The sequence below is a fragment of the Leptolyngbya sp. GB1-A1 genome, assembly GCF_039962475.1.
Taxonomy (GTDB): domain Bacteria; phylum Cyanobacteriota; class Cyanobacteriia; order Elainellales; family Elainellaceae; genus Leptolyngbya_A.
Map to the genome: position 1 here is coordinate 1 of NZ_JAMPLI010000007.1, position 57,671 is coordinate 57,671.

The window sequence follows — 57,671 nt, forward strand, 5'->3', positions numbered from 1 at the left end:
GTGCCAACGCCGTGATTCAATTGGGTCAGTGCTGGTTTGATAGCGAGTTTTGAGTTCCTCACTACTGAGATGTTTTTCCAGTGTCAGTGTACGTGCCATGCTCCTATTTTATAGTGTTACTGCTTAGCCGGATTTCGTATTAGATGAAAGGGCTGCTTAAAAGGCTGCAATCGCCCGATCGCTTAGCAAGGACTGACTTTTGCCCGGTGAAGTAGCCGATCTCCCTGACAATATCCCGTATAGCGAACGCGCACCCGATCGCCGGGCTGAGCGGTTCCTTCCATGAGCTGATGCCGCTGTGGGTCGTAAGGGAGCTCGGTTCCCACGGGAGCGATCGACTCAATCCCCCAGTTCTGCAATAGCTGCTCGATCGGGCGCATTAAGGGCAGCAGTTTGACGGCGGAAAGCTGGGGGTTTTGCTGGGCAGCATAGGCAGCCGTCGGAAACTGGATCAGCCAGGACTCGATCGCTTGCAGGGCGGCTTGCTGAAATTCCTGCTGAAGCTGTTCGTGCTGCTGAGCTTGCAACGAATTGGATGCCTGAACTGAATCAGGATTTGCCGAATTTGGATTGTCTGAAGCCGATTGCGGCAGATTCTCAAGCTCGGAAAACTCGCGGATTAAAGTATCGAGCGAAACTTGCAGAGCAGCTGCAATTTGACAAAGCACGTTTAGCCGCATCTCAGCCGCTTTGCCCTGCCGGAGCTGTTCGATTTGCCACTTGGATACGCCCGCCGCTTTGCTCACTGCCTGGTAGCTGGATAGGTTGACCTGCTGCATTCGGTTACGGAGACGGTTTGCATACAGGGCGAAATCTGGCTGTGGCATTTCAGAGGGCGATCGATCGGGCATAGGTCGTTTTTAAGCAAAGCAAAAACTCGAATCTGCAAGGGTTTATTAGGTTTGCCGCCGCAGCCGCACCATAAAGAAACCATCCATATTGTGATGGTGGGGCAGCACTTTTAGCCAGCCCTGAGGTAACACAAACGCCGCTGCCGCAGAATTCGCATCGGGTGGCTCGATCGCCCAGTGCAAATTCTCCTGCAAAAAGGCTGTTACGATCGCCTCGTTTTCGGTTGGGTGAAGCGTACAGGTGGCGTAAACCAACACCCCGCCCGGTTTTGTCCAGCTCGCGGCTGCTTGGAGCAGTTCGGCTTGAAGCTGGCTGAGTTCCTTGACGGTGTCGGGCGTTTGTCGCCAGCGAGCGTCGGCGTGACGGTGGAGCGTTCCCAATCCAGAACAGGGAGCATCTAGCAGCACGCGATCGGCTTGATTCCCGAACTGAGGCTGATCCCGGCTGTCTCCCGTGCAGATCTGCATTGACTGAAGCTGAAGGCGGGCAGCGTTTTGCTGGAGTTTTTTCAAGCGGGAGGCATAACGATCGATCGCCCAGATAGTGCCGCGATCGTGCATCAGTTCTGCGAGATGGGTCGTTTTGCCGCCGGGAGCTGCACAGGCATCGATCACTGTTTCACCAGGCTGCGGGTCGAGCAATTCGCTCACAAGCTGGGCACTGCTGTCTTGTACTGTCCACCAGCCTTCGGCATAGCCAGGAAGCTGGCTGATTGCGCCGACTCCTTGAGGGAGACGAAGGGCAGCAGGAAGTAGGGAAACGGGAGCGACTGATATTCCGGCTGCCTCCATTGCCGCTCGCACCTCTGCCACCGAGGATCGCAGGCGATTCACCCGCAGGTCGATTTGGGGCGATCGATTAAACCAGTCGCAGAGTTTTTCCGCCTCCGCCAAGCCAAATTCCTCTGCCCACGTCTGCACGATCCAGTTGGGATAACTATGTTGAATGCCTAAATGGGCGATCGGGTCGTCGGGCAGCACGGGAAGCTTTGCTGGATCAGATTGACTGGCACGAAGATATTGCCGCAGCAAGCCATTCACAAAGCCAGACAAACCTGCAAATCCGTTTTGCTTTGCCAGATCCACGGTAGTATTCACGGCGGCTGAAGCAGGAATCTGATCCAGATAGCGGAGCTGATATAGCCCTAGATGCAAGATCAGCCGCAAATCCGCAGGCTGTTGCGCTGCCTTCTTAGTTGCCAAACTGTCAATCAGGGCATCCAGGGTTCGCTGTCGTCGCACGGTGCCGTACACTAATTCGGTCACAAATCGCCGATCGACTGACGATAGCTCCTGCTGAAGCACCCGATCGAGCGCAATATCGGCAAACGCTCCCCGTTCGACCGATCGCAGTGCCAGAAACGCAAGCTGACGGGCAGACAACATGAGATTTTTGCGCTCCTGCTTTTCCACACTCAATCCCGTGCCCCAACTGAAGACTGAGGACTGACCACTGCTTTCGGATACACAATGCGCTGATGGTTAAACTGCTGCCATACTCGCACAAAGGTTTCAGCAATCTGACTCAGCTCCTCGCGGGTTAAGCCGCTTTCGGCAAGCTGATTGTCCTGCCACCGCGATCGCAGAATTCGATTAATCATGGCGAGAGCTTCGGTGGGGCTTGCATCTTTAAGCGATCGCAGCGCGGCTTCACAGGAATCTGCCAGCATCACGATCCCGGTTTCGCGGGTTTGGGGAATCGGTCCATCGTAGCGAAAGTCCAATTCTTTCACGGTAATCGTGGGGTCGTTCTTTGCCTGTTCCTGCGCCTGGTGATAGAAATAGGCGATCGCCATCGTGCCCTGGTGTTCGGGGATAAATGCCTGAATTGCGGTAGGCAAGCGGCATTTACGTGCCATGACCAACCCTTCGCTGACGTGCTTTTTGATCAAATCTGCGCTGAGCCAGGGGTTATCGATCGTGTCGTGCTTGTTGGGTCCACCCATCTGGTTTTCAATAAAGCCGAGCGGATCGTGCATCTTGCCAATGTCGTGATAGAGCGTTCCTGCCCGTACCAGCTCCACATTGCAGCCCAACTGACGCGCCGCCGCTTCTGCCAGCGTAGACACAAACAGCGTATGCTGAAACGTGCCAGGAGCATCGGAGGCAAGTCGCTTCAGCATTGGGCAGTTAGGGTTTGCCAGCTCTGCCAGCCGGATCGGGGTAATCAAATCAAACAGATGTTCCAGATAGGGGCTAACTCCCAGCGCGAACACGCTCCAGGCGACGCCCATCAGGGCTTGGATCGCTGCCCCGGTCAGCACCACATACCACACCGGAGTTACCGCCGCGCTCAAAATCAGGCTCCCCAGCAGGTACACCCCACCCTGCACCAAGCCGACCACGCCTCCCAGGAGCGCAAACTCTTCGCGGGTTCGCAGTCGCCCTGCCACGATCGCACCCACCAGTCCCCCGATCGCGCTAGCAACCAGATTTGTCCAGGGAATTTCCATGCCGAGCGGCAGCAGCAAACTCAGCAGCCCCACAATTGTCGCGCCCACCGCTGAGCCATAGAAACTGCCCGCCAGTAAGCCGATCGCAGGCAAGCTTGTACCGGGAACCTTCAGCGCGAGCAGGATCGGCGCACTCAGCGTCAGTAGCAGAATCAGCACATCATCGGGAGGGCGTAAACCGGGGTGAAAGCGATGCTCTACCAGCAAAAAAACAGCGACCGCCCCGGCAACCAGCGCGGCGAAGCCCAGAAGCCCTACCCAGTTCGTGCGTCTGCGGCTCATGCCAAAGTGATCAAGCAGCACAAAGTCGCTTTGGGCAATCATTTCCCCCGCATCAACGATCGCCTCTCCCTGCCGCACTTCAACCACCACATCCTGAACTGCCCGGGCGGCCTGCTCTGCCCGGATTTTGGTTTGCTCTGGGTCTTGGATCAGGTTCGGCTCGATTACCGCCACCAACACATTTGTTGCCAGTGCCGCCGAACTGGAGGAGAGTGCCGGATCAAGCTGAAGCTGAACCGCAGTTTTCAGCAGAGTATCGGGTAAACCAGGCGCAACGCCCTGGGTTAAGATTCGCTCTAAGCTGAGCCGGATTGCCTTTCGCGTCGCATCCCATTCTCCATCCGTCAGGGTCAAGAGGCGATCGTCGTACACTCCGTTTGGCGTATCTCCGGGGTTCGCTGTTAGAGACACTTTTGCCGCCTGATATCGTTGCCTTGCCCGCGTCACCACTTCCTGAAGCGCGGAAAAATCGTCAGTTCCATTGGTTCGGCGGTAGTTTTGCAGTTCCAAAATGGCAAGCTGAAGCGAGGGATTGGGGCTAGAGGGTGGCTCTTGAGCAGCTGGCTGCTGCAAATCAGTTCTGGCGATCGCAACACTTTGCCCGGTTACTGCTGCCATTGCCGATCGCCAGTCCCAGTCGGTTCCCTGCCGCAAATACTGCTGCGTTGCCGTTGAAACAAACCCCGGATCAACATAGGGAAACGCACCTGCCTGCTGCCGAATTGCATTGCCCTGATCGATCAACCGCTGCAAAGCCTGATAAATTTCCTGATTCACTGACGGATCAATCATGAGCGCAGGAACGGCAGCCGTCCGAGCCGCTTTCCGGTTTGCTTCAGTGGTTTTAGTATCTATAACCGTTACGGTCTCGGGGGCACGCAAAAGCTGGGGTGAAACGGTTCCAACGGCAAGTTCGGGTTCGTTATAGAAGCGGTAGCCCATCGCACTGGTCAGCAGCACGATCGCAACAATCAGCAAGAGCGGCAGCCGAAATTTCACTCGGGCAGGCAGCTTGCGGCGAATTTGCTGCGGGCTAAAGGGAGTGCGAAAGCAGGAAGTTTCCTCAAGCCAAACCCAAACCCGCCGCCATTGCCCTCGAATCGGCTGGAGCTGCCTGTAAATATGGGGATGCCGAACGCTGAAGCGATCGACGAAAGTGAGGAAGATTTGCCGCCATCGTGTCACTTGTTGACCGAACGATCGCAGGGGTTTCATCAATTGCTCCCAGGGGCTGTGTGGGTAAGTTCATGGGAAAGAGAGGCTCAATTTGCGCCGTTTTCAAGGTCTGCTCGCCATTGCTTGCTCCCGATGGAATAACCCTGTTGATTCGCCGTTGATTTGCCCGGCGGGGCATTACAACTTTTTCTTCTCCAAAAGAACCTGTCGAAGCATTAACTACTGTAGCTGACTGTAAATCCTAAGCCACTGTTCATAGTATATCGAAGGCTCTGTTCCGCCTAGCTCCAGCAATGTTTCAAGACTTCGTTTCGGCTAGCGAGGACGAACCAGCCGGGGCACTGCCGTAATTGTAGTGGGCAAGGACTGCCAGTGCTGCGGCTGAAACGCTCCTGACCAAACTGCCCACAGTCGATCTGCCAGCTCTAACAGCTCTGCGATCGATGAAACGTCCCAAGAAGCCTGTAGCATCGTGGATTGATAGCGATCGAATGCATTGCGCCAACCGATTGGCAGACCTGCTTCACTGAGATGAGTTCCGGCAAGCAGTCCCACCAGTGCCGCTGTTTCGGGATCAGGCTGGAGGCGCAGTGTGTGCAGCAAAGCCAGCGGAAATGAGGCAGGCGTTTTAAGAACGCTGTATAGGGCTGCCGCTCCGGGCGAGAGCGAAACCGCCGGAAGCATGGCGATCGGGGTCTGGTCAAGGAGCCAGGACTGAATCTGCTGTAGCTGGTCTACCAGTTCGTGGCTTTGCTCGATCGATGGAAACTGTCTTCCTTCCAGCAACAAGGGAATGATCTGATCGGGAAGAAACTCTTCTTTCAGCATCAGCATCATGATTGCAGCAATCACCCAAACTTCGGTTTGCTGTGCGGGAGACCAATTTGCGATTCGCGGCATCAGAGCATGCTGCAACTGCTCTTGGCTCTCATGACAAAGCAGGATCAGGGGCAAAAACTCGATCGCTGAAGTAGGCTGCGACGGGTCATCAAACAAATCATCAGTAGGCTGAGAAACTGGCTGCGGATTAATGATATCCCGCGTTTGCTGGACTGCCTGCCTGCCCCAATTTCCGGCGACAGAGTCGATCTCACCAGGAGGGGTGCAGAACTGAGCGAAAGAAAGAAAATTGCGAGCGGTTTGTTCCTGATGTGAGGCACGATCGGCTGGATGGGTATTAGCCGGGGCAATTCCCCCTTTGGAGAACTGCGAAGCAACCGTAGCAAACCCCTGTCCCAGGGCTGCACCTAAGAACGCTCCGCGAAACCGACTTCTCAGCGAGAACCGCATGGCAACTGTATAATTCTTAATCTCGCTCTATCCTAATTGCTGCTCAACGTATTGTGAACGTTTTGTACACGATCGATCGCATAAGAATGATTCCTGTCTAAATTGGATCACCGTTTTCTGCTAAACCCTCTCTGACTCTTCTCCTCTCCTACAATCGATCGGAGGCAATTTCGAGTAGGGGGAACTGCAACCCGCCAGACTGCTTCTAATCCTCTGTAGCTGACTGCATCTCATTCCTTTTACCTCTCTGCTGATCCATGCTTATGCCATCTAGCCTGCGTTCTACTCCAGTTTCAGTTTCTCCTATCACTGTTCCTTCTATTGCAGTTTCTTCTATCAATAGAGTGCTGCGCGCCAGTACGGTGACTTTGCTCAGCCTTTTAACGCTAGGCTTGCTTTACTCGCCTGCTTTCAGCCAGACGCCCCCTGCTGCTACGACCGAAGCTGCAAGTGCGAATCGTCCGGTTCTCAGAATTGGCAGCCAGGGAGAATCAGTAACAGAGCTTCAGGCAATGCTCAAACTGCTGGGCTATTACAAAGAGGTAGTTAACGGCAGTTATCAGCAAAGTACCGCAGATGCCGTTTCTGCCTTTCAGCAGTCGATCGGGCTAGACGCTGATGGGGTGGTTGGTTCTGAAACCTGGAACCGTCTGCTGCCTCCCTCGCCCAATGCCAGCACTACAGCCAGCACCTCCCCGGCTCCCGCACCCGCGCCTTCCCCGGCTCCTTCTCCAACGCCTGCGCCCACTCCTTTCCCGACTCCTTCTCCAACGCCTGCGCCCATCCCTTCCCCGACTCCGACTCGTCCTACCAATTTGCCAGCGACTCCTCCCGCAGACTCTGGAACCAACGCTGGGGCAAGCTCTGAAACAGACAGCAATTCGACCTCGATCGATTTGCCCACCCTTCGGCCTGGAATGCGCGGCAGTGCGATCGAACGCTTGCAAGAGCGACTACAAGCCCTCGGATTTTATGACGGTGAGGTGGACGGTATCTTTGGGGCACAAACTCAGGCAGCCGTGGAAGCCGCACAGCGTAATTTTGGGCTAGAGCCTGACGGAGTGGTCGGTCCGGCAACCTGGGGAGCTTTGCTGCGCTAGGCATTTGGCAGAAGTAGTCGTTTGGAAGGCGATCGGGTAATGTAAGCAAGTGCTGCAACAAATAAAGCCTTCTTTACTCTTATATAAACTTAAGTTAACGATCGCCAACATTGGTAAATGCAGGTTCCCTTCCCCGATCGGCAATGCTATCTTGAATTCAGGTACAGAAAAGCAACAGCAAACCTTAACTGAATCAAACAAACCGACCGATTGATTTGAATTAATGGATTAGTAGCCTGTACCACCCGCTAATAGTCCAGACGTAATGTTTCTCTTACCGCTCCGCATTGCCCTTCAGTCCGTGGAAAAATTGCATTTCTAATGCACATTGGTTTTGAAGGCAGAAAGAGATGCGCCACATAGCTCTATGTCTCCTAGTAGAGACAGGTATGCGAGAGATTTGTAAGTGAAAGTTGCGGTTGATTAAGTCCGAACCCTTCGTAAAGGAACATCTTAATTCAAGGTTCATTTCGTTCACAACTCAACTCGGTTTTCGGGGTCTGGTTCATGTGCCAGACCTCATCGGTTTTTAAAGGCAGTCTATTCATGCATAACAGCTTTTTTATCGCTGTTGCTTTGATCCTAAAAATTCCTCTAATAGAGACCGCTTCACCCCGGAATTTGCACGCTTTTGGTGTGAATTGGAACTAGAATAATGCCCAGAAGAAATCCATCTGGGGTCGGTTTAGAGATTCTGCTTCCATGAATCCCTAATTTTTCCTAATCTTAAGTCGGGATGACAGGATTTGAACCTGCGGCATCCTGCTCCCAAAGCAGGCGCGCTACCAAGCTGCGCTACATCCCGAAGTTGCTTTTCTATTGTACCTTTATTGGGGACCGAAAAGCGGTATTGCGCGATGTGCCGATCGAAAATCTTTTACACGGTTTTCCTGATCCAATATTCCCCAAAACCCAATCGCATCGTTAAATGGAGATCAGCAGTCCTTTGCAGTAGCCATTGCGACAAAATTGCAAGACCCCACGCATCGTCCTTTGAGGGAACCCGTGTTAAACGCACTATTGATTACAGGCTCATCACTTGGCGCAGGAAAAACGGTATTGATTTCTGCCCTGGCTGCTTACTGGCAGCGTTATCTCAGCTCTCGATCGCTGGGCATCATCAAGCCGATCGACTGCGGAACGAATGACGCTCAATATTTTCAGCAGCAGTTTTCCCTGGAGCAATCCCCAGAGCAAACCAACCCGATTCGCTTTGAGGCAAGGCTCCCCGCCCCGATCGCAGCTTTGCGGGAGAATCAAAAAATTGAGTTAGAGAAAATTTGGCGATCGTTTGAATCGCTCAGCCAGCAAAAGGAGTTTGTGCTGCTGGAAGGGTTGGGCGGGCTCGGATCGCCACTCACCGCTGAGATGACTAATGCTGACCTCGCCTGGGATTGGCGGATTCCGGTCGTGCTGGTGGTTCCAGTGCAGCCAGGGGCGATCGCTCAAGCCGTCGCGAATGTTGCCCTTGCTAATCAATCACGAATTCACTTGAAAGGCATTGTGTTGAATTGTGTGCAGCCCTGCCACGCTCAAGAAATTGCGGATTGGGCATCGCCGGATCTGCTGCGATCGTTGACCCAAAAGCCCGTTTTAGGCTGCATTCCTTACATGAGCGACCCGACCGACACCAACAAACTAGCACAGGTCGCATCTCAGCTTTCCATTGAAGGTTTGTTGCCTTACTTAGCTGTTTAGGAAATCAGTGTTATGGGAATCAGCGTTGGCAACGGTCAGCGGTAGGGGGTTTAGGGCGCAGGATTGGGATAGCGTAACTGCACCGCCTCGATCTCTGCCAGCACTTCGCTGGAAAGCGTAATTTCTAAACTGCTCAGGTTTTCTCTCAGCTGATCGATCGACGTTGCCCCCACGATCGTACTGCTGACAAACCAGCGGCTTCGGACAAAGGCGATCGCCATTTGAGCAGGCGTCAGCTGATGTCGCTGAGCAATTTCAACATAGGCGGCAACTGCTTCAGAGACGTTTGGCTTCAGGTAGCGTTGCCCAAATCCGGCGAACCGGGTCAGGCGGGCTGCTTCAGGCGAGTGATGCAGGTATTTGCCTGTCAGACAGCCAAAGGCAAGCGGACTGTACGCCAGCAAACTGACTTGCTCTTGGTAGCAGGCTTCTGCCCAAGTCCAATCGAAAACGCGATTCAGCAGGTTATGGGCATTTTGAACTGAGACAGCTCTGGGTAACCCTAACTGATCTGCAACCTGGCAAAACTTCGTAATGCCCCAGGGGGTTTCGTTGCTCAAGCCGAGATAGCGAATCTTTCCTGCTTGAATGATTTCGGCAAAGGCGGCGAGCTGTTCTGCGATTGGCACGGTTTCTCGATCTTTGGCGGGGTCGAATTCAGTTTGTCCAAATAGGGGCGTGTAGCGATCGGGCCAGTGAACTTGGTAGAGGTCAATATAGTCGGTTTGCAGTCGGGTTAGGCTATCGTCGACGGCTTGCCGAATGTTAGTGCGATTGATTGCCTTTGCTCCATTCCGAATCCACTTCATGCCTCGACCCGGACCCGTAATTTTTGTGGCAATAATCCATCGATCGCGCGGCTGCCGCTTCAGCCATTCACCGATGTAGGATTCAGTTAGACCATAGGTTTCTGCCTGAGCTGGAACAGGATACATTTCGGCGGCATCAATAAAATTAATTCCCTGGTGGGTGGCATAGTCAAGCTGCTCATGTGCTTCTTCGATCGTGTTTTGCCGTCCAAAGGTCATTGTGCCTAGGCAAAGTTCTGAAACGCGCAGATCGCTGTTGCCGAGTGGGTTGTATTTCATCACTAAAGTGGATTGATGTCAGCTCAGTTGGAAGACAAAAATAAATCTACCCATATGCAGTCATGGATTATGAATTCCCACATCCCTTTCAGTTGCGCTGAGCAATCGAACGACGCACTGAGCATCAATAACTGTATCGGAATTTTCGGAAAAAATGGTGCATTGCTGGCTCAGCGTTTGCAAAATGGGCGGTTTACCAGGCTGAAATTGAGCCACGGCTTGGAGAACGTTCGATCGCATTGAGCGATTCATGAACCAGGGCTGTTTTAACAAATAATCTGAATCAAAACTTGTTGATGCAATAATCCATAAATTAATCTTGTATTTCTCAATCGTTCGTTTAACGTTTGATGCGTCAGAGCTGTACTGTGCCTGCACGATATCGTTGATGCGCTGCTGCATTGCCTGATAAAAACCGGAATGATAGGGCAACGCTAGCTCAGGACTAAACAAAACCGATCGCCGCGAGAATGCAGGAATATTGTCTGTGATAGGAGACAGAGAAGCAATCATGCTTGTTTTAGGCTGATTTGCCAGAAATGAATACAGGTTCGTTTCTTCAGCAATAATCCAACCCTGATTTGATAAAAAAAGAGGCGGAATGGCGGGTACGATGACGGCGACGATCGCAAATAAAACAACAAAAGCGATCATGATTCGATCGTGCGGATGGAGAAGACCCGCTTGCCGCAATCGAGAAACCCATTTCCAGCAGCGATCGATGAGGAAGGTGAGCGTGATGCCTGCGGCGATCGACATTACAACTCTGGAACTGTAAAAGGTGTAGCGACTGGGCAAATAAAGCAGCGGAAAAGTCAGATGCGCCAGTCCAAAGAGCCCCACGGAGGCAATCATCATCTGAGCCAGTATCTTAATTTCGGGTTGGAGGGCCGAAGCGATACGCCCTTTGCGATTTAAAACCAGCGGCAAGCCAATTGCAGTCCACAAAATCGGCGGAAATAGGGGAAGCCGCAGCCCACTCGCGCCGCCAAACCAGAACTGAAGCGGATTTACCCCAAAATAAGCTCGCCTGCCCCCCGGTTGGAATTCGGGCATCGATCGCATCTGTGCCGCGCTGAAAATCTCGCCAAAGGTGCTGGCATTCCCGGAGAAAAACAGCAGGATGATTCCGGTGAGAACCAGTCCCACCACTGCAAGCAGATAGCGCGATCGATCGCGGCTTAAACTCACTCTGCCATGCCGCCACGGAAGCAACTGAAGCCAGAGAACTCCCAGCGAAACGAGCATGATTTGCGGATAAAACAAGCCCTGCAAAATTAGCACAGACAAGCACCAGAAAGCCGGACTGCCCCCTAAATTCCCTAATTTGGGAGGACTTTGAAACACCGAAGAATCTTCGTTTAGCCCTGGAAGGCGATTCGCAAGGCTGTGACGATTCGCGGAATTAGAATCAGTTCTCCCCAAACCTTCTTTTAACTGGATCACGCTATCCAGAAACAAAATCAGCAGCAGATAGGCAAACGATCGCGGCGAGGCAGAAACCAGATCATCTTTACACCAAATATTCTGATTAAAAATCAGCACGGTCAGCAGTGGCGCAAGTGGATGGGGCAGCAGACGAAATGTCACGCGGTACAGAAAAATGCTGCTCATCAATGCCAGAATCAGGGGCAGCATGGCGGCAAGCGTCATTGGCTCAATGCTCAACTGGGCAGCCATCCAGTAGAAGGCACGAAATCCGATCGGCTGAATCGACTGATAATACTGAGCAATCAAATCATTCTGAAAAAGCTGGGGATCAAGCCACTGCTGAAGCCAAACCAGATGCAATCGCTGATCATCCTGCACGATCGAAGCATGGCTCAGCCGATATCCCGCTGACACCAGCCCAAAATAAAGCGGAATCAGCAAACTAATCCAGAACCCGCGCCGAGAACCAAACCCCTTCTGAGTCACTGCCACTGCTTCCGCCAAACCCAATTCCCCGCTAGACTAACTTCGATCGTCCCATCAATCTCCATCTCATCCACCGATCACCGAGCCACTCATCTACTCCTTACTCCTTGCCCTTCCCTCCCTCCTCGCGCCCCATGCTCCAACCCCCTGCCCCCACTCTGGTCGAATTACTTGCACTGCGGAGTCAGGCTCAACCTCAGGAAACTGCGTTTATTTTTCTCAAAGAGGGCAATGAAGCCGAGCGTATTACCTATGCTGCCTTAGATCGGCAGGCTCAGACGATCGCGGCTCAGCTCAGTGTCCTGGTCCCGTCCGGCAGTCGGGCCCTGCTGGTCTATCCCTATGATGGGGGGATCGATTTTATCAGCGCGTTTTTGGGGTGTTTGTATGCGGGTGTGGTTGCGGTACCCTGTCATCCGCCGCGCAATCGTCATGCGGTGTTTGACCTGTCTGCCCGATGCCAGGATGCAGGAGCAACGATCGTCCTCACCGCTCAATCCCTGGTAAACCGTCTCAAGCACCAGCTTCCGATCGAAGAACTGCAATGGCTGATTACTGCCACTCTATCTGACGATCTCGCTTCAAGCTGGACCGCGAAAACGATCGATTCCGATCAGCTTGCATTTCTGCAATATACCTCTGGCTCCACCGGGCAGCCCAAAGGCGTGATGATCACCCACGAATGCCTGATGCAGAACCAAAAAATGCTTCAGCTTGCGTTTGTTCATACCGCGCGATCGGTGGGGGTAGGCTGGCTACCTTTGTTTCACGATATGGGGCTGATTGGCAACGTGCTGCAAGCAATTTATCTGGGCGCGTCCTGCGTGCTGATGTCGCCGATCGACTTTGTGCAAAAACCCGTGCGCTGGCTTCAGGCAATTTCGCGCTATCGAGCTACCACCAGCGGCGCACCCAATTTTGCCTACGATTTGCTCTGCCGTCAGGTGACGGATGCTCAGCGACAGCAGCTTGACCTCAGTTCCTGGGAAGTGGCATTCACCGGAGCCGAACCCGTCCGCCTTGAGACGATCGATCGCTTTGCCCAAGTCTTTGCGGACTGCGGTTTTCGCCGAGAAGCGTTTTATCCTTGCTACGGCATGGCAGAGGCAACCCTGCTGATCACGGGCGGCAAAAAGAATGAACCGCCGATTGCCCGATCGATCGATGAAGCAGCCCTGGAGCAAAATCGCGTCGTGCAGGCTGAAGGCAAATCCCGGCGGGTGCGGTCGATCGTTTCCTGCGGGCAACCCTGGCTCGATGGCAAAATGCTGATCGTTGATCCGGTCACGCGAATTTGCTGTGCAGGTGAGGCTGCGCCGTTTCCCCTTCAAGATAATCGGGTGGGGGAAATTTGGGTGTCAGGTTCCGGTTTGGGCAAAGGCTACTGGAACCAGCCAGAGCTAACCGCTCAAACCTTTGGTGCAGTCCTGGCAGACGCAGCAGAAACAGCAGGCAAAGAAACTTTTCTGCGGACGGGCGATCTGGGCTTTATTCAAGACGGCGAACTGTTCATCACCGGACGACTCAACGATGTCATGGTTTTCTGGGGATTCAATCACTATCCCGATCAGCTTGAGCAAACCGTTCAGGAGAGCCATCCTGCCTTTCGTACTAATAGCGGTGCGGCCTTCTCAGTTTCCGTCAACGGGGAAGATCGCCTCGTAATTGCTCAGGAGGTGGAACGCAGCTACCGCGATCGGCTCTCGATTAACGAAGTGGTTGAACTAATTCGCTGGCGATTGTTTCAGGAACACTTTGTTGATGTTTATGCGATCGTTCTGCTCAAACCCGGTAGCCTGCCCAAAACCCCCAGCGGCAAAATCCAGCGTCGCGCCTGTCGCACCCAATTTATCAACCAGCAATGGGAAGAGGAAAGTTTGGGAATTTGGCGATCGAACCCCGACCAGATCAGCGATATTTCTACCCTGATTCGCCGCTATCTCAATCCGTTGACGCACTTGAAACGATATATGGCTTTAGCAAAAGGACGGATCGAGCGAATGCGCCGAGTTTCCGAATGACTTCAAAAAGTAATCTAGAATGGGTTCGCGCTGTGAACTTTCAGTTACCCCTCCAATGATTTTCGATCGCGTCTCATGAAACGATTTGCCTTGCTGCTTGGTGTGCTTGCTCCCCTCTTGACCGCCTTTCCGGTACGGGCAGCAGAACGAATTTATTTCAACTACGGGCTATTGGGATTTTCGATCGAGGTCAAAGATCTGGAAACATTTGCCCAAAGCGGACAGGGAATTGATCGGTTGGGCTATCTGTCGGGGCTATTGAGCGGGCGCAAAACCCAGGTGCAGGACGCGCTGCAAACTCGCTATCAGGTTGATCCCACGATGGCGGCGCAGTTCAGCTATACGCGATCGGGCGAGCAGCTTTTGCAGGAAGCAGGCGACATTTTTCAAACGGCTTCTCGACAAAACGGAGCCTCCAGCCTTAGAGCAGCCCTGATTCTGGCAGCAGATGATTCGCAGGGGCTATCAGCAATTAATTTTCTGCGGCAGTTGCCCACCGATATGCGGATTGATGTAGGTCAGGCGTTCCGGCTAATGGGCTTAATTCGATCGCTGCTTCAGGAAACCGATCGGTTTGCGAGTGATCTGGAACAGCAGTCTGCAGCAATCGCACAGTCTGAAGCGATCGTGGATTGGTCGAAATTGCCCGATTTACGGCAGGCGGGAAACGTCGCTGTGCAAAAGCAAACCTTCACGGTTCAAGATGCCCAGCGAAATCGTTCGATTGTCACCGATCTGTATTTGCCAGATGCTGCGCAGCCTGTGCCGCTGATTGTGATCTCAAATGGACTGGGAGCCAGACGCGATCTGTTTGATGAACTGGCTCAGCAGCTTGCCTCCCACGGATTTGCCGTTGCTGTGCCTGAGCATCCGGGCAGCAATCGCGATCGCCTACTCGCGTTTTATCAGGGGCTACATCGCGAAAATTTTGACGCAACTGAATATGTTGATCGTCCGCGTGATGTCATAGTTTTGCTGGACGATTTGACTCGGCGCAATCAATCAGACTTGAACGATCGCCTCAACCTTCAGCAGGTGGGCGTATTCGGCTATTCCTTCGGCGGCACTACGGCTCTATCGCTGGCAGGCGCACAGTTCGATCGCGCTCAGCTTCAAGCGAACTGTCAAACGCAAAGGGCGATCATCAACATTTCGCTGCTGTATCAGTGCCGTGCCTTAGACCTGCCCCAGCTCGATCAAAATTTGCGCGACGATCGAATCAAAGCCATCTATCTATTTGTGCCGTTTGGTCGCAGCCTATTTGGACAGGCAGGACTGCGCGATGTCAAAGTGCCTGTCTTCTGGGAAGCCACCGATCAGGATATTCTCACGCCGCTGCTGGTTGAACAGTTGCCCGCTTACCGTCATCTGACCGCTCCCCAAAAATACCTTGCAGTTGCCAAAGGGTTACCCCACGCCCGCCTCACGCACGATACGCTGGGCGGCTTCACCAATCGCCAAACCCCCTGGAGCGAACTCAAACGCATCTCCCAAACCTATCACAGTGCCCTCACCGTCGCATTCTTCAAAACATACATTGTGCAAGATGAAACCTATCAGCCCTTTTTGCAGGCAAACTACACGCAGGTTTTGAGCGATCGAGCTTATCCGATCGGCTTAATTCAGGGGGAGATTAGAGGGAATGAGGCAGAGCTAGATTTTTCTAAGTAGGAGGGTGAGTGGGTGAGTAAGCTGCAATGATGCACTTTGTCTCTAATAAAATCGATCGCTCCGTTGAAACCACACCACAGTGATCACGCAATTGTCCGATCGCCGAAAGATTGCCCTGTTGCATTCGATCGATCGCCTGCTGAACAATATTTTGAAAAGAACTGTGAATCAACCAATCCTGCATCAGATAATCCGGCGTGAATGCGTTGCGATCGACTAAGAGAAAATCAATGTGATGTTTTTGGATAAGCTGTTTTACTTCTTCTAGATTTGCCAGATATTGCAGTCGGATGAGATCGATCGTTCGTGCTTGAATCTGCTGATAATACTGGGGATGATGGGCAAGGGCAAATTCTCTTCCGGTGAGGGTCGATCGCTGAGCAAAGGCAGGTAAATTGTTTGCTTCAGGCGATAGCGAGGCAACGAGAGTTTGCTTGGGCTGCGTTCTGAGATACTCATACAACGCCGTCTCTTCTCCGATTACCCATCCCTGAAACTGGAAAAACAGCGCAGGAATCGCAGGCACAATCAGCACGATCGCCGCAGTAACAACCGCAATCCCGACTTTGAGTTTCAATTGCCAATCGCGCTGTTGCCGTCTTTGCTGAACCCATCGCCAACCCGTATCCATCAAAACGGTAAGAACAATGCCAGCGGCGATCGACAAAATAAACCGCAGCGTATGGTAGGTGTAGCGACTGGGAAAATGCAGCCTGAGCAGCAGCAAATGCGCCAGCAAAAAACAAACCAGCGAACTGATTAAAACTTGGCCCAAAAGGTTGACTTCTGGCGCGATCGATTTGACTAAAGGCAACCGCATTCTTTTAAGCAGCGGCAAACCCAATCCTGCCCAAATAATCGTCGGGAAAACTGGAATTCTCAGCCCGCTTCCTCCTTGAAGCCAAAACGCGATCGGACTCACGCCAAAATACTCGCTGCGTCCCCCCAATCCATACTCCGGCAACGATTGCATTTGTGCTGCGGTAATTGCACCTCCAAATTCGGAAGTTTTTAATAAAAAGGGCAGCAGCGTCAGCGTTCCAACAATCATGCCGCTGATCCAGAACAGGGACGCCCTCCGATCGCGGCTCAACCGAAAACGCCGATTTTCCCACCGCACCAGCCGAAGCGTCAGAATGCCAAGCTGAACCAGAACAAGCTGCGGAAAAAATAATCCCTGAAGGGCGATCGTAATCAAACCGGGAATGAGCGATTGACGCAGCAGGAAATACAGAAAAGCAGCAAAAATTGGATAAACAAAAGCCCTGGGCGTTGCAGAACTGAGATCATCATTTAGCCAAAGCTGCTGATTCAAAATTAAACTGCTGAGGCAGGCCTGAAGCGCAACTGGAAAAATAATCAGCGCAGTGCGATAGACATAATAAGTGGTAATTAAAGCCAACAATAGCGGTATGACTTTGGCAAAGGCGATCGGCTCAATCCCTCCCTGCGCCATAATCCAATACAGAAACCGATACCCCGCAGGCGCAACCGTGCCAAAATAACGCGCAATCCAATCCTGCTGAAATAAAGCCGGATCAACAAACTGCTGAAACCAGACTATATGCTGACGCGCATCATCCTGAATTACAAAAGGATGACCAAACGCAAACCACAGGGACCATGCACCAAAGTAAATCGGCACCAGCAAACTCAACAGTAGCCCAGTGACCTCAGGCGACGCATCCCCCCAAATCCTACGGTGTAGTCGTTTCAGTCGCCCAGACTCCATACCACCCGCTCACTTCAAAGTTCCTAAAGTTGGGGAATTCAGGGGGCAATATAGCTCACCCGCAACCCCTCCAACACCCGCTTACTTGCCCTCCCTCACCTGTCGCACAATTCGATCGAAATACCAGTTCAACCCCGGCGCAATCACACTATGCAGCTTCGCCAACACAGACATTTCTGTACCAGGGGCGATCGCAAATGCCCTCCGCTCAACCCCGGTGATAATTTCACGCGCAACCCCATCTGCGCTCCAAGTGTCTGCGGTCGCGGTAATCCGTTTGGTTTCGAGCGGTTTGGTTTTGTTTTCCTCTACCAGCTGAGGCGTATCCGTATCCGGTGGATACACGATCGCCACTCCGATCCCCATCGGTTTCAGCTCGCCCCGCAGCGACTCTGCCAATCCCCGCAGCGCAAACTTCGTCGGGCTGTAGGGCGTGTAGCCATAGATGCCGATTAGTCCTGCGCCAGAGGAAACCATTACCATCTGTCCTCGACGCTGAGCCGCCATTGCAGGCAACACTGCCCGGATGCAGTAGAGCGACCCAAAATAGTTGATTGCCATCGTCTCTTCAAAAATCTCGATCGGCAATTCCTGAAAATATCCGGGATGGGCAATTCCGGCACAGGTCACAAGCAAATCGGGTGTGCCCAAAGCCTCGATCGCCTGCTGCATTGCCTGTTCTGCCTGGGCGCGATCGGAGACATCCGCTGAGTAGATGCAGACTTGCTGATTTGCATTAAGACATTGAGCAGTAATTTCCGCCTTTGCCTGGGTTAGCTTTGCGGAATTACGGGCGACGATCGCTACATTTGCTCCCTGTCGGACGAGACGCTGTGCCAGAGCTTTTCCAATGCCGCTTGATCCACCCGTGATAATCGCAATCTTTCCCGTCCAGTCCGATCGCGTTTGAGCCATATTAGCTACTCCGTCGCTCCATTTCCTGTTTTAGGGCAGCAAGCGTACTGGCAAGCGTGCTTTTGTAGATGTTGAAAAACAGTCCCCGCATGGGCGAAGACCCTGGATCAATTGCGACCTGATGTGTAATCAAAACCTGATTGTCTCCCCTTGGCTGAATGCGCCAAACCCCTTGTAGTGACTCAATATCGCCCTCTACCAGGCTAAAGGCAATCTGCTGCGGATAGCTCTCCACCGAAGAAAGTACTACCCGACTGCGACGCGTGAACGGAAACACCCGGATCACGTTCACCTGCTCAAACACTTTGCGGTTGCCGTCGCTTTGTAGTACTCGACTCTCAGCGATGCTGGGAATAAAAGACGAAAAACGATTGTAGTCGGTCAGCACGCTCCAGGCAGTTTGAACCGAAGTGCGAACTAAGACCTGCCCGGTAAAGTTTCCTTCTGATCCGGTCACGCTCACCCCAGCCTGAGCAATGTGGAATGGTTGCACTGCGATCGTGGCTGATTCAGAGCGGAAAACCGGACGCTGTGAAGCCGTTCTCGCTTCAGGATAATTGGCTGTGGCGGCGAGGGCAGGCGTGACGATCGCCAAACTGCTACAGACCAGACTACTGCTAATCAATCGCTGATTCAATTTCAGGGTGGGAAGCATCATGTCAATTCAGCATCAACCTTGGACAAAATTCAGTCTATTATGCGCTGCTCCTCCTTTTTGAGCAAATGCTAGCTTTCTTGCGGTTGAGCTGTTGGCGTTGCGGTTAAGGTGGGTGAAGCTTATCAGGGTTCGCAAATCGTCCTGATATCAGGAATAAACCCTGGCAGGCTGTCCCCGCATTGATCAACCCGGTTGCTTTTGCAGCGTTCTTTTAAAGAGTCGTCGCAAGCGGCAATACACACCGAATTCGAGTGATGCCCTCCTGCGAGTTCGCCGAACGCTCGCCAGAAATCACCGGGGTTTCCAGCAGCATGAGCTGTCCGCCCATGAGTTCTAAAATCGATCGCTGCGTTAAAAGCCTCAGTCCGATCGAGGGGGGAATCGGCGATCGACTCAGAGCGAGTAGCGTACTTTCCTTATCGATGGCCTGCTTGGTCTCGCCCTTCATCCGTGACAGTTGATCGGTTCCTTCGAAGTTGTGCAAAGTGTCAATCAATTCCTGCCAGCACTCTGCCGGACGCTGATCGGTGATTTCAATCTGGGCAGTCTCCGAAAGAATGTGAGTCGTGACTCGCACAAAACCCTGCTGCATAACGCTCAGCGGCATATCCACCAGATGTAGCAAAACCTGTTTCAGCCGTCGTTCATCTGCCAGAACCATAACCGACGGATCAGGAAGCTGAATCTCAAGCTGCAAGTTGCGGTTTTTTGCTTGGAGCTGCGTTGCCTGCTTAACCGATGCCAAAATGTCCTGGAGAGAGGCTGGAGCTAAATGCAAACGGGCAGTATTCTGCACAAGCTGCGAGACGTGAATCAGCTCATCCATCAAACCCAGCATTTTCTGAGCGGCGGCGTGTGCCTGCGCGACAAAATCTCGCTCTTCTGCTGGGCTGTCGCACAGGTCAGACAAAATAAGCTGATGCAGGCTGATTACGCTATTAATGGGCGATCGTAGCTCGTGGGAAGTCCGTGCCAGAAAGCCTGCCTGAAACTGCGCCATTTCGATCGCCATTTGATGCGCCAGACGAGTTTGGTCAAGTTCTGCTTTGAGTGCCTGAATCTCGGCTTCATAGCGTTCGGCTTGTTCTGATTGCTCTTGTTCTGATTGCTCTTGTTCCGATTGATCTTGTCCGGTTTGCGCTAAGGGAGAGTCTGGAGTTTGAAGGGCTGGATCAGCGTTCGGGGCATTTGCTTTCATAGATTCCTTTACACCTAAATTTGTTTAAGCCAAATTTGAGCAATGCCAAATAAAATCACGATTTCTAAAAATTCTGCAGGTTTGACCGATCGCTTAAGTTAGGGTGTGCCTGAGTAAGTGCGTCAAAATCCGTAGAATCTGCAGAACGATGCGTTTCTTTTCCTATCCCATTAAAGACCGTAACTATGACCTCTGGAACCCCTTCCGTAACCCGCAGCTATGATTTCATCGGTTTCGGCGACGAAATTCCCGGTATTCTGGCATTAATCGCAGCCGCAAGAGAATATCGGCGACGCATCGGTAATTTCCCGCGCTCTCTGCTGATGTTGAAGGGTAACTCGAAGCAGGGCATCGGCGGACATCTGGTGAGGGGCGGGCTGGCTTATCTCGATCGCAGTCAGATTCCACTCAGCCTGCGTAATTACCTGAACCTGCCTGATTTTGGAGAGCCGCCTGCCTTATACAAAGAGTTTTTAAACAAAACTGGGGTAGACAAAGTCGCGCTAGATAGGTGGCGAGCAGATGCAGTGCTGCGGCAAATGCTGCGCGAAGCCGGGGTGGATATTCTCAGCGGGGTGGCGATCGAGTCAGTCACTAAAGAAGGTTCACGGCTGCGCGGCATTCGTGCTCAGAACGGCGAAGTGTATGTTGCTCAGTATTTTATCGATTCCACGGTCAACGCAGAGCTAGCGCAGGCAGCAGGAGTGCCAAAGCTGCCCGGATTCGGCACGTTGGGCTTACCCGAGTCGGAGCTATCAGTTTCGCTCGTGTTTGAAACCGAAGGGCTAAGCCCGTCTACCCTGAAGCAAATCGAGCTGGAATATATCAAGCGATTCAGCAATCCATCGGATACCGAGGCACAACGCTATCTCAATGCCGCAACCGACGGCGATTCAGCGCTCGCAAACCTGCTGCGGCTAGAACTGGTCGATCAGCTTGGCAAACCGAAATCGATGTGGATCGGTTCAGATTATATTGACATCCCGACCAAGGCCCTCTCGATCGCCTACCATGCCTATCGCGGTACTAAGCTATCGCTAAAGGAAAGTTTCTCCATTCTCGACAATGCCAACGTTGCGCGGATGCCCAATGATCGGCTCGTCTGGAACGCGCTGCTGTTTTGGGTGACAGCGGCCGAAGCTGAGAATCTGGCGCGATCGGGCGCGAAACCGACCCCCGCTATGCTACAGGAAATGACGTTTATCGATCGCTGGTTTAGAAGCCTGGGAGCAACGCAAGTGCGATCGATGCCTGAACTCTATATTCGTCACGCAGGCAATATTACCGATGCCGTCCAGCCCCTGAGCGGCACTCAGATGCTTGTAGGCGGCATTCCCACCGCAGAAGCTCTGGGAACCTTTGGCTACCACTTCGATATTCGCGGCGGCATTGATGGACTGAAGGCGCGCGCCCAGGAAAAAGGAGTGGGATTGAAGGATTACCTGCTGGAGAAGGGCAGTCAGCAACTTCACTTTCAGCAGCCGCTATTCAATGTGGGAATGCGTCATGCGATCGCTAAAAGTGTGCCTAACTTAGCCGTCGTCAGTCCGGCTTCTGGATTTGTGGGACTGGCAAGCTCAGCAGGGCGCATTGTCGAATTTAATGCGGGTGTCGGTCAGGCGATCGGCATTGCGGCAACGCTCGCCCTTCTATCTAAACGGACGCTAGCACAAATCACAAACTCAGAAGTGCGATCGGTTTTGATTGAAACTGGCAAACTTCCCCGTCTCTATCCGCTCGTCTATAACAAAGAAGCAGAGCGACTGAGACAACTCGAACAGGCACTTGCCCTGGCTCCCGCTTCGTGAATCCTGTTTCCCTCTTTTGCGAGTTTGTAGTCAGCTTTGTAGTCAGCAATGGGGGAAGCTTTGCCCCCTTAGCAATCGACCTACTTTGAAAATCGCGTTTCATTCCTAAACAAGAAACAAGCCCAAAAAAAACAAGGGACAATCGCCCCTTGCTGCCTATCAGATAAATCAGATCAAGATCACTTCAGAACGGCGAAGCTGACTCGATCGCTTAGTTCTTAACCTGCTTGGCAATATTGCGGAAATAGTCCATGCTCGGACCCGGACGACGACGACTGCCGCTCGTTTGAATCAGATAGTTAGGGGCAAAGGTTTGATCCGTTTTAGGTTCGGTCGCAGCCGTTTTGACTGGCTCAGGCAGGCTTGCGGCTTCCGCCTTGCGCGACTTTTTACCGTTCGTCTTGCCGTTTGCTGGAGCCGAGCCGTTTGCCGGAGCCTCTGTGATCGCCGCTTTGACGGTTTCAAGCGGAGCCGGAGCAAGATTACCCTTTGCCGGAGCCCCTTGAACCGCAGTTGCTGCCTTTGCCTCTACCTTTGTTGCTGCCTTTGTCGCTTCTGCTTTTGCTGCTTCGACTTTTGCCGGAGCTTTGGTGGGTTCAGGCTTTGCTGCTCCTTGCTTTGCAGGCTCAGCCGATGCCCCTGCCGAGAGGGGTTCTGCCTCCATGTAATAGCCAGATTTGCCCCCGCCTACAATCTTGCCCACGCTCTTAAAAATGCCGCCTAAGAAAGCGAAGATTCCGCCGATTAATTTACCAATGACGCCCATATCTCCGATCGCTCCTGGTGATACCTTAATTCAGTTTTATTGCAGACAATGACGACCTGAATGAACCCATGAAACGAATCTTCGTGAAGTCAGTTCAGGGAAAAAACAAACAAAATATTATGGTGTCCCTTGTGATATTGCCTTCTGCGGAAGGCACAAGACATCGGGTGCAATTAACCCTCCAGCTATGAGCCTATCACGAGATGTTCTTCTGATATTCAGGAATCTACACCTTGCTACAGTCTGTTTAGTGTCTACTTAGGGTCTGCCCACAGTCCGCTTACAGTCTGCCTACAGCCCGCCTACAAAGAGCCAAATCCTTTGCGCTTCTTCTCTTTTTTCTTCTTCTTACCCGATGCCCCACTCGGATAGCCGCGCCAGCCTGGAGGGGGTGCATTGCCTGGGTTGCCCGCAGGTGCGCCGCCAAAAAGACCCCCCATTCCGCCCATGCCTGGCATTCCCATTCCGGGGAAGTTGCCCTGACCCATTTGCTGCATCAGCATCCGCATTTTCTGGAAATCGCTGATTAGCTTGCTCACATCTTCGACTTTGTAGCCTGCCCCTTTCGCAATTCGCCGCCGACGGCTGGGAGAACCTGCTAGCAGTTCCGGGTCGCGCCGTTCTTCGATCGTCATGGAGCTAATCATTGCCTCCACCCGCTTGAGCTGTTCTTCGCCCTGGCGGAGCTGGTCTTCGGAAATTTGCTTGCCCATTCCCGGAATCAGCTTGACGATGCCTGCCAACGAGCCCATGTTTTTCATCAGGCGAGTCTGCTTCAAAAAGTCGGTGAAGTCAAACTTGGCAGTAAGAATTTTTTCCTGAAGCTTTTCTGCTTCTACCAGATCAACTTCTTCCTGTGCTTTTTCTACCAGCGTCAGCACGTCGCCCATGCCCAGGATTCGCTGCGCCATGCGATCGGGATAAAAGGGCTGAAGTGCCTCGACCTTCTCTCCCACGCCAATAAATTTAATCGGCTGACCGGAAATGCGCCGCACCGACAGGGCTGCCCCACCTCGCGTATCGCCGTCCATCTTGGTCAAAATCGCGCCTGTAACCCCAATCTGCTCGTGAAAGGTGCGCGTCAGGTTGGCAGCTTCCTGTCCGGTCATCGCGTCCACGACCAGCAGCACTTCGTGAGGCTTCACGGTGTCCTTGATCTGTGCCAGCTCTGCCATCATCGACTGGTCAATCTGCAAGCGACCCGCCGTGTCGATAATCACCGTATCAACGCCGTCTGCCTTCGCTTTTTCAACGCCCTGCCGCGCAATCTCAACCGGGTTTGCATCTTTGCCCAGATCAAACACGGGTACATTAATCTGCTTACCCAGCGTGATGAGCTGGTCGATTGCCGCAGGACGGTAAACGTCAGTTGCTACCAGCATTGTGCTGCGATTTTGCTTGCGAAGGTGCAGAGCCAGCTTTGCCGAAGCCGTCGTTTTACCCGTTCCCTGAAGACCTGCCATAAGCACGATCGTCGGAGCGGTATCGGCTTCTGCCAGAGGAACGTTCGTTTCGCCCATCAAGCCAGCGAGTTCGTCGTAAACAATCTTGATAAACTGCTGACCTGGATTCACGCCCGCGATGACTTCCGCGCCCAGTGCCTTTGTCTGCACGTCTGCGACAAAATCCTTCACCACCTGAAGGTTTACGTCTGCCTCCAGCAGGGCACGCCGCACTTCTCGCAGAGCATCCTGAATATTCGACTCAGAAATTTTGTCCTGCCCCCGGAGCTTTTTCCAGGCAGCATCCAGACGATCGGATAACGCTTCAAACATAGGCTTCAACAACCAGGGCTTTAAGAACTAGGCTCTAACCACAAAGGGCAATTATCAGCAGCACAATTGCCGCAAGTCCATTTTCCTATTGTAAAGACTGATAGGAAGAGTCGCGTCGCTGATTTTGCCTTAAGGGGAATTGGAGGAGTTTGTACGGGAGTCTGTAGAAGATTGAACTTTAGAAAATTGAACTTTGCTCAAACGGTCAGTGAGTGAGCAGCATTGAGCGATCGACTAGCGATCCTTCAAAATCCTCGCGCCCCAATACAGCAGGTACAAAGCCACCATTTGCACCAGATGATACAAATCATTGTGATTGAAGGAAGGTGCAATTGAAATCCGCGTTGCCTGAATCCCGATCGCAATCATGGAAACGCCAATTCCAGCACTAATCCAGATTGCACTCCTGCGCTGACGTTGAAGCTGCACCCATTGCAGCAGCACCACCACGAGCATTGCTGACCCATAATCGATCGCCATCGGCACAAATTGCTGATACTGTCCCACCTGCGCCAGATATAGAGCTGACTTACCGCCGATTGCCACAATTGCCACCCAACGAATCCATCCCGCGAATGTACTGAAAGTTGCCCCCAGCAGCATAAAAAAACTAGCGCAGCCGATCGCATAACCCGTCAACGTCCACAGGCGATTCAAAAGCGATAGCGTTAAAATTGGGGCAAAACCGTGACAGGTTCCCCCTGCCGCCGCCGCGATCGCAACCCAGCCAAACGCAATCCCCCAGAAAAAGCGCGATCGTTGCAAACCCAGTTTGTCGTGCTGTATCTTGTTCTGCCCCAGTAGGGCAACTGCTAAAAGCGTAGACTCTAGCGCGATCGCGTAGTCCGTCAGGGTTGTCGTCGGTTCAGCAAGCACGATTTCTGAACCATTGAGCGCACCAAAGGAAAACAGCAATCATGGGTATCGAGATTGAGCGAAAGTTTTTAGTGCAGGGTGATAGCTGGCGATCAAAGGCTACTGCGACCCCCTACCGTCAGGGCTATATTTTAGCGACGAAAGAGCGCGTCGTTCGGGTGCGAATCGCCGGGGATCAGGCTTACATTACGATCAAGGGTGAGTCGGTTGGCATCGGTCGCGCTGAATATGAATATCCCATCCCAGTCACTGATGCAACTGAGTTGCTCGATACGCTCTGCGATCGCCCCCAAATTGAGAAGGTGCGGCATTGTCTGGCGAGCGGCGACCTAGTCTGGGAAATTGATGAATTCCACGGCGAAAATCAGGGACTCATCATGGCAGAAGTCGAACTCCCCAACGCTGATTACCCCCTACAGCTTCCTGATTGGATTCGCGAAGAAGTGACGCAAGACCCGCGCTACTATAACGCTTATCTGTCAAAGCACCCCTACCAAACCTGGGGAATTTCTTCTTGATTTCAGGTTCTCAGCCAGCAAATTCCTGCATTTTCATTAGTGTTACCTCCCACACCAGCTGAGGCTGCACATACTGCAATAGCATTCGGCGGGTGTTTTCTAGCAGAGACAAATAGTAGGGCTGTTGCTGTTGCCAGTAATGCTGCTGCAAATAGTCCACCAGCCAAAGCTGAGTTTCGCCATCCAGGCTGCGAACAATCTGACGTGCAAGATCAAGGGCATCTTTGAGACTGACAGGAATAGCCGTTGCAGCATGAAGTAGCTCGATCGAAACGGTCTGAAGCTGCTGCCAGTGAACGATCGCCTCCCCCGGGCTCCCCTGCGCCAGCGTCAAAATTTCGGGATGGTTCAAGATTTCCCCTTGTCCTACCTGCGTCAGAATTTGCGCGATCGTCTCCCTGTCCAGTCGATAAAACGGAACTCGCTGACAGCGAGACACTAAGGTGGGTAATAAGGACTCTGGGCTGGGCGCAATCAAAATCAGCGTTGCCTGTCCTGGTTCCTCCAGCGTCTTTAACAGTCCATTTGCAGCGGCTTCTGCCATACGGTCTGCCTGCTCTAGCACAATCACCGATCGACGAGCCTCTAGCGGCGCACGACTCAAAAACCGAGCAACCTCCCGAATCTGCTCCAGCCGAATTTCAGGCAGCGATCGACGTTTAATCCCCAACTCCACCGCCTCAGCCGCAGAAAGAAACTTTCCCTGATGCAAATAAGTTGGCTCCACCCACAGCAAATCAGGATGATTGCGCTGACGAATTCGCTGCCTCAATCCCTCAGAAATCGGCTCTAATGGCTGACGCGCCAGTAACAGCTCTGCAAAGCAGCTTGCTGCCAAACTCCGCCCCACTCCCGCAGCCCCAGCAAATAAATAGGCAGGCGCAATCCGCCCCTGAGTCACTGCACGAGTAAGAAGCTCGATCGCCTGAGGCTGCCCTAAAAGCGGCTCAAAACTAGACAGCATTACTGATCGTTCCATCTCAACCATCCCCGAATCGTTTCCCATTGTAAAAGTCGTCCCAACCCTCCCCCCAATTTCACCCTTTCACCCGGCCCCCCGTAGGCAAACCGTTCCTCATTCGCAAAACACTCCCCACTCGTAAACCAATCCCTAGACTTTTCCCTCTCTCCAGGCTATGATAAGCAATTGTGAGTTTTGCTGGGGTCTGATGAACGCGCAGGAGATTATCCGCTCGATTGAAGCGGAACACTTAAAGCAAGATCTCCCCACCATCCATGTTGGGGACACAGTTCGGATCGGAGTACGAATTCAAGAAGGCGGCAAAGAGCGGGTTCAGCCCTACGAAGGTACAGTCATTGCCATCCGTCGGGGCGGGATCAACCACACGATTACCGTGCGTCGCATTTTTCAGGGCGTTGGCGTAGAGCGGGTTTTTCTGCTCCACTCACCGCGAGTTGCCAACATTAAGATCATACGTCGCGGTAAAGCCCGGCGGGCAAAGTTGTACTACTTGCGTGAACGGGTGGGTAAAGCCACTCGCCTCAAGCAGCGGTTCGATCGCCCTCTGGAATAGTCGAGTTTCTGCGATCGCAAGCATTTGTGATTGGTGGCTCGCCCAGTTTGCAGAAAGTTGCAGGAAAAATGCAGTTTGCACTCCCCCGTTAGATTTCTGACAAGCTAGTTACCAATCGCTCTTTGCTGCTAGACTAGGAAAGGCATTCCCAAATCAACCTTAACCGCGTGCGTCCTTAGTTCAGTTGGTAGAACGCAGGTCTCCAAAACCTGATGTCGGGGGTTCGAGTCCTCCAGGGCGCGCTGGTTCTATTTCTTTCAGTTGATTTCTTTCAATTGATGAAGGTTAAGGATTCGCTGAAAAGCAGGAAATGAACCCTTTTGAATGAGGCGACAAAGGGCTGTGGCAAAGAAAGACGAGACAGAAGCTAAGGCTCAAAAAATGTCAAAAGACTCTAAAGACGCTGCTAAAGAGTCTAAAGAAGTCAGGAAAGCGGAGACGGGAAAAGCAGGATTTGATCCCGTTGAGTTTGTTAAAGGGACAAGAGAAGAATTAGATAAGGTTGTATGGCCCTCACGCCAGCAGCTCATTAGTGAGTCGGTCGCAGTCATTTTGATGGTCACGCTCTCTGCAACGCTGATCTATTTTGTTGATCAATTATTTGGTTGGGCTGCTAGCCAGGTGTTCTAATGGCTCTTTCATCTGACGAAGCTGATAATCTTTTACAGCAAAGCGAGGACACAGAAGATGAGTCCACTCCCCAAGGGACACCTCGCTGGTTTGCCGTGCAGGTTGCGTCGGGGTGCGAAAATCGCGTCAAGCTCAATCTAGAGCAGCGAATCGAAACCCTGGATGTTGCAAATCGCATCCTGCAAATCGAGATTCCCCAAACGCCAATCCTCAAGCCCACGAAAGCAGGCAAGCCGAAGGAAGGAGCTGAAAAGGTTTTTCCAGGCTACGTGCTAATTAAAATGGTTATGGATGACGACACTTGGCAGGTTGTCAAAAATACGCCAAACGTAATTAACTTTGTGGGCGCAGAGCAAAAGCGACGATACGGGCGGGGAAGAGGTCATGTGAAACCTTTGCCGCTTGGTGCAGCAGAGGTCGAACGGATCTTTAAGCAGGCGCAGGAGCAAAAGCCAGTTGTCAAGATTGATATGGCAACGGGTGACAAAATCGTGGTGCTATCAGGTCCATTTAAGGACTTTGAGGGCGAAGTGATTGAGGTGACTCCAGAGCGCAGCAAGCTGAAGGCGTTGCTATCGATTTTTGGTCGAGATACGCCCGTCGAGCTTGAATTTAATCAGGTTCAAAAGCAGAGCTAGTTTTCAATGGCTAAGAAAGTTGTAGCGATTATTAAGTTGGCAATTACGGCAGGAAAAGCAAACCCTGCTCCCCCGATCGGTCCGGCTCTCGGTCAGCACGGGGTCAACATCATGATGTTCTGCAAGGAATACAATGCGAGAACTGCTGATCAAACAGGTCTTGTGGTTCCGGTAGAAATCTCCGTTTTTGAGGATCGCAGCTTTACGTTCATTCTCAAAACACCTCCGGCTTCGGTTTTGATCACCAAAGCAGCTGGAATTGAGCGAGGTTCGGGTGAGCCAAACAAGAAAAAGGTTGGTTCCATCACGCAGGCGCAGCTCCGAGAGATTGCTCAAACTAAGCTGCCTGACTTAAATGCAAATGATATTGATGCAGCGATGAAAATTGTTGCAGGAACCGCTCGCAATATGGGCGTGACGATCGTTGACTAGAAAGTTCAAGACGAACTTGCTTCAACCCTCATTTCAGACTGATAAATCAGACTGACGAAAATTCTAGCGGGGGAGAGGAAACTCCTCGCAATTACCCCAGGAGTGTAAGACATGGTTAAAAAAGTATCGAAGCGTTTACAGGAACTCAAGCAAAAGGTTGAGGAACGTCCTTACCAGCCGCTTGAAGCTCTTCAGCTTTTGAAGGAAACGGCAACCGCAAAGTTTTCAGAATCGGCAGAGGCGCACATCCGCCTCGGAATTGACCCCAAGTACACAGACCAGCAGCTTCGGACAACCGTTGCACTGCCGAAGGGAACAGGTCAGGTGGTTCGTGTTGCGGTGATTGCACGGGGCGAAAAAGTTACAGAAGCTTCAAGCTCTGGCGCAGATATCTATGGTTCTGAGGAGCTGATCGACCAGATCCAGAAAGGCATGATGGACTTCGATGTACTGGTCGCAACGCCAGATGTCATGCCTCAGGTCGCAAGGCTGGGTAAGTTGCTGGGTCCTCGCGGCTTGATGCCGTCGCCTAAAGGTGGTACGGTGACGTTTGATGTCGCTCAGGCGATTTCTGAATTCAAAGCTGGAAAACTAGAGTTCCGGGCAGACCGAACGGGAATTGTTCACGTTTTGTTTGGCAAAGCATCCTTCTCGCCGGAAGATCTGTTGACGAACCTAAAGACACTGCAAGAAACGATCGATCGCAACCGCCCTTCAGGGGCAAAAGGACGTTTCTGGCGAACAATGTATGTTTCTGCCACAATGGGTCCGTCGATCGAAGTTGATATCAACGCGCTGCGAGATCTGAAGGCAGATGCAGCTTAATGACGCGCTAAACTAAGAAGGACTTGCAGGAGTCACAAGTTTGCCAAATTCCCACAACTAAATCACAGCCGTAGACAGCAGGCGCATTATGCTTAATTTCCTGCCGAGGTTCTCTTCTTCCGTCGCGATCGATGGTCGATGAAATAGTGAGTTTAACTCACTTGAACCCCGGCACGCTGTTCGGGGTTTTTTGTGTCTAGAGCTTTCATGCTTTTATCGGTGGGAATAACGGCACGAATGGGTTTGTTCTTTACTAATGACTTAAGGAGGTGAGAAACGAATGGGAAGAACGCTGGAAGATAAAAAGGCGCTTGTTGCAGAACTGAAGGAAAGCCTGAGTCAGTCCCAGCTTGCAGTGGTGATCGACTACAAAAGCCTGACTGTTGCTGAAATTACCGATCTGCGGCGGCGGCTACGTCCGAAGGGCGGCGATTGTAAGGTGGCGAAAAACACGTTGATGCGGATGGCAGTCCAGGACGACACGAACTGGCAGCCACTGGGCCAAATTGCAAAAGAGTCCTCTGCATTCCTGCTGCTAAAAGATGATATTGGCGGCGCACTGAAGGCATACCAGGATTTCCAAAGAGTCACAAAGAAGTCTGTGATTCGCGGTGGCGCAATGGAAGGTCGCTTGCTCAGCGAGGACGATGTGAAGGCGATCGCTGATCTACCCTCGAAAGAGCAGCTCATCGCTCAAATTGCTGGGGCGATCAATGGTGTGGCAACCAAGCTGGCGGTTGGCATCAACGAAGTTCCTGGTGGACTAGCGCGGGCACTGCAAGCGATTGCTGATAAAGATAAAGAGCAAGAAGCAGCTTAGTTTTAGGTCGATTAGGTTTAGATCTAGGCGGATCTCGATCGAAAAGACCGAAAAGTTTCACTTACTAAATCACTCTAGGAGTTGAGCGAATGTCTGAAAAAACTGATGCAATTCTAGACCAGCTTAAGACCCTAACGCTGCTGGAAGCGTCTGAACTGGTCAAGCAAATTGAAGAAGCCTTTGGCGTAAGTGCGGCGGCTCCGGCTGGTGGCATGATGATGATGGCTCCGGGCGCAGGTGCAGCAGCTCCGGCTGAGGAAGTTGAAGAGAAGACCGAATTTGACGTGATTTTGGACGAAGTTCCGGCAGATAAGAAGATTGCCGTGCTGAAGGCAGTCCGTGAACTGACGGGTCTGGGTCTGAAGGAAGCGAAGGATCTGGTGGAATCAACGCCCAAGCCTGTGAAAGAAGCTGTGGCTAAGGAAGCAGCCGAAGAAGCTAAGAAAGCGATCGAAGCGGCTGGCGGTAAAGTGTCGATCAAGTAAGTTGATCGCAGTTTTATTGGTTACTTTCAGTTCTAATTGATTAAGTTCTGAAAGTGATATCTCAAAGAGGGGGCATTAAGCCCCTTTTTTGTTTTTTATCAGCTAATCGACCTTGCGCCTTTAACCGGAAATCGCGTTTGCCCAGTCCTTTGCCCATAAAAGATTTGCTTGAACTCGATCGTCGGTCAGTCCTTCAGAGTAGAGGCGCAGTACAGGCTCCGTGCCGCTAAATCGAATCAGGAGCCAGCTTTGATCGGCAAGCTGAAGTTTGTATCCGTCGATCGTTAGACAGTCAACCACGCCTTGTCCGGCAACTTCAGTAGGGGGCTGGGTTTTGAGCTGTTCCAGCAAGCGGGCACGCACCTCCATACTGGCGAGGGGAAGATCGATGCGATCGTAGGTTGAGGCGTATTCCGTTTTTTGCTGCAAAGTCTGATGGAGATGGCTCAGGTCCTTTCCAGACTGAACGATCGCCTCCAGCAAATACAGAGCAGACAGCAGCGCATCGCGTTCGGGAATATGATGCCCATAGCCAATGCCGCCCGACTCTTCGCCGCCCAGGAGCACTTGCGTTTCCAGCATTCGATCGGCAATGTACTTGTAACCAATCGCCGTTTCGTGCAGGGGCAGGTTGTAGAGTTGGGCGATTTTTGGAATCAGGTTGGAGCCGCTGATCGTTTTAATCACTTCACCTGTAAAGCCCCGTCGTACTGCCAGGTGCTCGATCAAAATGGGAATCAAGACTTGAGAGCTGAGGAAATTACCCTGTCCGTCTACCGCAGCCACGCGATCACTGTCGCCATCAAACACTAAGCCAACGGCAAGATTGTCATGGGGCTGTTTCAGGCGATCGAGCAGCGTCGGGATATAGCGAGGCAGGGGTTCGGGTGCGCCACCGTCAAACAAGGGATCGCGATTGCTGTTTAGCTCCTGAATTGGTGCATCAAGCAAACGGGCTAATCCGCCCGCCGCTGCCCCGTGCATGACATCGGCAAAGACAGTGAGCTGACCCGAGCGCAGCGCAGTTTGAATGGCTCCAATATCGACTTGAGCGCGCAGCGTATTGCAGTAATTTTTCCAGGGATCAAAGGTTTGTAGTGAAGGAAGCGGATCGGCAGGAGCAGCGAGGGCGGCAGGCGTTTCCTTGAGCTTCGCCTCGATTTTTTGGGTTACTTCCGGCGGTACTGATCCCCCAAACGCACCTTTGACTTTTAACCCTGAATAAATGCCTGGGTTGTGGCTAGCAGTAATGACCAATGCACCCAGCGCGTTAAGCTGCTTGGCGGCTAAACTAAAAGCCGGAGTTGGCGCGTAGGTTTCCGAAAGCAAGACTTCGTATCCGGCAGCTTGAACCGCTTCTGCGGTGACTCTGGCAAACTCTTCGGAGAGGAAGCGGCGATCGTATCCCACAATAATCAGACGACTGCCGTTACTGCCGTAGGTGTCGGCTAATGCATGGGCAGCGAGAGGTGCAACGCGCAGCAGTCGCTCAACGGTGAAATCAGCGGCAATCACGCCACGCCAGCCATCTGTGCCAAAGGTAATCGGTTTTGCTGCCAGGGACGCGGGGGAGATGGGAACTGCCATAAAAATTGCCTCTCAGGTCGTCGATCGTAGGGCTAGTACGGTAGGGCTAACAGGGTGGGCTAACTAGTGGGCTAACTCAGGCAGAACCGAAATCTGGTTCTAAAGCAGCCGGAGCAGTGCATAACAACGTCAGTGCATTGCATCTTCAAGGGATGACAACTACAGCTTAAAGCAAGCCACTAGGTAAAAGTATCGGCGATCGAGTTGCCCTTCAGACAAGTGCTTTTACGAAAAATCGCCGTAAACTTTATTAATTCTGGTGAGTCGAAGCGGAAATTTTACAAGGTTAGCCTTCTTGTTCAGTGTTTGGCAGCGAACCCTACCGATATTGTGCCCACTCAGCTGCAATTAGAGTATTTTTATTACAAATAAAAAAGGACATCTCATTTCAGAAATGTCCTTTGATTTCATTGCGTTTGGTTTTGCTACAGGCATGCGTCTAGACGATGCTCAGTCCAGCTCTGATTACACATCCTGTTCGCTGAGTTCGCGGGTCATGTAGTCAAAGGGCTGATCGACCATCGCCGCATTTTCTATGCCCGCAGCAGCAATTTGCTCTTTCACAATATCTTTCATGATCTGAATGCCAATCACCGTGGAACCGATCGGCACACCGAGCGAATTGTAGGTTTCACGCAACCCTTGCAAAACGCGCTCATCTAGCACATCCATACTGCCTGCAACCAGGGCATAGCTGGCATAGCGCAGGTAGTAGTCCATGTCGCGCAGACAGGCGGCATAGCGGCGCGTAGTGTAGGCATTACCACCCGGACGAATGAGCTCAGGAATTTCTTCAAAAAGCTGCGACCCTGCCTGACGCACGATCGATGCAGCATTGGAATTGATCACGGCGGCTGCCTGAATGCGAGCGGTGCCGCTATCGAAATAGGCTTTGAGGGTGTCTAGCGCATTGCGATCGAGATATCGACCTGTGCTGTCGTAGTTTTTAATGAGGCTCGTCACCGCGTCCCGCATGAGATCTGATCTCCCAAAAATTCCGATTAGTAATCGTGCTTACTATTAGCAATTCGCCCTTCAGTGTATCACGGTGCGTTTCTCAGAATTCGCAGCAGATCAGCGATCGTAAGGCTTCTGATTGTTAAGTTTTTTGTCTATTAAGTTGTGTTTTGAATTGTGGAAAGTTGCAGGAGAAGGGACATTTTGTAATCTACGATACAAAATCCGGGTGAACCAGTTCCTACGATGGTTCAGGTGTGTTACAACCCGGTTCAATTTACGAAATTTCTCTTGAACGCAGCCTAACCCCAACTCCAGGTTATTGCTATCGCTGGGTGGGTGAGAGTGCCTTGAATGCTTGAGTAATCCAGTCGAACCGCTCAGTTTCCACTCCACTGAATTTTAATCGCTCATCGTTGCTAAGGAGCAGTTCATGACGACCCCCCAAGACGTTCTCAATTTGATTAAAGAGCAAAATATCCAGCTCATCGACCTTAAGTTTGTCGATCTGCCTGGAACCTGGCAGCACCTCACCGTTTATCATGACCAAATCGACGAGAGCAGCTTTGATCAGGGCGTACCGTTTGACGGTTCCAGTATTCGGGGATGGAAAGCGATCAACGAATCAGACATGATGATGGTGCTTGATCCTAATACCACCTGGATTGACCCCTTTATGGCGGAGCCGACGCTGAGCGTGATATGCAGCATCAAGGAACCCCGGACGGGCGAACCCTATTCTCGCGATCCTCGAACGATCGCCCAAAAAGCAGTAGACTACCTCTCCTCAACTGGACTTGGCGACACGGCTTTCTTTGGTCCTGAAGCGGAGTTCTTTATTTTTGATGATGTTCGCTTCGACCAGAATCAGCACGAAGGCTATTATTATGTTGATTCGATTGAGGGTCGTTGGAACTCTGGTCGTGTTGAGCCGGGCGGCAATCTGGGCTATAAGCCCCGCTACAAAGAAGGCTATTTCCCCGTTGCGCCGACTGATACTTCGCAAGACCTGCGGACTGAAATGTTGCTGACGATGGCAAAGTGCGGTGTGCCGATCGAGAAGCATCACCACGAAGTCGCATCGGGTGGTCAGTGCGAGTTGGGCTTCCGGTTTGGAACGCTGCTTCAGGCAGCAGACTGGCTGATGACCTACAAGTACTGCATTAAGAACGTTGGGAAGAAGTACGGCAAGACCATTACCTTCATGCCCAAGCCCGTCTTCAACGACAATGGTTCTGGAATGCATACCCATCAATCGATTTGGAAGGGCGGCCAGCCTCTGTTTGCAGGCGATGGCTATGCAGGTCTGAGCCAGATGGCACTGCACTATATCGGCGGTATTCTGAAGCACGCTCCCGCTCTGCTAGCATTCACCAACCCAACGACCAATTCCTACAAGCGTCTGGTTCCGGGATTCGAGGCTCCGGTGAACCTGGCATATTCGCAGGGCAATCGATCGGCTTCAGTGCGGATCCCGCTATCTGGTACAAATCCGAAGGCGAAGCGTCTGGAGTTCCGCTGCCCGGATGCAACCTCGAATCCATACCTGGCGTTTGCGGCAATGCTTTGCGCTGGAATTGACGGTATTAAGAATCAGATTGATCCCGGTGAACCGCTGGATGTGGACATCTACGACCTCAGCCCGGAAGAGCTGGCTAAGATTCCTTCGACTCCGGGATCGCTAGAAGATGCGCTGGAGTGCCTGGAGAAAGATCACGACTTCTTGACGGTGGGCGGTGTGTTTACCGAAGACCTGATCAATACCTGGATTCAGTACAAGCTGGACAATGAGGTGAACCCGATGCGCCTGCGTCCGCACCCCTATGAGTTCTCGCTCTACTATGACTGCTAAAAAGGGACTGCTCAAATGAGCGATCGAGATCCGCTGAGTCTTAATTGCCTCTGGTGATCTATATCTAATTTGCGAGCGATCGGACGTGCTACGGTGCGTCCTTTTTTGTTGCCTCACAGTTCCTTCGGATCATCTGGATCATCCCTATCCTGAGAATATCTTCTGATTGATAGAGTTTTCTCAGTTCAGATGGACAGAAGATCTGGAGAGAAAAGCAAAATTGATGCGAAAGTCGGGTTTTGTGAATATTGAGTGGTGAATTTTTCGGCAGAAACAGCTAGTGCTTTTCTGCGATCCCGATGACGATGAATTTGGCTTGCAGCAAATTTTAGAACGGGGATCAGTTATTCTGCCTGATTTTCAAAAATTAGCGTTTCGATCGATTTGTGTTTTTGGAAAATAGCAGGCCGAATTCTAACCTTGGTTTTACCCTAAACATGAAGAACTCTCACTTAGTGTAGAGATTTGGTAAGAGATTGTTGTAGAGAATTAACACACCCCATTCCTTAAGCTTTAGGTTTAAGATACAGCAAGGATATCTCTGCGCTGCATTCAGGAAGTTACTTCAGATATTCCCCTGATTGAATCGCAAAATGTAAATTGCAAGTGAAGCACGGCTTATCCTTCCTGCTTGTTCAGCGTTAAGCAATAGAGTTGGTCTTTGCATCATCCCCGTTTGTTATTTTGTTAGCGATTGTTTCCTGCTTTATCGCGATCGGCTTAACCGCACTGTTCCAAAAACATTGCAGAAACATTGCAAAAAGCACTTACTGCAAAAGATTTGTGTTTCTCATCATGTCTTGCTTGCTGAAGCAGCTAGCAAATCGTTTTGTCCTGAATCCTTCGGCCTTTCTAGGGTTTGTGGCTTTTAATTTTGATTTATCTTCAGTTGATCCCTGATTAATTTCTGCGTTTATTTCTGCTGATTTGCTTTTCTATTCCCAAGAGTATGACTTCTCAATCTTTTAACTCGGCTGATTCTTCTGACTTCACTTATGCAGATGCGATAACAATGCAGGATTCTTCTGCTCCAAGCTCAAGTAGTTTCTTATCTGAGGTCATTGCTTCAACAGGCGGGGATCATGTGAATACAGCTTCGTCTGCGTTTCTGAAGCCTGATCCCATTCAGCAGGCACATGGGGTTTATGTCACAGTACACGGTCACTTCTATCAGCCGCCGCGTGAAAACCCTTACCTGAATTCGATCGAGCGTCAGCCGAGTGCATCTCCGTTTCATGATTGGAATGAGCGAATTTATCACGAGTGCTATCGACCGAATGCCTTTGCTAGAGTGTTAAACGATCGTGGCGAAGTGCTGGGGATCGTGAATAACTACGAGTATCTCAGCTTCAACATTGGTCCGACGCTGATGAGCTGGCTAGAACAGCACGACCCGGAAACCTATCAGCGTATTCTGGAAGCAGACCACAAAAGCTGCGATCGCCTCAATGGACATGGCAATGCGATTGCTCAGGTGTATAACCACATCATTATGCCCCTAGCAAGCGATCGCGATAAGCTGACGCAAATTCGCTGGGGCAAAGCTGATTTTCGGGCCCGATTTGGACGTGATCCCGAAGGCATGTGGCTGGCAGAAACGGCAGTCGATCAGGCAACGTTGGCGGCATTGATTGCAGAAGGAATTAAATTTATTGTTCTGGCTCCCTCGCAGGCGCAACGCTGTCGTCCGCTTCCAACGACTAACGAGCCTGATCCCTATTGGATTGAAGTGGGGGGTAGCCAGATCGATCCGATCCAGCCCTATCGCTGCTATCTGAATCCTGCGTCTGATCCTTTGTCGGGATCGTTCCCGATCGCCACAGACCGTTCCTACATCGATATCTTCTTTTACGACGGCCCCATCTCCCGCGATATGGGCTTTAACGATGTGCTGAGCAGTTCGCATCACTTTGTGGGGCGGTTAGGGCAGGCAGTGCGCGGGGATCATCGCCCGGCACAGCTTATTTCGGTGGCAACCGATGGAGAAACCTTTGGGCATCACAAGGGCGGCACTGAGAAAGCTCTGGCGTATGCCTTTGTCGAAGAGTTTCCGCGTCACGACTGGACGGTGACAAACTTTGCCCACTATCTCAGCCTCAATCCGCCCACTTGGGAGGTGGAGTTGAAGCCCGTGACTGCTTGGAGCTGTTCACATGGGGTCGATCGCTGGCAAGAAGACTGCGGCTGCGGCGGCGGCGGGTTATGGAATCAGCAGTGGCGTAGACCGCTCCGGGATAGTTTGGACTGGCTGCGGGATCAGCTTGTGAAAGTGTTTGAAGAACAGGGGCGAAAGCTGTTTCGTGATCCTTGGAAGGCGCGGGATGAATACATTCGCGTCATGCTCGATCGCAGCCCTGCTAACGTGAATCGATTTCTTTCAGAGCATCAGTGCCGGAAGCTGACGGTAGGCGATCGCATCGATGCCTTGAGACTGCTAGAAATGCAGCGGCACACCCTGTTAATGTACACAAGCTGCGGTTGGTTTTTTGATGAACTCTCTCGCCCGGAAGGCACGCAGATTTTGCGCTATGCGGCGCGTGCTCTGGAGTTAGCCGGAGATGTAGCAGGCGTTCAGCTTGAAAAGGTATTTATTAAGCGTTTGGCGGCGGCTCCTAGCAACGTTGAGTTTTTCCAGAACGGGGCAGAAGTGTATCGGCAGCTTGTGATTCCGGCGCAAATTAGCCTGGAGCAGGTGGCTTCGCACTATGCAATCACGTCGCTGTTTACGCCCTATGCACGGGATCAGCGGCTTTATTGCTACAGCATTCATCAGATGGATTACCAGATTCAGCGATTGGGATCGCTCACGCTGGCAGTCGGACAAATTCAAATTACTTCAGAGCTGGTTCGAGAAACGCGTCATTTGGTGTTTGCGGTGCTGCACCTGGGTGGCTGGGACTTCCACTGCTGTATTCAGCCCTTTGCCGGACGCCGATCGTACACCCAGCTTCGAGACAGTTTATTTGAGGCAATGGCTCAGGCAAGTGCGGCACGAACGATCCTGGCAATGAATCGCGCCTTTGGAAATCAGTCCTACAGCTTGCAAGATCTGTTTGCTGAAGAACGTCACCGGATTATGCGCCTGCTGAGTCAAGAAACCTTGACTCGATTGGATCAGCTTTATACCCAGGTTTACCGCGATAACTACGGGGTGCTGATGGCATTTTACCGAGATGCGCTAGAAGTGCCCCAAGAACTCCAGGTTGCCGCAGAAGTGGCAATCAGCCATCGCGCTCTCACCGCACTGCAGTCGCTAGAGCGAGAAACGAGCGACTTCCCGTTCAGCAATCCCGAAGTTTGCCACAGCTATCTCACCGAACTCGAAGCGATCGCTACGGAAGCAGCCCATCTGCACTGTCCGATCAAGCCTCCCCAGATCAAACAAACCCTGGAACGCCTGATTCTGCGATCGCTCTGGAATCTGCTGCACAACCTCAACCCAGACACGATCGAAACCGATGCCACCTGGATCGATCGTCTGATCGCGCTGGGCACTCATTTCAATCTGGGGCTTTCCCTCGATCGCGCTCAGGAGCTTTACTTCCGCCATCTGCACGGTCATATTCTGCCTGATTTAACTGGGACTTCTGGCGATCGACCCAGTGAAGCTTGGACGATTGCTCAACTGCGCCCGCTGCTGAAACTCGGTAAAACTTTGGCGATCGATCTCCGAGGATGGTCTACGGATTAAATTTCTTGGGCGGATCTTGACCCCACTCTCAATCCCACTTCCAAACCTATAGAGGAACTTCCGATCGGCCTTCCTCCCCTGTCCACCAATTTTGGGGATCTAGCGGGTTGCGAAACCTGGACCTCTAAAAAATTCTCATGGGGATCGTTTATCGGCAACTCGAATTGACGATCGATCGTCTATAGTCGAATGTGCGATGGCGAGAAGGGAGGAAATGGGGTGAAGCTTAAACTGCTTGAACAGCTCAAGAAACAGCCAAAGCTACTGGTGGCATTGGGGGCATCGCTGGGAATGGTTGCAGGCGGAGCCGTTGCCTGGATGCTGGTACAGCAAAAACCAACTGCCGTGGGTTTACCTGCCGGATCGGAAGTGTTGCCTCAAGAGACGGTTGCGCTGTTTTCCTTCTCTACTAATGAGAATCAGCTACAGCAGCTCCGGCGATTGGGTACGCCTGAATCCCAGTCTGCCCTCGATCGCACCGTTGCTAATTGGCGCGATCGGTTTCTCATGTCAAACAACCTCAACTTCGATCGCGACATCAAACCCTGGGTGGGTGATGAGATGACCGTGGCGTTTCTATCTGCGGCACAGCAGGCGACGGAATCTCCAGTGATTGTTCTCCCGATCGCCCATCCTGAGAAAGCACAGCAGGCTTTTGCGACTCCCAAAGTTGCTAGCGGTCAGGAAGCGGTCGATCGCGACTACAAGGGCTTCAAAATTCGGGAAGTTCACGGGCAAACCGATCGGGCATACGCGGTAGCCGTGATTGATAATCGCCTCGTGGTTGTGTCTCCTGACCCAAAGGCGATCGAGCAGGCGATCGATGTGTATCGCGGCAAAACTTCTGTGGTACAGGCTCCTGGCTATGCCCAAGCATTTCGGCAGCTTGAAACCACAGCTAATCCCTTTGTACGGTTCTATCTGAACGTGCCTCAGTCGATTGCTCTGGCTGCGAATAATCCCATGCAGCCGCTCCCGCCCCAGATGCTGATTCCTTTTCAGGCAAATCAGGGCTTTGTGGCGATCGGTACCGTAGATCGGCAAACGGTAAACTTTGAGGGCGTTGGCTGGCTGCCTAACGACAGCAAAATCCGCTACCGCACTGGGGATCAAGACGATCGCATAACTACCCTGCTGCCTGCGGAAACGCTGCTCGTGAATTCTGGAGACAGCTTCAAGCAGTTCTGGCAAAGCATCGACCTGCCTCAGGAAAACGCCCCACGCGGCACGTTTAACCCCAGTCTGGTGCGGCAGAGCTTTGGCAATCTCACCGGGCTGGACTTCGATCAAGATATGGCTGCCTGGATGGATGGCGAATACGCAATCTCGCTGATTTCTGCTCCGCCTGCTTCCCCGGCGAACCAATCTGCCAATCCACAGACCAATCAGTCCCGTGCTGGGATTCTGCTGCTGGCGCAGACGAGCGATCGCCGCAAGGCAGAACAGACATTCCAGAAACTCGACGCAGTGATGGGCGATCGATATCGCTTCCAAGTCACTGAAGCGCAGCTTGGCGGCAAACCCGTCACGACCTGGGTCTCCCCTTTTTCGTCGCTCAGTATCACCCACGGTTGGCTCGATGGCAACGTTGCCTTTATCGCGATCGGACCCAACCTTGCCAGTACGATTTTGCCTGCCCCGGCAAACGCACTGGCGCAAAACACGCTGTTCCAATCTGCAACAGAATCCAACTTTCAGTCCACGGACGGGCATTTCTTCCTGGATCTCGATCGGCTCGCCACCCCTAACCTGCCTTTGCCCCTGCCCAAACTTGCCCCCAATGACCAGAAAGCAGTGAATGCAATTCGGGCAATTGGCGCAACTACGGCAGCACAGGACGGGCGCACGATGCGATATGACATTCAAATTTTGATGAATCAGTCCTCCAAAGCTCCTACTGCCCAGTCCAGCCCCAGTCCTAGCCCTGAATCCAGCCCCTAGAGGAGGTTTAAACAGTCATTGCCATCACCTAAATCGCTCCCTATACATAATTCTGCGGAAAACTGAATTTTCTCCGAATCTCAAAGCTCCTGATTCATAGGGAATTTAGTGATAGGGAATTTAGCGGGCGATGCACCACCTCTCCCATGTCTCCCCCATCCTTAAGAATTTGTTGCTCAAAATGCAATCAAACCCCAAATCGGGGAGCAGGCTCGGTACGATAGAAGAAGACAGTCTTTCTAATGGTGCTTGTCTTGGTTGACTGCATCTCTCGCGCTGGAGATTTTTGGGATGGATCTGGTTGCACTGCAAAACTGGCTTGATAACGCTTCCTTTGCCGTTTTGTTTTTCACGATGCTGATGTATTGGGCGGGAGCCGCTTTCCCCAAGCTTTCCTACCTGCCGACGTTGGGCGCGACGGGGATGGCGATCGGCAATCTCTGTATTGCGGCATTGCTGGGGGCACGCTGGATCGAGGCAGGCTATTTCCCGCTCAGCAATTTGTATGAGTCGCTGTTTTTCATTGCCTGGGGCATTACGGCGATGCACTTCGTTGCGGAAAACATGAGTCGCAGTTCGCTTGTAGGTGTGGTCACGGCTCCGATCGCGATGGGCATCACGGCGTTTGCAACGCTGACCCTGCCTGCCACGATGCAGTCTGCCGAGCCGCTTGTTCCTGCGCTGAAGTCAAACTGGCTGATGATGCATGTCAGCGTCATGCTGCTGAGCTACGCCGCGCTGATGGTGGGTTCGCTGCTAGCGGTCGCGTTTCTGGTCGTCACCCGCGGGCAGGAAATTGAGCTAAAGGGAAGCTCGGTTGGCACAGGAGCATACCGGGATTCGCGCCTGCGTCGTGCCGGGTCGGAGAATGCTGCGCTGACCCTGAGTGCGGCTCAATCGACTGATGCTGCTACGGCAGTTCTGACCCCGGCAAGTGAAACGATCGCCCTCACTCCTCAACGGCTCAACCTGGCAGACACCCTAGACAACATCAGCTACCGGATCATCGGTCTGGGCTTTCCGCTGCTAACGATCGGCATTATTGCCGGAGCGGTTTGGGCAAACGAAGCCTGGGGATCTTACTGGAGCTGGGACCCGAAGGAAACTTGGGCACTCATTACCTGGCTGGTGTTTGCGGCTTATCTCCATGCCCGCATTACACGTGGTTGGCAGGGTCGTCGTCCGGCAATTCTTGCGGCATCGGGATTCGTCGTTGTTTGGGTGTGCTATCTGGGCGTGAACCTGCTGGGCAAGGGGCTACACAGCTACGGCTGGTTTTTTTAGGGGCTATTCGTTAGAAACCGGAAATCATGGAAGAATTTGAAGTCTTAAGCAGCGATGAAGTGCTGCACGTCCGATCGGGTCGAATCCTGATGCGAAATCCAACCTTTAAGGCAAGCGAGTTGCTGGATGCCCTAGCGCAGCTGATTAGCGAACAGGACAGCGAATGGACGGAAGAACAGGAAGACTGGTTCACCGATCGCGGCTTGAGCTGTGAGGTTTTGCGCGTCGGAAATGTAGGCTGGCAGCGCGGCAGAGTCAGAATTCGCTTTGAGTTCGCACCCGAACGTCCTAAACTGCTTCGGGAAAGCCCCCCACTCCAAACTGAAACCTACTCCCGCCCCGAAATCTTTTTGCCCCGTAGTCGCGACGAAGGCTATCCGCGCAATCCATCCCCAAACCGGGAAGACATCTACCCCAGACGCAATTCGCCTCAAAACGAAGACTGGGATGACAGAGACGATTTTGAAAACGAGCGCGGCTATTAACTCAGTAGTTTATTCCCTGTGTCTGATGCTGTTTGGTCAAGGTTTCACGCTCGACTCCACCAAACCCTGCGCGATCGCTCTCTCCTGCCTGCCCACCGATCGGTGCTGGTTGCGGTTTCCGGCGGACAGGATTCTCTCTGTCTGATTCAGCTGCTGCTCGATCTACAGTCCCACTGGAACTGGCGGCTTGGTATTGCTCACTGTAACCATCGCTGGCGATCGGACTCAGACGCAAACGCAGATCATGTGAAACAGTGTGCTGAAACCTGGCAGATTTCCTATCACAGCGCGACTGCGACAGAACCGCTCAAAAGCGAAGCGGCTGCCAGAAACTGGCGATATCAAGCTCTCATCGAAATTGCTCAGCAGCACGGCTACGGGTACCTCGTTACAGGACATACCGCAAGCGATCGAGCAGAAACCCTGCTGCATAACCTGCTCCGAGGCAGTGGAACCGATGGACTGCAAGCCCTTTCCTGGCAGCGCGAATTGCTTCCTGATCTATGGCTGGTTCGTCCCCTACTGAAATTTACCCGGGCTGAAACGGCTCTCTTTTGCCAGGCGCAAGGCTTAAAAATTTGGGAAGACACGACCAATCACGACCTGAAATTTAAGCGCAACCGCATTCGTGGAGAACTTATTCCCTACCTGCAAACTCACTTCAATCCGCAGGTTGAGTTCACGCTCGCGCAAACGGCAGAACTGTTGCAGACAGACGTAGATTATCTGGAAACGGCAGCCGCAGACCTTTTACAGCAATCTCTCGATCACTTGGAAAGCTCAGAGCAAGGAAACCAACGCCGATCGATCGATCAAATTCCTCCTTTCCCCCGCCTGAACCGAATCGTACTGCGATCGGCTCCCCTGGCACTTCAGCGACGGGCAATGCGGCAATTGTTGCAGTCATTTCTGCCTCAAGCCCCCAGCTTCGACCAGATCGAAAAGCTCGTTGCCCTGATTACTGCCCCCAACCGTAGCCGCACAGATCCCTTTCCCGGAGGCACGATCGCCCAAGTCAACCATGAGTCGATTATCTTTGTCGGTCAAAGTCCCCCAATCCTGGGGGATTTAGGGGGCTAGAAACCCTCAAGCGTAAACCAGAAGCGACAAAGCTCTTAAGCACCAGAGAAACTCGATCGATCAAGAAACTGCATACTGGACCTGCGGATTTGTCAGCCGTTCGATCGTTTCCCGCATTTCGCTCAGTGCTTGATGCTGGTAGTCGCTGGCTTCCTGAAACTGAGTCATCATGGCAGCGATCGCTTCTGCTTTCTGACGCAATCCGTTCAAGCTGTCCTGCATGGGCTGAAGGGTTTCCTGGTAGGTATTAACCTTGCCCCACAGTTCGCCTACGGCTGACATTTGGGATTTGAGGTGCTGTTCGAGTTGAAGCAGTTCTTCTCGCTGTGCCTGCTGCTGCTGGGTTTGCTGCTCGATCGCCTGCTGGTCAGTGTCGATCGCCTGCTGCAACTGCTGAATTTGGGTTTCGAGTCCTGCGAGTTCTTGAGCCTGCTGCTGACGGAGAAGCTCAATGCGCTGGAGTACTGGCTCTAGATTGACGGCAAAGCTCTCTTCCTGATCGATCGGGTGTCCCTGACGGCGGGCTAGCACCATTTGATGCTGCTTTAAGGTTGCCTGCCGCTCTTGCAGGTTGCGTCGCTGACCAATCAACGTTTCGTGCAGCATTTGATAGCGGTCTTGCTCGTCGGCAAGTTCGGTTTCCAGGCGAAGGCGATCGTATTCACTTGCCTGCTGAATCTGCTGCTTGAGTTGGTCAATTTCCTGTCGCTGAAACGTTAACTCCTCCTCCTGCCCATTCACAAACCGCGACAGTTTCTCCAGATCGTTTTCGAGGTCGGTTGTGATTGTCTGGAGTTCATCCAGCGACAAAATCTCAAGCTGACCGAAATCAGCCTTATCATACGAGCCTGCAAGCTGAGCAACCTGCTGATGCAGCCCTTTCTGTCCTTCCAGATATTGGCTCAACACTTGAGCATGGCTCTGACGAAGGGTGAGCGTTTCCTGTTTCGCCCGCAGATCCGCTTTTGCCTGCTCTACCCCCGCCTGCGCCTGATGCCATTGCTGCCAGCGATCGTGAATTTCCTGCGCCTGGCGATCGACCTGTGCCTGCGTGTCCTGCGCGGTGGAGCGATGCTGCTCTAGGGACTGCCAGGAGTGATCAAGCTGCTGCTGCTGTTGCCCAATCAGTTCAAAAGACAGGTTGAGCTGTTCTTGAATCGAGTCGGTAGGCGCCACGGCTCCCGATAAACGATTCAGGAGTTCCTGAAGGTAATTTGCCTGTCCTGCATCGAGCGTTGTGGACTGGTTTAACTCTGCCTTTTTTTCTTCCAGGCGGTTCATCTCGCCGTGGAGCTGTGCCCAGGCTCCCTCTAGCTCTTGCGTTCGCCGCTCAAACTCTTGCTGGAGGCAATCGACTTCTTCCCGCCGAGTGTCAATCTCCTGTTTTTGCTCCTCCAGCCCCGAAAATTCTGCTTCGAGCTGCTGAAGCTCTTCCTGTCGCGCCTCCAGTTCCATTTCGCGCCGGTTTAGCTCCTGGCTCTGGTAGGTGAGGGATTGCTTCCACTGCTCAATTTCCTCTTCCTGTACTTTTGCTTTTTCTTGCAAGCGAGAGAAGTTTTGCAGGATGCTCACGAGTTGGCGACCTGCTTCAACATGACGCTGAATTTGCTTGCTTGCGGTCAGGTCAAGCATCACAAGCACACCAGCATTGTAAGAAACATCATCGGTCGCAGAGATAATCTCTTCGCCCTGCACCGGACTCCAGCTCTGTTCGCTCTTCTGAACAGCTAATAGCTTGAACTCTGCCTTTCCTGCACCAATAACCCTGGCTTTTCTAACAACTTCTGCTAAGTACAGCACGCCAACAATCCCCTCTTTAACCTAAGACTTGACTCAATTTCAAAGCTGTTTGCTTATATGCGTTCGATTGCTCAGAACTTAGAATTTCTGCTTCACCTCATAATTTCTAGTACAAAATTAGCTACAGCATTCACAGCTTAGTCTGTGCACTAGGGGCGATGAGGTCAACCCTGAGACAGGGAAAAACTCCTGCACCCCAGTTAGGAACCGGAAAGGATTTCTACAGCACTGATAGATGCAGCAGCTATCTCTAAGGGTGGCTCAATTCGTAGTATGCGGAATGACATCCCAGAATGCGCTATATCAAGGACGAATCCTCCTGCCAACAGTCAAGGATAAGTCAATCTTGAGGAAACACAGGAAAAGGGATTCTAAATCTCCCGTTTACTGTAGCATTATCGCTTTCCTCAGTCGCATCCCTAACCTGTTCAAAAAGCTCATCTACGGCTGGTTAAACTCTGCTGGTTAAACTATAAAATCTAGAATGCCCCGGAACATTAGGACTACAACAAGCTGAACTAAATTTACCCTGCCCTTTTATAACCCCGGTTATATAAAGAAATTCCTCTCTTTTCCCTTGGCAGCAGCAAGCTGATGGTTTTGGCTGGAACTGAGGGAAACCTAATGTTAGGTATCGGCGAAGTGATAGGCAAATTTGATTTTGCAAAATTAAACCGCAAATCTTCAATCAGGCGAACTGCGAATAAAACAGCGGGGCAATAGAGATGAAGTCAACCTGCAGTTCCTTATCCCCGCCCGACCCGGCTGAAGAGAAACTGCTTTATTGCAAGAAGAAGCCATGATAGCTGTGGGCGATCGGACTCAATCAAGGGAAATCAAGCGATCGTAGACGCAGGAGAGCAGATGCAGGAAGATGAACGAGGATGCGTCAGGGGCAGGCATACGCAAGACAGCCTTACCGCATCCTCCAGGCGGTCAAAACTCGATACAAAAGCGATACAAAAAGTCGATCCAGAAATGGAACAGGAGACGGCCAAGGCTGAATGCAGGGAAAGTTAAGCGAGATTGATATTCGGAGCATTCTTCAGCTTGTGGAGCTGGGGCAACGGACGGGTGAACTGCTGGTCGAACCTTATGGGACACCAGGGCTAAAAACCTCTCAGCCGTTATCCTGGCTTGTTTTCTTCGTCAACGGCAAGATTGTTTACGCCGGAGACAGCGGCGGTGACCTCACCCGGCTGCACGACTATCTACGGCGATATCGGCAGCCCACGCTGGATTTATTTCCCGAATCGACGATCGCGACCCTGAACGCGCCCGAATACGGTTACCTATGGATGCTGCTTGAAAATCACGCCGTCACGCCAGCCCAAGCTCGCAGCATTATTCAGGGCATGGTGCATGAAACGCTGTTTGATCTGCTCAGCCTGCACCAGGGGTCTTTTGTGTTTGAGATGAGTCCTGCCCTTGCCCCACAGCTCACCGCTCTGGAAATCGCGCCCTTGATTGCTCAGATGATGAAGCAGGTTCAGGAGTGGAAACAGTTTTATCCGCATCTTTCGTCTCCTGATTACTATCCAGTGATTGTAGACCCGGTCGCACTGCGAAAAATGCTAACCGGGGCTTCTTTCGATTTGTTAGAACGCTGGGTAGATGGCAAAACCTCGCTGCGGCAAATGGCACGTTATCTGAGCCGAGATATTGTGACTGTCGCAAGGGCAATCTATCCCTATGTGCAGCAAGGGCTTGTGCATCTGACCAGCCCGTTTGCTCCGCAGTCCCTTAAAGGGAGGAGCACCCCAAATACGCTGCCTCAAAACCCCTCCCTTCTTCAAGGGTCCTTGGACAAAGTTCCCCGCATTGTTTGCATCGACGACGGAGTGACCGTCCGAAAAACTGTTGAGGAGATTCTCAATCGCTACGGTTATGAAGCCAGCTCGATCGGCAATCCGCTAAAGGCACTGAGCCTGCTGTTTTACCTTAAGCCTGACCTGATCCTGTGTGATATTGCCATGCCTGAGCTAGATGGCTACGAAATTTGTGCCATGCTGCGGAGTGCGTCTGCTTTTCGCGAAACGCCGATCGTCATGCTGACTGGCAAAGAGGGATTTATCGATCGCGTCCGGGCAAGAATCGTGGGTGCAACAGATTACCTGACCAAGCCCTTTGGCGAAGGGGAACTGCTGATGCTGGTCGAAAAATATGCGGGTGCGGGTAACCCGAATCGTCTCAAGCCCGATACGCTGCTAGCACAAGATTTGCAAGCTGCTCTGGAAGCCGATCGTCCTCGTAGCTCGTCTCACCTCAATCGCCTCATCTAAATCACGTCAAATCCCTCAAGTTCAGTTGAACATGGAAGCTCATTGAATCCGACGGATGAAGACGGGGCAAACAGGGCAGCAGTGAATCAATGCAGCAGTAAATGATTGTAATGAATGCGTTAGAAGCGTAGGTTTTAGATTTTAGATTTAATGAAATGAATAGAGGAAGGTTGAAAAATCAGTAGGATGAGAAATCATGCGTCTAGCGATTTAAACTTTTAGATATTTTTCATTTAGATATTTGTCTTTGCCATTACCGTTGAGGGTCAGTCAGAAGCAATATGAGTAAAATTTTGGTAGTTGAAGACAGCGTATCCCAACGGGAGATGATTAGCGACCTGCTGCGGAAAAGCGGGCTGGATGTTACGGTTGCCAGCGACGGTTTAGAGGCACTTGAGAAGATTCAGGGACTTTGCCCTGACCTTATCGTTTTAGACATTGTGATGCCCAAGATGAACGGCTATGAAGTCTGCCGTCGTTTAAAGGCAGATCCCAAGACGCAGAATGTACCTGTTGTGATGTGTTCGTCAAAAGGAGAAGAGTTCGACCGCTATTGGGGAATGAAGCAGGGAGCCGATGCCTATATTGCTAAGCCATTTCAGCCGACCGAGCTAGTGGGTACGGTAAGGCAGCTTTTGCGGGGCTAGCTTGCTGGAACTAAGACTGATCCGGAATCAGTGATCGATCGATGAAAACTTTAGTGAGCGAATGGGTCGAGTAATCCAGTAAGCAGATGAGTGAGTGGATGAGTAAGCCACAACCCTAAACGTAGTAAAAGACGCGATACAAAGCACTTTTCCCAATGCGGCAACGGGCAACCCCGATGGTTGAAATCTCAGAAAATTCTCTCTTGCGGGAAACTGCTTTAACAGAAGAATACAGAGTAAATTGCGCGATCGCGGGCTTGTTAGATGTGCTGCAAAAGCCAGGAAATCTTGAACAGCATGATATAGAAATCTGAGAGCGGGGTAGGTTAAGAATGAAGGTCATTCAGCAATTTCCACAGGGTAATAGGTCAAGTGCATGATCGGAAATCCGGATTTCTTGACAGGCAGAGGGCAGGATCAGGCTCCCGAGCTCCAGGAGCTAGATAGTCCTGAGGGTGAGCTGCATTTGCGGTTTTTTGTTGCCTCTGGCGCAGAATTTGCTTTACCCGCAACGGGAATCCGGGAAGTCATTGCTGCGGCGCCCGATCGAATTACGCCCATCCCTAACGTTTCTCCTTTACTATTAGGAACACTAAATGTCCGGGGTCGCGTTATCTGGGTTGCAGACCTGGGGCAATTTTTGGGCGATTCGACTTCGCTCAGCACCGATCGAACCGAGATCTCGGTCATTGCCATTGAAGATCAAGACGCCATGTTGGGACTGGCAGTCGATCGCATTATTGGAATGGACTGGCTCGACATCGACGAGATTCAAATGCCTAGCAATCTGCCTGACAACATGGCTCCTTTTTTGCGGGGAGAGTGGGCGATGGCAGGAGAAGCCGATTCCCCACCAGGGAGAACCGCTTCGCAGCACAACTTGAGATTGCTCGATCAAGTTGCAATTTTACGATCGGCACGATGGGCAGCATAATGAGCGGCATAATCGGCGACAAATCGGTTTTGAACGGGTAGGAGAAAAGGCACATGGCAGCAAGCACGCACTCAGAGAAATATAAACAAGCTGAACGCGCCTATATGCTGGGCAGCTATGAGGAAGCTGCATCGATTATCGATCGGCTCGTGGCAGATTATCCTGGCGATCCAAACGTCCGCTTGCTGCGAGGGCACATCTACTGTTACGGCTTACAGCAATACGAAGTTGCAAGAGAGCAGTATGAATCCGTCCTCCAACTCACCAGCGATGAGGAGTATGTCAACTACGCGCACAACGGCTTAGCCTATGCCGAGCAGTTTGCCGGACCGCCGGAGCCGTCTTCTGGCAAGGGGGCAGGAGTGGCTGGCTCTCCAGACCCGCTAGAGTTTTCGGATCGTAGTTTTACAGATGATCCTGCCTTTGATGATCCTGCCTTTACCGATATCGATCACGAGTTTGTCAGCACGATTGATATGGCTGCCTCACCTTTCCAGAGTGAGGAAGTGGGCGATTATGTCTTAGAAGAGACTGCCCCTCACACCTGGCAATCAACCCCTGAAGCAAATAGCTTTGATGATTTTGACTTTGCCGATCTAAACCTCGATAGCACCGAAGGCGTGGAAGGCGCAAATCAGGCCGCCCAGACTTTCCATCAGGACTTCGTGACGGATCCGTCATTGGATTCCTCGTTTGATAATGCATTTGCTGCCGACCCCAATCCTTTTCTGGCTGCCTCTGAGAGCGAAGACGATTTTTTCGCAGACTCTGATAACCCGTTCGAGAGTAATTCTGCCGCGAATCCCTTTGCTCCGCCTGCGTCGGCTGCTTCGCTCCACGAGTTCGATGAAGCGGCATTTGACCTGAGTGATTTTGAAGACAGCAATTCCCCGATCGATCCCCTTCCGGCGGCTGATTCTAATACGCCTGGCTACCCTCAGCGACCCTTTGAAGATGAAACGCTGTTTATGGGCGACAGCAGCGTCTTTCCTTCCCCTCAGCAAGGTTCGGCAGACATTGATGCAACCTATGGAGTTCCTGAATTTGCATTAGCTGAAGACAATTTAGAAGAACAAACGTTTGTGTCTGGTGCAGCGTTTTCGGACACTCATTCGCCCGGAGCAGACTTTGCCCTGGATGACGAATTCAACGACCCGGATTTTGCGGCAAGCAGTTCGTCCTCTTACTCGGCTTCGGTCAACGGACGCAGCAGCATTGATTTCCTTGATGAATTTGACGAATTTGATGACCTGGGTAGTCTGCCGGATTTTGATTTGTCTGATAACTCGGTTGACTTCACGAGTCCCTCGATCAGCATGACTTCTGGCACTGCTGCGACTCCAACCACCAGCAGCGTTGGTTTCGATTTTGCCGATAGCGGTGATCAATCTGTGCTCCGGGATGACGATATGTTTCCCCTGTCGGGAACTGCAGAAGCCATGCCTGCGTTCACTCCGGCAGACAATCGGTCGCTAGAAGCCGATGTCACCGTCGAGCAAGGCATCACCGCTCCGCTCGAAAATGCCGCACTAGATAAGAAAAAGTGGATCGTGGCAGGCACCACGGGAGTTGTCTCGATGCTAGCGGTGGCTGCCGTGAATTTTATCACCGCCTCGACCATTCCCCAATCGAATCGCCCTGCGGTGGTACCCTACCTGGCGACAGCAGGCTTGGCAATGAGCGCGACTGCAGGAATTGCTGGGTTTGGGGTTGCGTCAGCGTTAAGCGGGGTTTTAACTCGTCAGATGAAGCGCAGCGTTTCCGATTTGCAAGCGCAATTTGATGCGGTCACGGATGGCAACCTGAGCGCAAAAGCAACGGTTTACTCGGAGGACGAATTTGGTCAGCTTGCCACTAGCTTTAACCAGATGGCGCGGGTTATTCTAACCACGACTAGCGAGGCACAGCGTAAAGCAGAAGAGCAAGAGCAGGCAAAGGAAGACTTGCAGCGTCAGGTGATTCGCCTGCTGGACGATGTGGAAGGAGCTGCCAGAGGAGACTTGACGGTGCAGGCTGAGGTCACGGCAGATGTGCTGGGAGCCGTGGCAGATTCCTTTAACCTGACCATTCAAAACCTGCGCGAAATTGTGCAGCAGGTGAAAACTGCCGCTCGTCAAGTGACGAAGAGTTCGACTGAGAATGAAATCTTTGCCCGATCGCTTTCTTCCGATGCATTGAGACAGGCAGAAGAACTGGCAGTGACGCTCAATTCGGTGCAGGTGATGACCGACTCGATTCAGCGGGTGGCAGAAAGTGCCCGTGAAGCCGAGGAAGTGGCGCGATCGGCATCTTCTACTGCCTTGAAAGGTGGCGAAGCAGTGGAGCGTACCGTATCCGGCATTCTGGAAATTCGCGAAACAGTGGCAGAGACTACCCGCAAAGTGAAGCGACTAGCAGAATCTTCGCAGGAAATCTCCAAAATCGTCGCTTTGATCTCTCAAATTGCCTCTCGGACAAACTTGCTAGCTCTCAACGCCAGTATCGAAGCCGCGAGAGCCGGAGAAGCAGGACGGGGATTTGCGATCGTCGCTGATGAAGTGCGTCAGCTTGCTGATCGAGCCGCAAAAGCCTCAAAGGAAATCGAGCAAATCGTGCTGCAAATTCAAAGCGAAACCAGCTCGGTGATGACTGCCATGGAAGAAGGTACGCAGCAGGTTATCGAAGGCACACGACTGGCAGAGCAAGCAAAACGATCGCTGGAAGACATTATTCAAGTGTCAAACCGGATCGATGTGCTAGTGCGATCGATTACAGCAGATACGGTAGAGCAAACCGAGACTTCTCGTGCCGTTGCTCAGGTCATGCAATCAGTAGAACTGACGGCTCAGGAAACTTCTCAGGAAGCACAGCGCGTCTCTGGATCACTGCAAAATCTGGTGGGTGTTGCCCGCGACCTATTAGCTTCGGTGGAACGATTCCGCGTAGAAAAGGTCTAACTGCGCCAGCCCAACGCCTAAACCCCCTTACTTACCGTTCATCGTTTTCCCCTTACTAGGAAAAGGCTATGCTGCCGGAACAACAACAGCGCATCATGGGTTATTTCATTGAGGAGGCAAAAGACCACCTCAATACGATCGAGCAGGGCTTGATTAACCTGCAAGCGACGATCGAAGACTCGGAAATGGTGCATGAAGTCTTTCGGGCGGCTCACTCGGTGAAAGGGGGAGCAGCAATGCTCGGCCTGGCAGGCATTCAGCATGCGGCGCATCGCCTAGAGGACTATTTCAAAGTTTTGAAAGAATGTCCCGGTGTTAAAACGACTCAGAAGCTCGAAACGCTTTTTCTGCGAGTGTTTGATACCCTGGCTGCACTGATCGAACAGCTTCAGGGTCCATTTGGTTTAACCGAGGACAAATCGGCTGAGTTAATGGCGGCAGTTGAGCCAGTGTTTGCCGAACTGAGCCAGAGCCTCAGCCTGATTGTGAGCCAGACAGGGGCAACGCTGCCAGAAGACGTGGAGCTGGATGCACCTGTGTCACTAGCTGCACCAGAGCCATTACCCATTCCTCAGCCTGCGGTTCATTCAGAGTTGAGCTCTGCCCTAGCCGCCCAGGAAGAAAGCGCAATTCAGCTCATTTTCCAGAGTGATGTTCCGGCTCTGCTGCGTCAAATGCTGCAACTCTTCAAGCAGCCCGACAGTCCCCAAACGCGAGAGCAGCTTCAGGGCATTTGTGAGGCTCTGGGTCAACCTGGAGAGCAGCTTGATCTGCCCGACTGGTGTGACCTGATCCAAGAAGTCAAACGATCGATCGCCTGTCTTGAAAATACCTACCGTGTCCTTGCTCCGGTTGTGATTAAAGAAGTCAAGCAGGCACAGGAACTCGTTCTTGCAGGACGATCGATCGAAATTTCGCCGAGTCAGAACTTACTAGATCTGCTGCCGCCCGAAACCAAGTGGGACAGCGAGGAAGAGCTGGAGGCAGACTTCTCAGCCTGGTTTGACTCAGATGAGGAGGTTGCCGTCCTGACTGACACTGTTTTATCTGAGCTGGATGTGGAAGTGCCCGTTTCCCTAGCAGGGGCAGGCGTAGCAGGACAAGACGATGCCGCTGACTTCCAGGCGAACCGTGAAGACCTCCTGAATGAACTGTTCTCCAGCAATTCGGTGTCTGACGCTGCTGTTCACTCGGCTCAGGAGCAAGCAGACTTCAGTTTGTTTGAGGTCGATCAGCCTGATGGGGTGTTGGGGCGATCGGGACCAGAAGTTGGAGCTGCTGAGCTAACTTCACTAGCAGATTTGTTTGATGCAGATTTTAGCGCACCGCTTCCCAATGAGGTGGATTGGACAGACGCTTTTGATGAATCATTTGATTCGCCGCTGAGCGAAATGGATACGGTGCTTGAGCTGGGGGATGAGGCAAACGGACTCACTGATTCGTATCAATCGCGGGCACAGAACAAGTTTGAACCGGACGAGCTTGAACTGGACGAGCTTGAACCCGAAGAGAATGAGGCGTTAACCCTGGATGAGGGCGATGATGACCTGTCTGCCCTGTTAGAAGCAGCAGAACCATTCAACTTGACGAATTCAACTGAAAATTTCACTGAAACAGCTTTACCCAGTTTGGAAACCGAACTGTTTGCTAATTTAGAGCAGGAAACGGAAACTGGATCGGTGATTTCTGGTTTTGCCGAACTAGAGTCCCTTTCGGAAGACAGCCTCGATCGCGGCTTTGAGGCGCAGCCAACGCCATTGCAAACCGATACGGAAGAGGCATTTTTAACCTCTGTTTTTAGCGACTTCGATCGCGTTGGGGAATCTGCTGGCACTCTGTTAGATGCCTTCTCGCTCGATGCCTTTTCGCCCTTGTCGGATGGTGCAGAAAACCAGGCAGCGGAACCTGAATTTTTTGAATTGTTTGGGCTCGAGTCGTCTGATGATTCGATCGAACCTGCTCTAGAACTCCCTGATGAAGAGAATGACGGCGATCGAATGACCGCAGATTTCGACAACCTGTTTGGGCAGGAAGAACTCCTAGAAGTGCCTGATGAAGGCGATTCAGAACCCAGCTTTGCTGAAAATTTTGCCTTCGATCGTACAGAGCCGAATGCAGTAGATCGGGCAGCCCCCGACGGCTTTGCAGATTTATTTTGGGAAAATACGCCGCCTTCTATCCAGCCTGAGGAGCTGCTTCAGTCTGAAGACCCACCTTTTGATGCGGAAGTCTCCACCGATCTTTGGTTGGATCCAGACGATTCGTCTGGCTTGGCGGAACTGAATTTGGCTGGGCTAGATTTGGCTGAACTGATAGAAAACGAAGAGCTAGAAGGCGAAGAACTAGAAAACGAAGAGCTAGAAGGCGAAGATTTGGCGGCACTCGTAGCGGGTGATTTGACCTCTTCTGAAGTCTTCTCTGAAGGATCTGCTGAGCTGCCTGAGATGTTTAGCCTGGAGCAGGAAGACTCAGAATTTGATCTTAGCCCGACAGAAATAGAGCGATTGGTTGAAACGCTAGACGAGCAGCCAGATGAGCAGCCGCAATTTCACCAGGAGATTGATTCGGCTTCTTTGCCTAACCTCTTCGACAGCACCCTGGTAGAAGCTGATGGGAATGCGATCGAAGAAAATATCGAAGAAAATTTTGATGATCTAGAAGCACTGCTGGCAGCAGAGGAAATGCCGCCCTCCGACTGGGCTTGGGCAGAAGCCGCGATCGAAGTCGAACCCTTAGCGGTTGACGGCAATGAAAGCAATCCTGGCGACGTTCTCAGTGATATTTCAGACCTTTCAGTTTCAGATCGCCTCGTTGAGGATGAGTTTGCTGATTTAGAAGCCCTGCTCGATCAAGACCTTGACGATAGTCCGATGGCTGCTCCGATGACTGCCCCGATTTCTCGCTTAGAGGATTCCGGTGCACAAAACGCAGACGAATTTGCCGATCTGGAGGCTTTGCTTGAGGATAAGTCGTTCACTGCTCCGCCTGAAGTGGATGTGCCCATTTCCAACCTGCCGATCGCTCGATTGCCTGCTGAAGATGAGTTTGGCGATCTCGAAGCGTTAATTGAGAACGTGGATCAGGTGTTGGGGGTCGGGTCTTCTCTGGTGCGAAAGACAGCCAGCACTGCGAACCGCCGACCGAACCGCCGCAATGTGCTGAAAGAGCAAACGATGCGTGTTTCGGTAAAGCACCTCGACAACCTTAATAACCTCGTTGGGGAAATGGTGGTCAACCGCAATGGACTGGAGCAGGCACAGGAGCGATTGCGGCAGTTTCTCGACAATTTGCTGTATCAGGTACAGCAGCTCAGCGATGTCGGACAGCGGATGCGCGATTTGTATGAACGATCGCTGCTAGAACGGTCATTGCTCAGCAGTCGTCGCGGCTATTCTGCAACTGGAACAGGGTCGGCTCCTTCGCAAACTAGTCATGCGATCGGGGTTAATTTTGATGCGCTGGAGATCGACCAGTTTTCGCCTTTCCATACGCTGTCGCAGGAAATGATTGAACTCATTGTCCGGGTGCGGGAAGCTTCTTCGGATATTGACTTTGTGGTTGAGGAAAGCGACCAGGTGACGCGCAATTTCCGCCAGATTACCACTCAACTTCAGGAAGGGCTGACGCGATCGCGAATGGTTCCCTTTGCTCAGACTGTTGATCGGCTGCCGCGGGGAGTGCGGGATAATTCGTTGAAATATGGCAAGCAGGCAGAGCTAGTGATCGAAGGGCGCGAAACGCTGATTGATAAAATGATCGTTGAACAGCTCAGCGATCCGATGACGCATCTGGTTAATAATGCGATCGCCCACGGCATCGAAACCCCGGAAGAACGAATCGCTGCCGGAAAATCACCCACTGGGCGTATTATGGTTCGGGCATTCCACCAGGGAAACCAGACGATTATTTCAGTCAGCGATGACGGAGCGGGCATCAATCCTGAAGGGGTGAAGGCAAAAGCTCTGGAACGAGGACTGATTACGCCAGCAGAAGCGAGAGACTTATCTCGCCTGGAAATCTACGACCTGTTGTTTCAGCATGGCTTTAGTACCGTCGATCAAGCCGATGATCTGCGTGGGCGAGGCGTGGGGTTGGATGTGGTGCGAAACAACCTGAGTGAGATTCGCGGTTCAATCACGATCGACTCGGCGATCGGCAAAGGCACGACGTTTACGATTCGTCTGCCGCTGACGCTCAGCATCTCAAAAGCTTTGTGCTGCATTAGCAATCGTGCCCGGATCGCCTTCCCGATGGATGGCATTGAAGATATGTTTGACGTTCCTAAAGATCGTCTTCAGACCGACGATCAGGGAGCTTCCTACGTCCCCTGGCGCGATATGGTGCTGCCGTTACAGCCGCTTTCAGATTTGCTGCGCTATAACCGCATTCTAGGACGAGGCAGCGTTTACGGTGGAAATCAGGAAGACGATATGGTTTCGATCGTTGTGCTGCGTAGTGCCGGAACATTGCTCGCGCTCCAGGTGGATCAAGTGCTGGGCGAACAGGAAATTGTAATCAAGCAGCTCGAAGGTCCAGTGCCCAAACCGATCGGGGTTGCCGGAGCGACAGTGCTGGGAGATGGACGGATTATGCCGATCGCCGATGTTCTGGAGTTAATCGACCTCTGGCAGGGACGTATCCGCCGTGAAGCAGGCACGACCCTCTGGGAGCGAGAGCGAGGGCCGATCGTCGAGGAAAGCACTAAGGCTGAGCCAACCGTTTTGATTGTGGATGACTCGATTACTGTCCGCGAACTGCTGTCGATGACCTTTAACAAAGTAGGCTATCGCGTTGAGCAAGCCCGTGACGGTCAGGAAGCCTGGGAAAAACTGCGAGCTGGGTTGCCCTGTAGTTTAGTGTTCTGCGACATCGAAATGCCCCGCATGGACGGACTAGAACTGCTCTCGCGGCTTCAGAAAGACCCTCATTTGTGCGAACTGCCGATCGCAATGCTGACTTCTAGAGGAGCCGATCGCCATAAGCAAATGGCAATTCAGCTTGGTGCAAAAGGCTACTTTACCAAGCCCTATCTTGAAG

The 57,671-nt window shown here is 52.1% G+C and carries 42 protein-coding genes, 2 tRNA genes and 1 other annotated feature (1 of these 45 running past the window's edge); of the genes, 26 read left to right on the top strand and 18 right to left on the bottom strand.

What is annotated here, in order from left to right:
• Positions 1-182 precede the first annotated feature (182 nt).
• The 4 genes from NDI45_RS09525 to NDI45_RS09540 all read right to left on the bottom strand — a co-directional run bounded on the left by NDI45_RS09525 (position 183) and on the right by NDI45_RS09540 (position 6,052).
• Positions 183-851: a helix-turn-helix domain-containing protein gene (locus NDI45_RS09525; protein ID WP_242067188.1), complete on the bottom strand. Its 669-nt coding sequence runs from the start codon at positions 849-851 to the stop codon at positions 183-185.
• A gap of 45 nt (positions 852-896) precedes the next feature.
• Positions 897-2,237, bottom strand: a complete 1,341-nt coding sequence (locus tag NDI45_RS09530) for a 16S rRNA (cytosine(967)-C(5))-methyltransferase (protein WP_348247162.1) — start codon at positions 2,235-2,237, stop codon at positions 897-899.
• Between the two features lie 29 nt (positions 2,238-2,266).
• Positions 2,267-4,801: an HDIG domain-containing metalloprotein gene (locus NDI45_RS09535; protein WP_348247163.1), complete on the bottom strand. Its 2,535-nt coding sequence runs from the start codon at positions 4,799-4,801 to the stop codon at positions 2,267-2,269.
• Between the two features lie 276 nt (positions 4,802-5,077).
• Positions 5,078-6,052: a hypothetical protein gene (locus NDI45_RS09540; protein WP_348247164.1), complete on the bottom strand. Its 975-nt coding sequence runs from the start codon at positions 6,050-6,052 to the stop codon at positions 5,078-5,080.
• 257 nt (positions 6,053-6,309) lie between these two features.
• Between NDI45_RS09540 and NDI45_RS09545 the strand changes: the two genes are divergently transcribed.
• Positions 6,310-7,152 (top strand): peptidoglycan-binding domain-containing protein, encoded by an 843-nt coding sequence (locus NDI45_RS09545; RefSeq protein WP_348247165.1) that lies wholly within the window; start codon positions 6,310-6,312, stop codon positions 7,150-7,152.
• A gap of 731 nt (positions 7,153-7,883) precedes the next feature.
• Here NDI45_RS09545 and NDI45_RS09550 read toward each other — a convergent pair.
• Positions 7,884-7,957, bottom strand: a tRNA-Pro gene (locus tag NDI45_RS09550).
• A gap of 200 nt (positions 7,958-8,157) precedes the next feature.
• On the opposite strand from NDI45_RS09550, the gene bioD reads away from it, so the two are divergent.
• A complete protein-coding gene (gene bioD, locus NDI45_RS09555; RefSeq protein WP_348247166.1) occupies positions 8,158-8,850 on the top strand; it encodes a dethiobiotin synthase in 693 nt (230 codons plus the stop codon).
• A 50-nt stretch (positions 8,851-8,900) separates the two neighbouring features.
• Here bioD and NDI45_RS09560 read toward each other — a convergent pair whose 3' ends face one another.
• Entirely contained in the window at positions 8,901-9,938 is a 1,038-nt protein-coding gene (locus NDI45_RS09560) for an NADP(H)-dependent aldo-keto reductase (RefSeq protein WP_190790215.1), read from the bottom strand.
• Positions 9,939-9,998: 60 nt separating this feature from the next.
• On the bottom strand, positions 9,999-11,873 hold the full coding sequence (locus tag NDI45_RS09565; RefSeq protein WP_190790214.1) for a hypothetical protein: 1,875 nt from the start codon (positions 11,871-11,873) through the stop codon (positions 9,999-10,001).
• A gap of 116 nt (positions 11,874-11,989) precedes the next feature.
• On the opposite strand from NDI45_RS09565, the gene NDI45_RS09570 reads away from it, so the two are divergent.
• Entirely contained in the window at positions 11,990-13,876 is a 1,887-nt protein-coding gene (locus NDI45_RS09570) for a fatty acyl-AMP ligase (protein WP_348247167.1), read from the top strand.
• A gap of 75 nt (positions 13,877-13,951) precedes the next feature.
• Positions 13,952-15,547 carry an alpha/beta fold hydrolase gene (locus NDI45_RS09575; protein WP_348247168.1) on the top strand — a complete coding sequence of 532 codons (1,596 nt, stop codon included), beginning with the start codon at positions 13,952-13,954 and terminating at the stop codon, positions 15,545-15,547.
• Here the strand turns inward: NDI45_RS09575 and NDI45_RS09580 are convergent.
• From NDI45_RS09580 to NDI45_RS09595, 4 genes are all read right to left on the bottom strand, one after another.
• Entirely contained in the window at positions 15,540-17,279 is a 1,740-nt protein-coding gene (locus tag NDI45_RS09580) for a hypothetical protein (protein ID WP_348247169.1), read from the bottom strand. The two genes, NDI45_RS09575 and NDI45_RS09580, sit on opposite strands and share 8 nt — an antisense overlap.
• 81 nt (positions 17,280-17,360) lie before the next feature.
• Entirely contained in the window at positions 17,361-18,194 is an 834-nt protein-coding gene (locus NDI45_RS09585; RefSeq protein ID WP_190790210.1) for an SDR family oxidoreductase, read from the bottom strand.
• Position 18,195: 1 nt separating this feature from the next.
• Positions 18,196-18,852 (bottom strand): SRPBCC family protein, encoded by a 657-nt coding sequence (locus NDI45_RS09590; protein WP_190790209.1) that lies wholly within the window; start codon positions 18,850-18,852, stop codon positions 18,196-18,198.
• Between the two features lie 211 nt (positions 18,853-19,063).
• Positions 19,064-20,050, bottom strand: a complete 987-nt coding sequence (locus tag NDI45_RS09595) for a sensor histidine kinase (RefSeq protein ID WP_348247170.1) — start codon at positions 20,048-20,050, stop codon at positions 19,064-19,066.
• A 185-nt stretch (positions 20,051-20,235) separates the two neighbouring features.
• On the opposite strand from NDI45_RS09595, the gene NDI45_RS09600 reads away from it, so the two are divergent.
• Positions 20,236-21,858: an FAD-dependent oxidoreductase gene (locus tag NDI45_RS09600; RefSeq protein ID WP_348247171.1), complete on the top strand. Its 1,623-nt coding sequence runs from the start codon at positions 20,236-20,238 to the stop codon at positions 21,856-21,858.
• A 211-nt stretch (positions 21,859-22,069) separates the two neighbouring features.
• On the opposite strand, the gene NDI45_RS09605 is transcribed toward NDI45_RS09600, so the two are convergent.
• The 3 genes from NDI45_RS09605 to NDI45_RS09615 all read right to left on the bottom strand — a co-directional run bounded on the left by NDI45_RS09605 (position 22,070) and on the right by NDI45_RS09615 (position 25,314).
• Positions 22,070-22,624, bottom strand: a complete 555-nt coding sequence (locus tag NDI45_RS09605; protein WP_190792670.1) for a hypothetical protein — start codon at positions 22,622-22,624, stop codon at positions 22,070-22,072.
• Positions 22,625-22,926: 302 nt separating this feature from the next.
• Positions 22,927-24,399 (bottom strand): signal recognition particle protein, encoded by a 1,473-nt coding sequence (ffh, locus tag NDI45_RS09610; protein WP_190792669.1) that lies wholly within the window; start codon positions 24,397-24,399, stop codon positions 22,927-22,929.
• A gap of 234 nt (positions 24,400-24,633) precedes the next feature.
• Entirely contained in the window at positions 24,634-25,314 is a 681-nt protein-coding gene (locus NDI45_RS09615; RefSeq protein ID WP_190792668.1) for a hypothetical protein, read from the bottom strand.
• Positions 25,315-25,316: 2 nt separating this feature from the next.
• Between NDI45_RS09615 and NDI45_RS09620 the strand changes: the two genes are divergently transcribed.
• The gene (locus NDI45_RS09620) at positions 25,317-25,793 is read left to right on the top strand and encodes a CYTH domain-containing protein (RefSeq protein ID WP_348247172.1); all 477 of its coding nucleotides are present in this window, start codon (positions 25,317-25,319) and stop codon (positions 25,791-25,793) included.
• A 10-nt stretch (positions 25,794-25,803) separates the two neighbouring features.
• On the opposite strand, the gene holB is transcribed toward NDI45_RS09620, so the two are convergent.
• Positions 25,804-26,772, bottom strand: coding sequence for a DNA polymerase III subunit delta' (gene holB / locus NDI45_RS09625; RefSeq protein WP_242067409.1), 969 nt, complete (start codon positions 26,770-26,772; stop codon positions 25,804-25,806).
• A 190-nt stretch (positions 26,773-26,962) separates the two neighbouring features.
• Between holB and rplS the strand changes: the two genes are divergently transcribed.
• The 8 genes from rplS to rplL all read left to right on the top strand — a co-directional run bounded on the left by rplS (position 26,963) and on the right by rplL (position 31,158).
• Entirely contained in the window at positions 26,963-27,328 is a 366-nt protein-coding gene (gene rplS / locus NDI45_RS09630; RefSeq protein WP_190792672.1) for a 50S ribosomal protein L19, read from the top strand.
• A gap of 169 nt (positions 27,329-27,497) precedes the next feature.
• A tRNA-Trp gene (locus NDI45_RS09635) sits at positions 27,498-27,570 on the top strand.
• A 139-nt stretch (positions 27,571-27,709) separates the two neighbouring features.
• The gene (gene secE / locus NDI45_RS09640) at positions 27,710-27,958 is read left to right on the top strand and encodes a preprotein translocase subunit SecE (protein ID WP_190792671.1); all 249 of its coding nucleotides are present in this window, start codon (positions 27,710-27,712) and stop codon (positions 27,956-27,958) included.
• Complete coding sequence (gene nusG, locus NDI45_RS09645) at positions 27,958-28,596, top strand: transcription termination/antitermination protein NusG (protein WP_190792666.1); 639 nt, start codon at positions 27,958-27,960, stop codon at positions 28,594-28,596. The genes secE and nusG overlap by 1 nt, the downstream gene beginning before the upstream one ends.
• 6 nt (positions 28,597-28,602) lie before the next feature.
• A complete protein-coding gene (gene rplK, locus NDI45_RS09650; RefSeq protein ID WP_190792665.1) occupies positions 28,603-29,028 on the top strand; it encodes a 50S ribosomal protein L11 in 426 nt (141 codons plus the stop codon).
• A 111-nt stretch (positions 29,029-29,139) separates the two neighbouring features.
• Positions 29,140-29,853 (top strand): 50S ribosomal protein L1, encoded by a 714-nt coding sequence (rplA, locus tag NDI45_RS09655; RefSeq protein ID WP_190792664.1) that lies wholly within the window; start codon positions 29,140-29,142, stop codon positions 29,851-29,853.
• 50 nt (positions 29,854-29,903) lie between these two features.
• Positions 29,904-30,054 (top strand) — a sequence feature (ribosomal protein L10 leader region).
• Positions 30,055-30,133: 79 nt separating this feature from the next.
• Positions 30,134-30,673 (top strand): 50S ribosomal protein L10, encoded by a 540-nt coding sequence (rplJ, locus tag NDI45_RS09660; protein ID WP_190792663.1) that lies wholly within the window; start codon positions 30,134-30,136, stop codon positions 30,671-30,673.
• Between the two features lie 89 nt (positions 30,674-30,762).
• Positions 30,763-31,158, top strand: a complete 396-nt coding sequence (gene rplL / locus NDI45_RS09665; protein ID WP_190792662.1) for a 50S ribosomal protein L7/L12 — start codon at positions 30,763-30,765, stop codon at positions 31,156-31,158.
• 120 nt (positions 31,159-31,278) lie between these two features.
• On the opposite strand, the gene NDI45_RS09670 is transcribed toward rplL, so the two are convergent.
• Together NDI45_RS09670 and apcB are read right to left on the bottom strand one after the other, a co-directional pair.
• Positions 31,279-32,745, bottom strand: a complete 1,467-nt coding sequence (locus tag NDI45_RS09670) for a phosphoglucomutase/phosphomannomutase family protein (RefSeq protein ID WP_190792661.1) — start codon at positions 32,743-32,745, stop codon at positions 31,279-31,281.
• A 465-nt stretch (positions 32,746-33,210) separates the two neighbouring features.
• Positions 33,211-33,720, bottom strand: coding sequence for an allophycocyanin subunit beta (gene apcB / locus NDI45_RS09675; protein WP_348247173.1), 510 nt, complete (start codon positions 33,718-33,720; stop codon positions 33,211-33,213).
• Positions 33,721-34,135: 415 nt separating this feature from the next.
• On the opposite strand from apcB, the gene glnA reads away from it, so the two are divergent.
• From glnA to tilS, 6 genes are all read left to right on the top strand, one after another.
• The gene (glnA, locus tag NDI45_RS09680) at positions 34,136-35,554 is read left to right on the top strand and encodes a type I glutamate--ammonia ligase (RefSeq protein ID WP_348247174.1); all 1,419 of its coding nucleotides are present in this window, start codon (positions 34,136-34,138) and stop codon (positions 35,552-35,554) included.
• Between the two features lie 949 nt (positions 35,555-36,503).
• Positions 36,504-39,245 carry a DUF3536 domain-containing protein gene (locus tag NDI45_RS09685; RefSeq protein ID WP_348247175.1) on the top strand — a complete coding sequence of 914 codons (2,742 nt, stop codon included), beginning with the start codon at positions 36,504-36,506 and terminating at the stop codon, positions 39,243-39,245.
• Between the two features lie 219 nt (positions 39,246-39,464).
• A complete protein-coding gene (locus tag NDI45_RS09690) occupies positions 39,465-41,186 on the top strand; it encodes a DUF3352 domain-containing protein (protein ID WP_348247176.1) in 1,722 nt (573 codons plus the stop codon).
• Positions 41,187-41,477: 291 nt separating this feature from the next.
• Positions 41,478-42,470, top strand: a complete 993-nt coding sequence (ccsB, locus tag NDI45_RS09695) for a c-type cytochrome biogenesis protein CcsB (protein WP_348247278.1) — start codon at positions 41,478-41,480, stop codon at positions 42,468-42,470.
• Between the two features lie 26 nt (positions 42,471-42,496).
• Positions 42,497-42,955, top strand: a complete 459-nt coding sequence (locus NDI45_RS09700) for a KGK domain-containing protein (protein WP_190791849.1) — start codon at positions 42,497-42,499, stop codon at positions 42,953-42,955.
• 18 nt (positions 42,956-42,973) lie between these two features.
• Positions 42,974-44,035 (top strand): tRNA lysidine(34) synthetase TilS, encoded by a 1,062-nt coding sequence (gene tilS, locus NDI45_RS09705; protein WP_348247177.1) that lies wholly within the window; start codon positions 42,974-42,976, stop codon positions 44,033-44,035.
• Between the two features lie 60 nt (positions 44,036-44,095).
• Here the strand turns inward: tilS and hmpF are convergent, their stop codons facing one another.
• Positions 44,096-45,835, bottom strand: a complete 1,740-nt coding sequence (hmpF, locus tag NDI45_RS09710) for a pilus motility taxis protein HmpF (RefSeq protein ID WP_348247178.1) — start codon at positions 45,833-45,835, stop codon at positions 44,096-44,098.
• Between the two features lie 1,004 nt (positions 45,836-46,839).
• Between hmpF and NDI45_RS09715 the strand changes: the two genes are divergently transcribed.
• The 6 genes from NDI45_RS09715 to NDI45_RS09740 all read left to right on the top strand — a co-directional run.
• Positions 46,840-48,117 (top strand): response regulator, encoded by a 1,278-nt coding sequence (locus NDI45_RS09715; protein WP_190790664.1) that lies wholly within the window; start codon positions 46,840-46,842, stop codon positions 48,115-48,117.
• A gap of 281 nt (positions 48,118-48,398) precedes the next feature.
• Positions 48,399-48,764, top strand: a complete 366-nt coding sequence (locus NDI45_RS09720; RefSeq protein WP_190790665.1) for a response regulator — start codon at positions 48,399-48,401, stop codon at positions 48,762-48,764.
• Positions 48,765-48,940: 176 nt separating this feature from the next.
• Positions 48,941-49,078 carry a hypothetical protein gene (locus NDI45_RS09725; protein ID WP_190790666.1) on the top strand — a complete coding sequence of 46 codons (138 nt, stop codon included), beginning with the start codon at positions 48,941-48,943 and terminating at the stop codon, positions 49,076-49,078.
• A gap of 62 nt (positions 49,079-49,140) precedes the next feature.
• The gene (locus NDI45_RS09730) at positions 49,141-49,698 is read left to right on the top strand and encodes a chemotaxis protein CheW (protein ID WP_348247179.1); all 558 of its coding nucleotides are present in this window, start codon (positions 49,141-49,143) and stop codon (positions 49,696-49,698) included.
• A gap of 53 nt (positions 49,699-49,751) precedes the next feature.
• Positions 49,752-52,634: a methyl-accepting chemotaxis protein gene (locus NDI45_RS09735; protein WP_190790668.1), complete on the top strand. Its 2,883-nt coding sequence runs from the start codon at positions 49,752-49,754 to the stop codon at positions 52,632-52,634.
• Positions 52,635-52,702: 68 nt separating this feature from the next.
• A protein-coding gene (locus NDI45_RS09740; RefSeq protein WP_348247180.1) for a response regulator crosses the window boundary here: on the top strand, positions 52,703-57,671 show its 5' portion. It continues 80 nt past the right edge of the window; the window shows 4,969 of its 5,049 coding nt (coding positions 1-4,969); the start codon lies at positions 52,703-52,705; its stop codon lies off the right edge, out of view.

Excerpts from the sequence above, each read along its gene's own strand:
- NDI45_RS09525 (WP_242067188.1), bottom strand. The coding sequence starts at position 851 with ATGCCCGATCGATCGCCCTCTGAAATGCCACAGCCAGATTTCGCCCTG.
- NDI45_RS09530 (WP_348247162.1), bottom strand. The coding sequence starts at position 2,237 with ATGTTGTCTGCCCGTCAGCTTGCGTTTCTGGCACTGCGATCGGTCGAA.
- NDI45_RS09535 (WP_348247163.1), bottom strand. The coding sequence starts at position 4,801 with ATGAAACCCCTGCGATCGTTCGGTCAACAAGTGACACGATGGCGGCAA.
- NDI45_RS09540 (WP_348247164.1), bottom strand. The coding sequence starts at position 6,052 with ATGCGGTTCTCGCTGAGAAGTCGGTTTCGCGGAGCGTTCTTAGGTGCA.
- NDI45_RS09545 (WP_348247165.1), top strand. The coding sequence starts at position 6,310 with ATGCTTATGCCATCTAGCCTGCGTTCTACTCCAGTTTCAGTTTCTCCT.
- NDI45_RS09560 (WP_190790215.1), bottom strand. The coding sequence starts at position 9,938 with ATGAAATACAACCCACTCGGCAACAGCGATCTGCGCGTTTCAGAACTT.
- NDI45_RS09570 (WP_348247167.1), top strand. The coding sequence starts at position 11,990 with ATGCTCCAACCCCCTGCCCCCACTCTGGTCGAATTACTTGCACTGCGG.
- NDI45_RS09575 (WP_348247168.1), top strand. The coding sequence starts at position 13,952 with ATGAAACGATTTGCCTTGCTGCTTGGTGTGCTTGCTCCCCTCTTGACC.
- NDI45_RS09580 (WP_348247169.1), bottom strand. The coding sequence starts at position 17,279 with ATGGAGTCTGGGCGACTGAAACGACTACACCGTAGGATTTGGGGGGAT.
- NDI45_RS09585 (WP_190790210.1), bottom strand. The coding sequence starts at position 18,194 with ATGGCTCAAACGCGATCGGACTGGACGGGAAAGATTGCGATTATCACG.
- NDI45_RS09590 (WP_190790209.1), bottom strand. The coding sequence starts at position 18,852 with ATGATGCTTCCCACCCTGAAATTGAATCAGCGATTGATTAGCAGTAGT.
- NDI45_RS09595 (WP_348247170.1), bottom strand. The coding sequence starts at position 20,050 with ATGAAAGCAAATGCCCCGAACGCTGATCCAGCCCTTCAAACTCCAGAC.
- NDI45_RS09600 (WP_348247171.1), top strand. The coding sequence starts at position 20,236 with ATGACCTCTGGAACCCCTTCCGTAACCCGCAGCTATGATTTCATCGGT.
- NDI45_RS09605 (WP_190792670.1), bottom strand. The coding sequence starts at position 22,624 with ATGGGCGTCATTGGTAAATTAATCGGCGGAATCTTCGCTTTCTTAGGC.
- ffh (WP_190792669.1), bottom strand. The coding sequence starts at position 24,399 with ATGTTTGAAGCGTTATCCGATCGTCTGGATGCTGCCTGGAAAAAGCTC.
- NDI45_RS09620 (WP_348247172.1), top strand. The coding sequence starts at position 25,317 with ATGGGTATCGAGATTGAGCGAAAGTTTTTAGTGCAGGGTGATAGCTGG.
- holB (WP_242067409.1), bottom strand. The coding sequence starts at position 26,772 with ATGGAACGATCAGTAATGCTGTCTAGTTTTGAGCCGCTTTTAGGGCAG.
- rplS (WP_190792672.1), top strand. The coding sequence starts at position 26,963 with ATGAACGCGCAGGAGATTATCCGCTCGATTGAAGCGGAACACTTAAAG.
- secE (WP_190792671.1), top strand. The coding sequence starts at position 27,710 with ATGTCAAAAGACTCTAAAGACGCTGCTAAAGAGTCTAAAGAAGTCAGG.
- nusG (WP_190792666.1), top strand. The coding sequence starts at position 27,958 with ATGGCTCTTTCATCTGACGAAGCTGATAATCTTTTACAGCAAAGCGAG.
- rplK (WP_190792665.1), top strand. The coding sequence starts at position 28,603 with ATGGCTAAGAAAGTTGTAGCGATTATTAAGTTGGCAATTACGGCAGGA.
- rplA (WP_190792664.1), top strand. The coding sequence starts at position 29,140 with ATGGTTAAAAAAGTATCGAAGCGTTTACAGGAACTCAAGCAAAAGGTT.
- rplJ (WP_190792663.1), top strand. The coding sequence starts at position 30,134 with ATGGGAAGAACGCTGGAAGATAAAAAGGCGCTTGTTGCAGAACTGAAG.
- rplL (WP_190792662.1), top strand. The coding sequence starts at position 30,763 with ATGTCTGAAAAAACTGATGCAATTCTAGACCAGCTTAAGACCCTAACG.
- NDI45_RS09670 (WP_190792661.1), bottom strand. The coding sequence starts at position 32,745 with ATGGCAGTTCCCATCTCCCCCGCGTCCCTGGCAGCAAAACCGATTACC.
- apcB (WP_348247173.1), bottom strand. The coding sequence starts at position 33,720 with ATGCGGGACGCGGTGACGAGCCTCATTAAAAACTACGACAGCACAGGT.
- glnA (WP_348247174.1), top strand. The coding sequence starts at position 34,136 with ATGACGACCCCCCAAGACGTTCTCAATTTGATTAAAGAGCAAAATATC.
- NDI45_RS09685 (WP_348247175.1), top strand. The coding sequence starts at position 36,504 with ATGACTTCTCAATCTTTTAACTCGGCTGATTCTTCTGACTTCACTTAT.
- ccsB (WP_348247278.1), top strand. The coding sequence starts at position 41,478 with ATGGATCTGGTTGCACTGCAAAACTGGCTTGATAACGCTTCCTTTGCC.
- NDI45_RS09700 (WP_190791849.1), top strand. The coding sequence starts at position 42,497 with ATGGAAGAATTTGAAGTCTTAAGCAGCGATGAAGTGCTGCACGTCCGA.
- NDI45_RS09715 (WP_190790664.1), top strand. The coding sequence starts at position 46,840 with ATGCAGGGAAAGTTAAGCGAGATTGATATTCGGAGCATTCTTCAGCTT.
- NDI45_RS09720 (WP_190790665.1), top strand. The coding sequence starts at position 48,399 with ATGAGTAAAATTTTGGTAGTTGAAGACAGCGTATCCCAACGGGAGATG.
- NDI45_RS09725 (WP_190790666.1), top strand. The coding sequence starts at position 48,941 with ATGGTTGAAATCTCAGAAAATTCTCTCTTGCGGGAAACTGCTTTAACA.
- NDI45_RS09730 (WP_348247179.1), top strand. The coding sequence starts at position 49,141 with ATGATCGGAAATCCGGATTTCTTGACAGGCAGAGGGCAGGATCAGGCT.
- NDI45_RS09735 (WP_190790668.1), top strand. The coding sequence starts at position 49,752 with ATGGCAGCAAGCACGCACTCAGAGAAATATAAACAAGCTGAACGCGCC.